The organism is Sphingopyxis sp. L1A2A, assembly GCF_005502465.1.
In the GTDB taxonomy this organism is placed as follows: Bacteria; Pseudomonadota; Alphaproteobacteria; order Sphingomonadales; family Sphingomonadaceae; genus Sphingopyxis.
In genome coordinates this window covers 1-42,052 of record NZ_SCOT01000025.1, presented here as the reverse complement: position 1 = coordinate 42,052, position 42,052 = coordinate 1, and the positions used below count along the sequence as shown (strand labels likewise).

General features: G+C 65.4%; 44 protein-coding genes, 2 tRNA genes and 1 pseudogene. 19 read left to right on the top strand and 28 right to left on the bottom strand.

The features are described from left to right. Positions 1-134: 134 nt before the first annotated feature. From FFS68_RS13295 to FFS68_RS13285, 3 genes are all read left to right on the top strand, one after another. Positions 135-542: a hypothetical protein gene (locus FFS68_RS13295; RefSeq protein ID WP_137753687.1), complete on the top strand. Its 408-nt coding sequence runs from the start codon at positions 135-137 to the stop codon at positions 540-542. Beyond that, the gene (locus tag FFS68_RS13290) at positions 535-1,458 is read left to right on the top strand and encodes a sterol desaturase family protein (protein WP_137753686.1); all 924 of its coding nucleotides are present in this window, start codon (positions 535-537) and stop codon (positions 1,456-1,458) included. Before FFS68_RS13295 ends, FFS68_RS13290 begins: the two co-directional genes overlap by 8 nt. Positions 1,459-1,614: 156 nt before the next feature. Beyond that, positions 1,615-3,210, top strand: coding sequence for a GMC family oxidoreductase N-terminal domain-containing protein (locus FFS68_RS13285; protein ID WP_137753685.1), 1,596 nt, complete (start codon positions 1,615-1,617; stop codon positions 3,208-3,210). 40 nt (positions 3,211-3,250) lie between these two features. Here the strand turns inward: FFS68_RS13285 and FFS68_RS13280 are convergent, their stop codons facing one another. Then, complete coding sequence (locus tag FFS68_RS13280; protein ID WP_171003875.1) at positions 3,251-3,790, bottom strand: winged helix-turn-helix transcriptional regulator; 540 nt, start codon at positions 3,788-3,790, stop codon at positions 3,251-3,253. 61 nt (positions 3,791-3,851) lie between these two features. Here FFS68_RS13280 and FFS68_RS13275 point away from each other — a divergent pair, with 61 nt between their 5' ends. Both FFS68_RS13275 and FFS68_RS13270 read left to right on the top strand, forming a co-directional pair. Next, a complete protein-coding gene (locus FFS68_RS13275) occupies positions 3,852-4,226 on the top strand; it encodes a VOC family protein (RefSeq protein WP_137753683.1) in 375 nt (124 codons plus the stop codon). Beyond that, a complete protein-coding gene (locus tag FFS68_RS13270) occupies positions 4,223-4,744 on the top strand; it encodes a hypothetical protein (protein WP_137753682.1) in 522 nt (173 codons plus the stop codon). Before FFS68_RS13275 ends, FFS68_RS13270 begins: the two co-directional genes overlap by 4 nt. 230 nt (positions 4,745-4,974) lie before the next feature. Here FFS68_RS13270 and FFS68_RS13265 read toward each other — a convergent pair whose 3' ends face one another. From FFS68_RS13265 to FFS68_RS13205, 13 genes are all read right to left on the bottom strand, one after another. After that, a complete protein-coding gene (locus tag FFS68_RS13265; RefSeq protein ID WP_137753681.1) occupies positions 4,975-7,344 on the bottom strand; it encodes a TonB-dependent receptor in 2,370 nt (789 codons plus the stop codon). Between the two features lie 305 nt (positions 7,345-7,649). Beyond that, positions 7,650-9,119 carry an ammonium transporter gene (locus FFS68_RS13260; RefSeq protein ID WP_137753680.1) on the bottom strand — a complete coding sequence of 490 codons (1,470 nt, stop codon included), beginning with the start codon at positions 9,117-9,119 and terminating at the stop codon, positions 7,650-7,652. 17 nt (positions 9,120-9,136) lie between these two features. Next, the gene (locus FFS68_RS13255; RefSeq protein WP_003043080.1) at positions 9,137-9,475 is read right to left on the bottom strand and encodes a P-II family nitrogen regulator; all 339 of its coding nucleotides are present in this window, start codon (positions 9,473-9,475) and stop codon (positions 9,137-9,139) included. A 205-nt stretch (positions 9,476-9,680) separates the two neighbouring features. Next, on the bottom strand, positions 9,681-10,376 hold the full coding sequence (locus FFS68_RS13250; RefSeq protein WP_137753679.1) for an endonuclease/exonuclease/phosphatase family protein: 696 nt from the start codon (positions 10,374-10,376) through the stop codon (positions 9,681-9,683). A gap of 128 nt (positions 10,377-10,504) precedes the next feature. Next, positions 10,505-10,717, bottom strand: a complete 213-nt coding sequence (locus tag FFS68_RS13245) for a DUF2007 domain-containing protein (protein ID WP_137753678.1) — start codon at positions 10,715-10,717, stop codon at positions 10,505-10,507. Continuing rightward, positions 10,717-11,283, bottom strand: coding sequence for a pyridoxamine 5'-phosphate oxidase family protein (locus tag FFS68_RS13240; RefSeq protein WP_137753677.1), 567 nt, complete (start codon positions 11,281-11,283; stop codon positions 10,717-10,719). Before FFS68_RS13240 ends, FFS68_RS13245 begins: the two co-directional genes overlap by 1 nt. A 34-nt stretch (positions 11,284-11,317) precedes the next feature. After that, the gene (locus tag FFS68_RS13235) at positions 11,318-11,884 is read right to left on the bottom strand and encodes a DUF924 family protein (protein ID WP_137753676.1); all 567 of its coding nucleotides are present in this window, start codon (positions 11,882-11,884) and stop codon (positions 11,318-11,320) included. Positions 11,885-12,067: 183 nt separating this feature from the next. Beyond that, the gene (locus FFS68_RS13230) at positions 12,068-12,472 is read right to left on the bottom strand and encodes a hypothetical protein (protein WP_137753675.1); all 405 of its coding nucleotides are present in this window, start codon (positions 12,470-12,472) and stop codon (positions 12,068-12,070) included. 93 nt (positions 12,473-12,565) lie between these two features. Continuing rightward, positions 12,566-13,792, bottom strand: coding sequence for a hypothetical protein (locus tag FFS68_RS13225; RefSeq protein WP_137753674.1), 1,227 nt, complete (start codon positions 13,790-13,792; stop codon positions 12,566-12,568). Between the two features lie 208 nt (positions 13,793-14,000). Next, complete coding sequence (gene tldD / locus FFS68_RS13220) at positions 14,001-15,443, bottom strand: metalloprotease TldD (RefSeq protein WP_137753673.1); 1,443 nt, start codon at positions 15,441-15,443, stop codon at positions 14,001-14,003. A gap of 39 nt (positions 15,444-15,482) precedes the next feature. Then, positions 15,483-16,001 carry a DUF4402 domain-containing protein gene (locus FFS68_RS13215; protein ID WP_171003874.1) on the bottom strand — a complete coding sequence of 173 codons (519 nt, stop codon included), beginning with the start codon at positions 15,999-16,001 and terminating at the stop codon, positions 15,483-15,485. A gap of 160 nt (positions 16,002-16,161) precedes the next feature. Next, a complete protein-coding gene (locus FFS68_RS13210; RefSeq protein WP_137753671.1) occupies positions 16,162-16,359 on the bottom strand; it encodes a zinc-finger domain-containing protein in 198 nt (65 codons plus the stop codon). 140 nt (positions 16,360-16,499) lie between these two features. After that, a complete protein-coding gene (locus FFS68_RS13205) occupies positions 16,500-17,060 on the bottom strand; it encodes a DUF4402 domain-containing protein (RefSeq protein ID WP_249340152.1) in 561 nt (186 codons plus the stop codon). A gap of 112 nt (positions 17,061-17,172) precedes the next feature. On the opposite strand from FFS68_RS13205, the gene FFS68_RS13200 reads away from it, so the two are divergent. Both FFS68_RS13200 and FFS68_RS13195 read left to right on the top strand, forming a co-directional pair. Beyond that, positions 17,173-18,096 (top strand): ABC transporter ATP-binding protein, encoded by a 924-nt coding sequence (locus tag FFS68_RS13200; RefSeq protein ID WP_137753670.1) that lies wholly within the window; start codon positions 17,173-17,175, stop codon positions 18,094-18,096. Continuing rightward, positions 18,089-18,286: a hypothetical protein gene (locus tag FFS68_RS13195; RefSeq protein ID WP_137753669.1), complete on the top strand. Its 198-nt coding sequence runs from the start codon at positions 18,089-18,091 to the stop codon at positions 18,284-18,286. Before FFS68_RS13200 ends, FFS68_RS13195 begins: the two co-directional genes overlap by 8 nt. Before the next feature lie 6 nt (positions 18,287-18,292). Here FFS68_RS13195 and FFS68_RS13190 read toward each other — a convergent pair whose 3' ends face one another. Further along, positions 18,293-19,114: an endonuclease/exonuclease/phosphatase family protein gene (locus FFS68_RS13190; RefSeq protein ID WP_171003873.1), complete on the bottom strand. Its 822-nt coding sequence runs from the start codon at positions 19,112-19,114 to the stop codon at positions 18,293-18,295. A 73-nt stretch (positions 19,115-19,187) separates the two neighbouring features. Between FFS68_RS13190 and nadB the strand changes: the two genes are divergently transcribed. Continuing rightward, entirely contained in the window at positions 19,188-20,765 is a 1,578-nt protein-coding gene (gene nadB / locus FFS68_RS13185) for an L-aspartate oxidase (protein ID WP_137753667.1), read from the top strand. Here nadB and FFS68_RS13180 read toward each other — a convergent pair. The 4 genes from FFS68_RS13180 to FFS68_RS13165 are packed head-to-tail and all read right to left on the bottom strand — an operon-like array spanning position 20,762 to position 24,049. Then, positions 20,762-21,634, bottom strand: a complete 873-nt coding sequence (locus FFS68_RS13180; RefSeq protein WP_137753666.1) for an FkbM family methyltransferase — start codon at positions 21,632-21,634, stop codon at positions 20,762-20,764. The two genes, nadB and FFS68_RS13180, sit on opposite strands and share 4 nt — an antisense overlap. 27 nt (positions 21,635-21,661) lie before the next feature. Then, complete coding sequence (locus FFS68_RS13175; RefSeq protein ID WP_137753665.1) at positions 21,662-21,907, bottom strand: GlsB/YeaQ/YmgE family stress response membrane protein; 246 nt, start codon at positions 21,905-21,907, stop codon at positions 21,662-21,664. Continuing rightward, entirely contained in the window at positions 21,904-23,109 is a 1,206-nt protein-coding gene (locus FFS68_RS13170) for a M20 family metallopeptidase (RefSeq protein ID WP_137753664.1), read from the bottom strand. Before FFS68_RS13170 ends, FFS68_RS13175 begins: the two co-directional genes overlap by 4 nt. Then, a complete protein-coding gene (locus FFS68_RS13165) occupies positions 23,090-24,049 on the bottom strand; it encodes an acyl-CoA desaturase (protein ID WP_137753663.1) in 960 nt (319 codons plus the stop codon). The genes FFS68_RS13170 and FFS68_RS13165 overlap by 20 nt, the downstream gene beginning before the upstream one ends. 84 nt (positions 24,050-24,133) lie before the next feature. On the opposite strand from FFS68_RS13165, the gene FFS68_RS13160 reads away from it, so the two are divergent. Further along, positions 24,134-24,448, top strand: a complete 315-nt coding sequence (locus FFS68_RS13160) for a metalloregulator ArsR/SmtB family transcription factor (protein ID WP_137753662.1) — start codon at positions 24,134-24,136, stop codon at positions 24,446-24,448. A gap of 11 nt (positions 24,449-24,459) precedes the next feature. On the opposite strand, the gene FFS68_RS13155 is transcribed toward FFS68_RS13160, so the two are convergent. Then, the gene (locus tag FFS68_RS13155; RefSeq protein WP_137753661.1) at positions 24,460-25,098 is read right to left on the bottom strand and encodes a ferric reductase-like transmembrane domain-containing protein; all 639 of its coding nucleotides are present in this window, start codon (positions 25,096-25,098) and stop codon (positions 24,460-24,462) included. A gap of 74 nt (positions 25,099-25,172) precedes the next feature. Between FFS68_RS13155 and FFS68_RS13150 the strand changes: the two genes are divergently transcribed. Beyond that, positions 25,173-25,499, top strand: coding sequence for a helix-turn-helix transcriptional regulator (locus tag FFS68_RS13150; protein WP_137753660.1), 327 nt, complete (start codon positions 25,173-25,175; stop codon positions 25,497-25,499). Beyond that, the gene (locus FFS68_RS13145; protein WP_137753659.1) at positions 25,496-26,092 is read left to right on the top strand and encodes a hypothetical protein; all 597 of its coding nucleotides are present in this window, start codon (positions 25,496-25,498) and stop codon (positions 26,090-26,092) included. Before FFS68_RS13150 ends, FFS68_RS13145 begins: the two co-directional genes overlap by 4 nt. On the opposite strand, the gene FFS68_RS13140 is transcribed toward FFS68_RS13145, so the two are convergent. Then, complete coding sequence (locus FFS68_RS13140) at positions 26,089-27,264, bottom strand: acyl-CoA dehydrogenase family protein (protein ID WP_137753658.1); 1,176 nt, start codon at positions 27,262-27,264, stop codon at positions 26,089-26,091. The two genes, FFS68_RS13145 and FFS68_RS13140, sit on opposite strands and share 4 nt — an antisense overlap. 104 nt (positions 27,265-27,368) lie before the next feature. On the opposite strand from FFS68_RS13140, the gene FFS68_RS13135 reads away from it, so the two are divergent. After that, entirely contained in the window at positions 27,369-28,640 is a 1,272-nt protein-coding gene (locus FFS68_RS13135) for a dipeptidase (RefSeq protein WP_137753657.1), read from the top strand. 97 nt (positions 28,641-28,737) lie between these two features. On the opposite strand, the gene FFS68_RS13130 is transcribed toward FFS68_RS13135, so the two are convergent. Next, a complete protein-coding gene (locus FFS68_RS13130) occupies positions 28,738-29,142 on the bottom strand; it encodes a DoxX family protein (protein ID WP_171003872.1) in 405 nt (134 codons plus the stop codon). After that, positions 29,139-30,443 (bottom strand): FAD-dependent oxidoreductase, encoded by a 1,305-nt coding sequence (locus tag FFS68_RS13125; RefSeq protein WP_137753656.1) that lies wholly within the window; start codon positions 30,441-30,443, stop codon positions 29,139-29,141. The genes FFS68_RS13130 and FFS68_RS13125 overlap by 4 nt, the downstream gene beginning before the upstream one ends. Positions 30,444-30,599: 156 nt before the next feature. Between FFS68_RS13125 and FFS68_RS13120 the strand changes: the two genes are divergently transcribed. The 4 genes from FFS68_RS13120 (at position 30,600) to FFS68_RS18130 (ending at position 32,894) form a co-directional block, all read left to right on the top strand. Then, positions 30,600-30,673 (top strand) — tRNA-Gln (locus FFS68_RS13120). A gap of 229 nt (positions 30,674-30,902) precedes the next feature. Beyond that, positions 30,903-31,292 carry a response regulator gene (locus FFS68_RS13115; protein WP_137753655.1) on the top strand — a complete coding sequence of 130 codons (390 nt, stop codon included), beginning with the start codon at positions 30,903-30,905 and terminating at the stop codon, positions 31,290-31,292. After that, positions 31,279-32,403: a YaiO family outer membrane beta-barrel protein gene (locus FFS68_RS13110; RefSeq protein ID WP_137753654.1), complete on the top strand. Its 1,125-nt coding sequence runs from the start codon at positions 31,279-31,281 to the stop codon at positions 32,401-32,403. Before FFS68_RS13115 ends, FFS68_RS13110 begins: the two co-directional genes overlap by 14 nt. Then, positions 32,400-32,894 carry a hypothetical protein gene (locus tag FFS68_RS18130; RefSeq protein ID WP_249340153.1) on the top strand — a complete coding sequence of 165 codons (495 nt, stop codon included), beginning with the start codon at positions 32,400-32,402 and terminating at the stop codon, positions 32,892-32,894. Before FFS68_RS13110 ends, FFS68_RS18130 begins: the two co-directional genes overlap by 4 nt. A gap of 26 nt (positions 32,895-32,920) precedes the next feature. Here the strand turns inward: FFS68_RS18130 and FFS68_RS18220 are convergent. The 3 genes and pseudogenes from FFS68_RS18220 to FFS68_RS13095 form a co-directional block, all read right to left on the bottom strand. Continuing rightward, positions 32,921-33,202 (bottom strand): annotated as a pseudogene (locus FFS68_RS18220) (Arm DNA-binding domain-containing protein); the annotation flags it as partial. A gap of 166 nt (positions 33,203-33,368) precedes the next feature. Beyond that, positions 33,369-33,442, bottom strand: a tRNA-Gly gene (locus tag FFS68_RS13100). A gap of 48 nt (positions 33,443-33,490) precedes the next feature. Beyond that, a complete protein-coding gene (locus FFS68_RS13095; RefSeq protein ID WP_137753652.1) occupies positions 33,491-33,961 on the bottom strand; it encodes an Lrp/AsnC family transcriptional regulator in 471 nt (156 codons plus the stop codon). Positions 33,962-34,059: 98 nt separating this feature from the next. Here FFS68_RS13095 and putA point away from each other — a divergent pair, with 98 nt between their 5' ends. Further along, positions 34,060-37,155 carry a bifunctional proline dehydrogenase/L-glutamate gamma-semialdehyde dehydrogenase PutA gene (gene putA / locus FFS68_RS13090; protein ID WP_137753651.1) on the top strand — a complete coding sequence of 1,032 codons (3,096 nt, stop codon included), beginning with the start codon at positions 34,060-34,062 and terminating at the stop codon, positions 37,153-37,155. Positions 37,156-37,163: 8 nt separating this feature from the next. Here the strand turns inward: putA and FFS68_RS13085 are convergent, their stop codons facing one another. Next, positions 37,164-37,838: a hypothetical protein gene (locus FFS68_RS13085; protein ID WP_137753650.1), complete on the bottom strand. Its 675-nt coding sequence runs from the start codon at positions 37,836-37,838 to the stop codon at positions 37,164-37,166. A gap of 146 nt (positions 37,839-37,984) precedes the next feature. Continuing rightward, the gene (locus FFS68_RS13080; RefSeq protein WP_249340151.1) at positions 37,985-38,935 is read right to left on the bottom strand and encodes a tetratricopeptide repeat protein; all 951 of its coding nucleotides are present in this window, start codon (positions 38,933-38,935) and stop codon (positions 37,985-37,987) included. Between the two features lie 158 nt (positions 38,936-39,093). Between FFS68_RS13080 and gdhA the strand changes: the two genes are divergently transcribed. Both gdhA and FFS68_RS13070 read left to right on the top strand, forming a co-directional pair. Then, the gene (gene gdhA, locus FFS68_RS13075; RefSeq protein ID WP_137753649.1) at positions 39,094-40,449 is read left to right on the top strand and encodes an NADP-specific glutamate dehydrogenase; all 1,356 of its coding nucleotides are present in this window, start codon (positions 39,094-39,096) and stop codon (positions 40,447-40,449) included. Between the two features lie 40 nt (positions 40,450-40,489). Next, positions 40,490-41,923 carry a multiheme c-type cytochrome gene (locus FFS68_RS13070; RefSeq protein ID WP_137753648.1) on the top strand — a complete coding sequence of 478 codons (1,434 nt, stop codon included), beginning with the start codon at positions 40,490-40,492 and terminating at the stop codon, positions 41,921-41,923. Positions 41,924-42,052: the final 129 nt, after the last annotated feature.

Genomic DNA, 42,052 nt, shown 5'->3' with positions numbered 1-42,052 from the left:
TATCACTTCGTTCCCGCGATGCTCGAGGATCATGGGCGGACCAAGGTCAAGGGCCATGGCTTTTCGTGTCATGCCTGCGTGCTGCGCCCCGAAAGCCGCGGTACGGTGCGGCTCGACGCGCTGGCCGGCGAGCGGTGACGCTGGCGGAGCTGGTCCAGCTTGGCGGCTCGGTGGTCGCGGTGCTGTTTGTCGTGTGGCTGGTGGGCAAGATGGGGCTGGGCGCCGATCCGCGGATCGCCGACGACGCGCATGCGATCCGCCTCGCCGAAGAGGCCGAAGCGGGGTTTTGCGGCATCGAGGTGGCGCGCGACCGCGCGGGCTTTGCCGCGATCGTCCGCAATGGCGAGGGACGCCAGCTGCTGGTGCGCGCGCATGGCAACCATTTCGCAGCGCGGCCGATCGACGCCAGCGTGATGGGACGGCTCGACAAGGATTTCCTGACCCTCACGATGCCCGAAAAGACATTTGGCGCGGTGACGCTGCATTTGGGCAAGGACGCCGGGATGTGGGCGAGCCGGATGCGGGAGATCGGGCGTGGATAAGCTGCCCGATCCGGTCACCTATGCGATCCCGGCCTTTATCCTGCTGCTGATCGCCGAGATGATCGTCGCGCGGCGCGCCGACAAAAGCCGTTACGAAGCCCGCGATACGCTGAACTCGCTGATGCTTGGCACGGGGAGCCAAGTCGCGAGCGCGCTCGTCGGCGGGATCGTGGTCGGGCTTGCGGTGTGGTTGCACCAGTACCGGCTGTTCGACATCGGGATCGATTTCAAGGGATGGTGGTGGGCGTGGATCCTCTGCTTCTTCCTCGATGACCTCGCCTATTATGTCTTTCACCGCAGTGCGCATCGGGTGCGCTGGTTCTGGGCGAGCCATGTCATTCACCATTCCAGCCAGCATTATAATCTGTCGACCGCGCTGCGGCAGACCTGGACGGGTTTCATCAGCCTCGGCTTCATCTTCCGCCTACCCTTGTTCCTGATCGGCTTCCCGCCCGCGATGGTGTTCTTTTGCGCCGGGCTGAACCTGATCTATCAATTCTGGATCCATACCGAGGCGATCAAGCGGCTGCCGAAATGGTTCGAGGCGGTGATGAACACCCCGTCGCACCACCGCGTCCACCACGGGGTGAACCCACGCTATCTCGACGCCAATTATGCCGGGGTCTTCATCATCTGGGACAAGATGTTCGGCAGCTTTGTCGCCGAACGCGACGACGAACCGGTGCGTTACGGCATCGTCAAGCAGCTTGGCAGCTTCAACATATTGTGGGCGGCGGTGCACGAATGGGTCGGGATCGCCAAGGATGTGTGGGCCGCGCCGTGGCGCCACAAGCTGAGCTATATCTGGCGCGAACCCGGCTGGAGCCACGACGGTAGCCGTGCGACGAGCGCGATGATCAAGGAGCGCTGGGCGGCGGGGCGACCAAAGGAACCTGCTGAACAAGTCCACCTCTAATCCCGTTCGTGTCGAGCGAAGTCGAGACACGTCTGCGCCCGCCTTCGCGTGTCTCGACTTCGCTCGACACGAACGGAGAGGGGTTGCCACGCCCGCTAATGACATTCATGTAAGTCCCGATTGACCACCGATCGGGTGGCGAGGGGAGCGGCGCGCATGAGTGTTGGGGATCAGTTCGATATCATCGTTATCGGCGGCGGCAGCGCGGGGAGCGCGGCGGCGGGAAGGCTGGCCGAGGATGGGACGCGGACGGTGTGCCTGATCGAGGCGGGCGGGACCAATGATACGATGCGGGTCAAGACGCCGGGGTTCATGCCCTTCATCCCGCAATCGTCGAACTATCGTTATGACACCGTGCCGCAAAAGGGACTGAACGGGCGCACCGGATATCAGCCGCGCGGGCGCGGTCTCGGCGGGTCGAGTGCGATCAACGCGATGGTCTATATCCGCGGCCACCAATTCGACTACGACCAATGGGCGGCGCTCGGCGCGACGGGGTGGAGCTATGCCGATGTGCTGCCCTACTTCAAGCGCAGCGAGGGCAATGAGCGCGGCGGTGACGCCTATCATGGCGGCGACGGGCCGCTCAACGTCATGGACCAGCGTTGGCCCAATGTGACGAGCCGTCGTTTTGTCGAGAGTGCCGCGGCGATGCAACTGCCGCGCACGAGCGATTTCAACGGCCCGAACAATGAAGGCTTCGGGCTCTATCAGGTGACCCAGAAAGCGGGCGAACGCTGGTCGGCGGCGCGCGCCTATGTCGAGCCGCTGCGCGGGCGCGCGAACCTCGACATTCGCACGAAGGCGTTGGTTGAAAAGATCTTGGTCGAGGATGGGCGCGCCACCGGGGTGGTGATCCGCCGCGGATCGCAGCGTGAGACGCTGCGCGCGCGCGGCGGCGTGGTGCTGTCGGCGGGGGCGTTCGGGTCGCCGCAGATCCTTCAGCTATCGGGGATTGGTTCGGGTTCGCATTTGCAGGACATGGGGATCAACGTCGCCCTCGACCGCGCTGCGGTCGGCGACAATCTACAGGACCATATCGACTATGTGTCGAGCTGGGAAACGCGCTCGGGCGATCCGCTCGGCGACAGCCTCGCGGGCACGTGGCGGATGGTGCAGGCGATCTTCGAACATCGCACCAGACGCACCGGGATCATGACGACCTGTTTTGCCGAAGCGGGCGGCTTCTGGAAATCGCGACCCGATTTGCCCGCGCCCGACATCCAATATCACTTCGTTCCCGCGATGCTCGAGGATCATGGGCGGACCAAGGTCAAGGGCCATGGCTTTTCGTGTCATGCCTGCGTGCTGCGCCCCGAAAGCCGCGGTACGGTGCGGCTGGCGTCGAGCGACGCGGCGGCGCCGCCCGCGATCGATCCGGGGTTCCTGACCGATGACCGCGACATCGCGACGCTGCGGGCAGGGGTGCGGATGATGCACCGCATCGTCGCCGCGCCGCCGCTGGCGGATTATGCGGGAAGCGATCGGCATCCGGTCGATCTGGACGATGATGCCGCGCTCGACACGCTGATCCGCAGCCGCGCCGACACCGTTTATCACCCCGTCGGCACCTGCCGAATGGGGAGCGATGCCGATGCGGTGGTCGATCCGACGCTGAAGCTCAACGGCATCGACGGGCTGTGGGTTGCCGATGCCAGCATCATGCCGCGGCTGGTGTCGGGCAACACCAATGCGCCGAGCATCATGATCGGCGAACGCGCGGCGGATTTTGTGCGGGCGGCTTTGGCCTGACTCTTTATCGTCATCCCGGCCTTCGCCGGGATGACGAGATTCAGAAACAAGCCTCGGCCAGCAAGCGCCCGCTCTGCGTCAGGCCATACCGGCTCGTCGGCGGCCTGCTATCGAGCACATCGCGCCGCACCAATCCATGCGCCCCCAGCGCCGCCAGCCCCTGCGACAGCGCCCGCGGGGTGGCGGGGGCGAGCAGGCGCGACAGGGCGTTGAAGCGGTCGTGCCCGCTGCCGATCCCGGCGACCAGCGGCAATCCCCACCGCGTTGCGGCGCCCGGCGGCAGGCCGACCGCGCCTTGCGCCGCGGCGATCGTCGCGGCGCGCGCGGCGGCGACTTCGCCGGCCTCGGTCAGAATATATTCGGGGCGCAGTGGGTGGCCGTGACCGGGGTTGCGCCGCACCCAGCCGATCGTCGCCGCGGCTTCCAGCGTGCGCGTCAGGCTGTCGCGCGGCAGCGCCAGCCGGGGGATCAGTTCGACAAAGCGCGCGCCGCGATGCGCCGCCAGATCGGCGAGCAGCGGCACCAGCCAGCGGTGGCTGCCGAGCTGGACAAGCAGCGGATCGGGTACGCTTGACGGCATTTGCAAGTAACTATACAAACCGGACCATTGGCGCAAGCGCGTTGGTTTTGGGAGGAATGATATGACACTCGAAATCGGATCCGAACTCACCTGTTCGATGGGGGTGACCGACATGACCGCGGCGATCGCCTGGTACGAGCGGGTGATGCACTGCAAATTGCTCTACCGCGCCGACGAGATCGGCTGGTGCGAGCTGGCGAGCCCGATGGCGGGGGTCAATATCGGGCTGAGCGAGGTCGAGACGGTCGTGCAGGGCGGCGGTGCGACCAATGTGTTCGAGGTCGCCGACATCGATGCGGCCAAGGCGCATCTCGATGCCGAGGGGGTGCGGCAGGACGGCGATATCCGGCATATCCCGGGGCTGGTGAAGCTCATCACCTTTTATGACCCCGACGGTAATAGCTTCATGTTTTCGCGGTCAGAAATGGCGGCATGACGGCGCGGTGGGCGATGGCGGCGCTGCTGGCGATCGCGTCCCCGGCTGCCGCTGACGAGCCGGTGCCCGCCGCCCCCACGCCGGGGATCGCAGCGCCCGCGCCGTCGCTCGCCGCGTGGCACGGAAGCTGGAATGGCGAGGGGACCGCGTTCGGCAAAGCCGCCACCGCGACGCTGGTGATCGTCGCGGCGCCCGATGGCAGTGCGACGGCGCTCGCCTATCGGCTGGCGGTATCGGGAGCGCCGCCGATCGCCTATGCGGCGGAGGCGATTTACCGCGTCGACGGCAAGGGCCGGGTGCGCGGCAGCTGGACCGACAGCACTGGCCGCACACGCCCGATCGGCGGGCGGCTGACTGTTTCGGAATGGATCAATTTCTGGGGCAGCGCCGATGTTGAAATCGGCCGCTCAACCTATGTTCTCGAAGCGCCCGATCGGCTGCTGGTCAGCGATTCGGTGTTGCAGGATGATGGCAGCTGGCGCGTCTTTGCAACGCTGCGACTTCATCGAACATCCTGAAATCAGGCGTTTTCCGGGGTAGCCTGGACGGCGGGCAAAAAAGAGGGCCGGGACTTGCGTCCCGGCCCAGCCTTTCAGGCTCTCCCCTCCTGAAACTGTTGACGCAATGAATGCCATATTAATGTCATGTTGGGAAGGCCTAAATGCGCGGCAGCGCTGCCTAAATATTGTGCAGTGCAGCGCGCAGCAAAAAGGGGCCGGTTCGCACCCGAACCGGCCCCTTTTTCGTCTTAGAACGTCTTGCGCGCGGTAATGCCAAAGGTGCGCGGCTGACCGACGGTATAGCCGAGCCGCGCCCGGCCGCCGCGTTCACGATCGAACGACAGCAGGGCGTTTTCGTCGAAGACATTGTTGACATAGGCGATCAGCGACAGGCCGTTGTCGAAGTCGACCCCGGCGCTGAGATTGACCAGCTGATAGTCGGGCAATTGCAGGTCGACCGTCGTCGATGAACCCGCCGGGGCGCCGCCGAACGGCAGGCCGTGGACAAAGGTGCGCGGGTTGTTTTCCTGGTCGGCGGGCTGGGTAAAGCGGGTGCCGACATGCTGCACCGATGCCGCGACATACATGTTCGCGGCGTCGCCGATCGGCCATTCATAGCTGCCCGACGCCGATAGCTGGAATTTCGGCACCGACGGCAGGCGGTTGCCCTCGCGAATCCCCGTCGCGGTGGCGAGCACACCCGGCAAGGTGGTGTCGAATTCCGCCTCGATCAGGCTGCCCGACAGGTTGAAATCGAGCCCGTCGGCCGGCGACAGCCCGAGTTCGAATTCGACTCCCATCGAATGGGCTTTGTCGACGTTGAAGACGATGCGCGACGAACAGCTGCCGGCGTCGAGGGTCACCTGCAGGTTGCGGATGTCGTTATAGAAACCTGCGGCGTTGAAGGTGAAACCGCGGCCTTGCGATTTCACCCCGACCTCATAGTTCCACAGCGTCTCGTCATCATAGTCCTGGAAGCCGCCGAACAGCGCCGCGTCGGCGGGGGTGCAGAGCGGCAGGTTGAGCGGATCATTGACCCCGCCGAGGCGGAAGCCCTTCGACGCTTGGGCGTTGATGCTGACATTCTCGCTGACGTCGTAGCTCAGCAGCACGCGCGGGCTGACGCCGTTCGAGCGCGTCTTGTCGCGGCGGTTGTCGAGGTTCGAGAAGAGCCCGCCGGTGACGAAGCGCCGCGTCTCGACGAAGTCGTAATAGCGGCCGCCCACAGTGACGTCGAAGGCGTCCGTGATTGAATAAGTGCCTTCGCCGAAGATCGCGAGCTGCTTGATATTATAGGGCAGGTCGGCGTTGTACGGCGAATTGGCGGGAAAGCCGTTGGCGGTCGCCACCGCGGTGCCCGCTCCGAACCTGGCGTCGGTGAAAACGTCGTAGCCCGGGGTGGGCAGACGCTGGCGATAGAAGCGGTCGGCACTCGAATAGAAGCCACCGAACACCCACTGGAAAGCGCCGTCATAGTCCGACGCGAGGCGGATTTCCTGCGTGAAGGTCTTGAGGTCGGTGGTGTCAACGAGGTTCGACGGCAGCAGCACGCCCGCGGCCGGGAAGCCGAGATCGACCGAGACCGACCCGGTGAGCGCGCTCGCGTCGCGGCTGACGAGGATGTCGCGATTGGTATAGCTGGTCACCGAGGTGACCGACACGCCGTCGAGCTTGGCGTTCATCACCAGGTCGGCGATCAGCGTCTCGTCCTGGAAACCCTCGCGCAGCAGCAGATATTGCTCACGCTCGTCGTAGATCACCTGCGGCCGTGTCGTGGTGAAGCGGTTGCCATAGAGATTGTAGATGTCTTGGCGGTTGAAGCCGTCGGCGGTCACCTTCTGATAGACGACGCGCGGGGTGATGGTGACATCATCAACCGGCTCAAAGGTCACCGCGATGCGCCCGCCATAGCGTTCGCCGCTGTTGACGTCGTCGCCGCCCGCCGGGCCGACCGCGTTGATGAAGCCGCCGTAGCGCGTGTAATAGCCGACCGCGCGCAGCGCCGCCTTGTCGCCCATCGGGATATTGACCGCGCCCTTCAGATGGCCGCCGATGTCGTCGCCGTCGACGAGGTTGAGGTTCGCCTCGACGCTGCCCTCCATCACCCCGATTTTCGGCTGGTTGGTGATGTAGCGGATCGTCCCACCGACCGACCCCGAGCCGAACAACGTGCCCTGCGGCCCGCGCAGCGTTTCGACGCGGTTGAGGTCGTAGAGGTCGACATCGGGGGTGAAGAGCGAGAGCGAGATGACGCTTTCGTCAAAATAGACCCCGACCTGTTCCTTGACGCCGGGCTGGTCGCGGACGACCTGGCCGGCGGACACGCCGCGCACCGACACCTGGCTCTGCCCTGGCCCGAGGTTCTGGACCGACAGCCCCGCAACATTGCGCGACAGGTCTTCCAGCGTCACGGCGCCCGATTTCTGAATATCCTCGGCCGTCTGGGCGTTGATCGAGAAGGGAATGTCCTGAAGATTGGCGTCGCGCTTGGTCGCGGTGACGATGATGATGTTGCTGTCGTCTTCGGCGGCGCCGGCATCCTGGGCAGCGGCGGGCGTGGCAATAGTAGCCAGCGCGAGCGTCGAAAGCCCGGCCAGCAGCATAGTGCGAGCATGCATGGTGATTTCCTCTCTGAATAAACGCGCAGCTATGTTGCCGCGTCGCGCCGTGAGAGGTGCGCCTTTTGTCACAATTTCGCAATGGCGCATGAATCTTGCGCGAAAAATCGCCGCGACATGTTGCACCGCGGCCACAGTCGGGAAATTGCCGGGGACAAAACCCCGGCCCGTGGCCGTTGTGGCCACAAGCAAAAAATGGCCGGGACATCGGTCCCGGCCAGTGGTTCGCAGGAGGAACCTGGTGAGGATCCCGCCGCCGCCGTTTGAAAGGAGAAAGAGCGTGCGGCGGCGGGTATCCTGTCTCGTCACATATTGTAGGCGCGCTCGCCGTGCTCTGCGAGGTCGAGCCCTTCCTGCTCGACGTCCTTCGACGGGCGCAGGCCGATGGTGTATTTGAGGCCGAGGAACAGCACCAAGCTGACCACGCCGGTCCACAGCACGGTGGTGCCGACGGCCCAGATCTGCGTCATCACCTGGCCGGTCAGGTCGAACTCGCCGGCCACAGCGACGGGCGCGGTGTAATCGATCCAGCCCTGACCACCCCACGCCGGATTGGCGACGAAGCCGGTGCCGATCGCGCCGATGATGCCGCCGACGGCGTGGATGCCGAAGACGTCGAGCGAGTCGTCATATTTGAACTTCTTTTTCACCGTGGTGACGAAGAAGAAGCAGACCAGCGAGGCGACCGCGCCGAGCAGGATCGCGGTGCCGGGGTGGGCGAAGCCCGCCGCCGGGGTGATCGCGACCAGACCGGCGACGACACCCGAAACCCCGCCCAGCAGCGAGGGCTTCTTGTGGATGATCTGCTCGATGATCGCCCAGGTCGCGCCTGCCGCTGCGGTGGCGACGAGCGTGTTGATGAAAGCCAGCGCGCCGAAGGCATTGGCTTCGAGACCCGAACCTGCGTTGAAGCCGAACCAGCCGATCCACAGCAACGAGGCGCCGATCATCGTCATGACCAGATTGTGCGGGGGCATCGGTTCGGTGTTGTAACCTAGGCGCGGGCCGATCACGAGGCAGCCGACCAGGCCGGCAATACCGGCGTTGATGTGGACGACAGTGCCGCCGGCAAAGTCGAGCGCACCCCAGCCCCACAGCAGGCCCATGTCGGTCGGCGCGGCGTGCAGGAAGTCCGGGCCGGCCCAGTACCACACCATGTGCGCGATCGGGAAATAGGCGAGCGTCAGCCACAGCACGGTGAAGATGATCAGCGGCGTGAACTTCACGCGCTCCGCAAACGCCCCGACGATTAGCGCCGGCGTGATGCAGGCGAAGGTCATCTGGAACACCACGAAGACATATTCGGGGAGGTACACCCCGTTCGAGAAGGTCGCGGCGAAAGTCGTGACATCGACCCCCGCGAGGAACGCTTTGTCGAGCCCACCGAACAGCGACGGGAAGGGCGTGCCGGTCGAGGTGAAGGCCATCGAATAGCCCCAGCTGAACCACACCAGCGCGGCGACACAGACGATGGTCAGCACCTGCATCAGTACCGAAAGCATATTCTTGGCGCGGACAAGCCCGCCATAGAACAGCGCCAGCGCGGGCACCGACATCATCAGCACCAACGCCGATGCGACGAGCATCCAGGCCACGTCGCCCTTGTTGACCATCTCGGCGGTCGGCACGAAAGCGGCGGGAGCCGCCGCTTCGGCAGCCGGCGCCGCCGGCGCGGCCACCGCCGTTGCGGCGTCCTGCGCCCACACGGGCAGCGCGGCGAACAGCGACAGGCCAACGGCCCCGGCGCCCGCCGCAAATTTATTTGCGAACGTCATAGTTTCCCCCTTCGTCATCACAGTGCCGCCTCGCCGGTCTCGCCGGTGCGGATGCGCACCGCCTGACCCACGTCGAGAACGAAAATCTTGCCGTCGCCGATCGAACCGGTGCCGGCGCTTTGCTGCAGCGTTTCGACCACCCGCGGCGCGAGCGCGTCGTCGCAGACCAGCTCGATCTTTACCTTCGGCACCATGTTGGTGGCATATTCGGCGCCGCGGTAAATTTCGGTCTGTCCCTTTTGCCGTCCGAACCCCTTGACCTCGGTCACGGTCATTCCGGCGATACCCAAGCCGGTGAGCGCTTCGCGCACCTCGTCGAGCTTGAATGGTTTAATGATTGCCAGGATCAATTTCATGATGCCCCCTTTTGCCAATAGCACCATGTTGCACTGCAACAGCCGTGCCAGATTGCGCGGGTGGCGGGAAAGTTAACATTTTGTGACGGTTTGTGGCGTATGAGACGAATAATCGGTCGTCTTCTGGGCAGGCGAGGCAGAGGATTGCCTATAAATTGGGCAGTGCCGCTCCCCACCCCAAAGCCGCCGTCCAGACCCGCCGCTATTACCCCGCCGCTCTGAACCGTGCCCAGATCGGCAGATGATCCGACGCCCGCGCCGCCAGCGCGCTGCGATGCACCCCGGCATCGACCGCTTCGAGGTCGGGCGAGGCGAAGATGCGGTCGAGCTTGGCGACCGGTCGGCGGCTGTGGAAACTGTGGCCGGTATCGACCAGCCGGTGCCGCTCGCCGAAATCGTGCAGACACCCGCCCGTCGCGCGCCATTCGTTGCAGTCGCCCATCAATATCGTCGGCAGCGCTTCGCCCTCGGCGACATGGTTCAGGATCGCGCGCGCCTGCTGGCGGCGGCGCAGCCCCGAAATATCGAGGTGCATGCCGATGACGCGCAATCTTGTCTCGCCGATGCGGATCGTCGCCGCGACGGCGCCGCGCGGTTCAAGTGTCGGCAGGTGCAGCGCGTGGCTTTCCTCGATCATTGCCCCCTTGCGGACCAGCAGCGCATTGCCGTGCCAGCCGATGCTGTGCGGGCGCCCGGTCAGCCCGACCGGAACATAATCGCTATGCTCGTCGAACATATGCGGCGGGATGGCGCTGGCGCGGGTGCCGAAGCGCCGGTCGGCCTCCTGCAATGCGACGATGTCGGCGTCGAGTTCGCCGAGCACCGACAGCACCCGCTCGGGATCGCGGCGGCGGTCGAGCCCGATGCCCTTGCGCATATTGTAACTGGCGACTTTGATCATGGGAGGGTTTGGAACTGACCTTGAATCCGTTTGTGCTGAGCTTGTCGAAGCACGGTTCTTCTTTCTTTCAAAAGGAAAAGCGGTCCTTCGACAAGCTCAGGACGAACGGATGTGGGGTTGGGTTGCAGCTAGCCCGCCTCAAATTCCGCCAGCAATGCCCGCGCTTCGTCCAGATCCTCGTCGAGCACCATGATCCGCACCGGGATCATCAGCCCGACGCTTTCGGCGATATTCATCCCCGCGTCGAAGCAGACCGCGTGAACCCCGGCGCTTTCGATCCGCCCGCGCAATAGCTCGGCTTCGGCGCCGTTGGGCAGGCGGACCAGTTCGACCAGCGGCATCAGGCAGTCTCGCCTTCGATAAAGCGGTCGGTGGCGCGGGTTGGCAGGCCGTCGATGCTTTTGGTGCGCCCCTGCGTCTTTTCGACCCACAGCGCGCGGTCGGCCTGGCGGTGATATTTTCGCAGCGTGTCGCGTTCGTGTTGCAGCTCCATCATCGGCACTCCCCAGCCGCAGCTGGTTTGGACGCTTTCCACATCAATGACGAAAATCTGGCGGGTGCCGGGCAGCAGGGTGAAATGCGCCGCAAGCGCGTCCCATTCATCGTCCTGCGGCAACACCGGGCGGCCGCGGCCATAGATGCGCAGGATCAGCGCGCTGCGGTCAAAAGCGCAGAACATGATCGTGATGCGGCCGTCGGCGGCAAGATGGGCGTGGGTTTCGTTGCCCGACCCGGCAAGGTCGAGATAGGCGACCTGCGTGGCAGACAGGACGCGAAAGCTGTCGGCATAGCCCTTGGGCGACAGGTTGATGCGGGCATCGGCGGCGGCGGTCGCGGTGAAATAGACCGGCTGTTGGTCGATGAAGGCGATATGTTTGTCGGTCAGCGTGTCGGTAAAGTCGGCCATGGCTGGGCTCCGCGATTTGGTCGCGCCCGCCCTATCACCAATTCTTGCCTTCCTCCACCGCCGCCTGCTCCTCGGAGCGGGTCGCCCGGCCCAGCACGGCGTTGCGATGCGGGAAGCGGCCGAAGCGGTCGATGATGGCGAAATGCTGCCTCGCATAATTATGGAACATCGGGTCGGCGAGCTGGCCCATCAGCCGCAGCGATTCGCGCTGGTCGGCGATCTCCTCGCTATGTTCGAACGGCAGATAAGCGAATTGGCGCCGCTCGTCGGGCCAGTCCTGATCCCAGCCATGGGCGACGATCCCGCGCGCGATGGCGCGGGCCAGGCTGTCGGTGGCGAAGGCGTCGGCGGTGCCGCGGAAGATGTTGCGCGGCACCTGATCGAACAGGATCGTCGCCGCCAGCGCGGTGTCGGGGTCGGTCAGGAAGGTTTCGGCGGGTTGCGACCGCAAGGCATCGTGCCAGTCGCCCGCAAGTGCGCGCACCGCCGCGTCGAAATCGGGGCGGCCGCCGTACCAGTCGTCCTGACCATGCGCGTCGAACCAGAAGGCGAGGAGTTGCTGCGCCCAGTCGGTGGGCGGGGTGTGGTCGCTTTGCGTCACGCGCGGTCAAATCCTTGGCGAAAAAAGACCGTAGCCCTGAGCTTGTCGAAGGGCGGCTATCCGAGAAGCGCCCTTCGACAAGCTCAGGGCTACGGTTCAACCTGAAATCATCAAGCTCATACGCATGGACGCGCCAGTGCGATCCCGGCCTGCGCCAGGATGACGGATGAGAGGTGAATGCGGCTATTCGCCCTTGACGCGCCGATAGGGCACGAATTTGCCGAGCGAGACAAAGCCGCTGTACATGTTGCTGCTGCGATCCTGCAACTGGACCGTGTCGATGCTGCACAGCTGGCCGGTCGACAATCTGGTGATCAGGATGTCATCATCGTCGAGCGACCCGGCGCCGCCCTCGGGGCGGTTGACCCACAGGGTGCTGCCGATGCGATAGACGATCGCGGTCTTGTCGATCACCTGGCTGCTGCTCACGCTCGATAGCTGGATGCAATTCTGCGGCGGACCGGCGGCGCGGCCGTCGAGCAGTTTGGCAAGCCGCTCTTCGGGTGCCAGCCGTTCCATCGCGGACGCGGCGGCGGGCATGGCCGCAATTGCGGCGGCGGCGAATATGGTGGTGATCAGCGGGCGCATGGTCCGACTCCTGTCTTGCTCATTACCCTACCTGATGCCGCCATACCCACGCCAGCGTGAACAAGGGCTGACTGATGACGGCATTGGCGCGATTCAGCATGCCCCGTCGGGCAGCGGGATGCCGAGCGGGCCTTTGCATTTCTTCTTTTTCGCCGGTGGCGCGGTGGTGCTGCCGCCTGCATTCGCGCCGCCCATACCGCCGAAATCGGCGCCGATCAGCAGGCTGGTGTGCGAGCGGAAACGCACTTTCGTGGTCCAGTCGATGTTCCACACCGCATTGCCCGCGGGTTTGGGTGGATAAGAGAAATTGGCTTCGGGGCCAAAGGCGTTGAGATTGCCGAACATCATCTCGCCCGACGCCTTTTTGACCTCGGCCGGGATCGCGCAGCTGGTCTGCGCCGGCGGCATCACCACCCTTTTGCTCACCAGCCCGGCGACGGTCGACGGCGGCAGCCAGTCCCACAGCCCGCCGCCGAATTCGCGCGCATTGCTGCTGGTCCACCACACCATATCGCCGCCAGCGCCGCCGCGGTCCATGCCGCCGAACGCCCAGGCGACATAGCCGGTGGCGGGGACCAGCTGGTTCCAGCGGATCATCACCGACCCGTCGCCCTGCATCGTCGTCGATGCATTCAGCGCGGGCATATAGTCCTGCGCCAGGGTGAAGTTGATTTCGGGGCCGACATTGCCCGCGATCCGGTGCGCGCCGAGCAGCGAGGATCCCGCCGAAGGCTGTTTCGCCGATTTGCTGTTCGGCCAGCCGGCATAGGATTTGCTGTTCGACGTCATCACCTCGCGGATCCGCGGTACGGTGGTGGTGTAAAGGTTCGGCGGCATCTGTCCCGCCGCGAGCTTGGCGAAATCGATGATCACCGGCTGCCCCGGCCCGGCCTTGGCGCCGCAGCCCCAGAACAGCAGCAGGCGGCCCTTGGGGCGCTCGAAATCCTTTGGCATTTCGGTCGTGCCGGTCTCGTCCTGGCGCTTGCCCGGTTCGGGGCCCCACAACGGCACCGATTTGCCGAGCTTGGCCTGCGGCAGGAAGAAATGATCGGCCTTGACCGGCGGCGCGGTTGGCGCCTGCGTCGACCCCAGCCGCAATTCCAGCGTGTGCGCGACCTTGCCTTCCGGCCCGCCGCCGAACATCATCCCCATGACATTGCCGACCCCGCGCCCGCCCGCCGCCATCGCGGCAAAGCCCGACGCGGTCGCGACGTCCATTTCATAACGTTCCTTGGGGCCGGTGCTTTTCTGGGCCGAACCGGGGACGGCGAGCATCGCGGCGATGGTCGCGACGGAAACGAAACGCAGACTCGAACGCATGATATCCTCCCTGTTGCCGGGGAAGACCCGGCGGATGATGCGGCCCGATTTCTTTTCTGTTTGGAGCACTATAGGCGCGGGAAGGCGGCACGCCAAGTGAGGTAGGTCACACTGGTTTCGTCATTGCGAGCGAAGCGAAGCAATCCAGGGCGGCTTGTCACACTCTGGATTGCTTCGCTTCGCTCGCAATGACGAAATTCTGTTACGCTTACGCCGTCCCGCCCACCGTCAGCCCGCTGACCAGCAGCGTCGGCTGGCCCACGCCCGCGGGGACGCTCTGGCCGCCCTTGCCGCAGATGCCGATGCCTTCGTCGATCGCCATGTCGTTGCCGATGCCCATGACCTTGGTCAGCACGCTGGGCCCGTCGCCGATCAAGGTCGCGCCCTTGATCGAATCGCCCAGCTTGCCATTCTCGATCTTGTACGCCTCGGTACAGCTGAACACGAACTTGCCCGACACGATGTCGACCTGCCCGCCGCCAAAGCTTTTGGCGAAGATACCGTTTTTCACGCGGCTGAGCAGCTCGGCGGGATCGTCGCTGCCGCCCTTCATGAAGGTATTGGTCATCCGCGGCATCGGCGCGTGCGCAAAACTCTCACGCCGTCCGTTGCCGGTCGGTTCGACCCCCATCAGCCGCGCGTTGAGGCGGTCCTGCATATAGGCTTTCAGGATGCCGTCCTCGATCAGCACCGTCTCGCCGGTCGGGGTGCCCTCGTCGTCGATGCTGAGCGAGCCGCGGCGGCCGCCGCCAACCGGGCTGTCCATCGCGCCGTCGTCGACCACCGTCACCCCGGGGGCGGCGACGCGCTGGCCGATGCGGCCAGAAAAGGCGCTGGTGCCCTTGCGGTTGAAATCGCCCTCGAGCCCGTGGCCGACGGCTTCGTGGAGCAGCACGCCGGGCCAGCCGGGGCCGAGCAAGACGGTGAATTCGCCCGCCGGGGCATCGACCGCGCGCAAATTGACCAGCGCCTGCGCCAGCGCCGCGTCGATCGCGCGGTTCCACTGTGCGGGCTCGAACAGATGGTCGTACATATAACGACCGCCGAGGCCGAAGGTGCCGGTTTCGCGGCGGCCATTATCCTCGACCACGATGCTGATATTGAGGCGGACCAGCGGGCGAATGTCGGTGGCGAGAAAGCCGTCGGCGCGGACGATCTCGACCACCGACCAGCTGCCCGCAAGGCTTACCGACACCTGCGCGATGCGCGGGTCGCGCGCGCGCGCCGCGGCGTCGATTTCCTGGCACAGCGCGACCTTTTTCGCGAAGGGGATCAGGTCGAGCGGGTTCGCCTCGTCATAGAGGTGGCGGTTGGTGCGCGGCGGTGGGGCGGCGTGCGGCTGGCTGGCGGGGTCGAGCAACGCCAGTGTTTCGGCGGCGCGGCGGATCGCCCCGGCGCTGATGTCGCTGGCATGGGCGAACCCCGTCATCTCGCCCGACACCGCGCGCAGGCCGAAACCGGCGTCGGTCGAATAGTCGGCGGTTTTGAGGCGGCCGTCGTCGAACCCGAAGCTCTCGGTCGCGCGATATTGCAGATAGAGCTCGCCATCGTCGGCCTTGGCGAGTGCTTCGCGCGCGAGCGCCTGCGCCAAGTCGGGGTCGAGCGCATCGGCGCGATAAAGGAAGCGGCGGGGGTCGGTGGGACTGGTCATTGGCCCGATATAGGCACGCGCGCCGCGCGACGCCAGCGGTCAGAGATAATTGACGGTCAGCGTGAAGGTGCCGCTGTAATCGCCGGGCGCCTGGTTGGCGGGAACGGTAAGGGTGCCGCCGATATAATAGGTCTGCACCCCGCTGGGCAACAGCGTGCCGCCGAGCAGCGCGATGCCGCCGCCGCTGGTGCTGGCGGCGCGGACCAGCGTCGCGGTCATCGGCGGTGCGCCGCCGCCGACGCGCGCCAGCGTCACCGACGTGCTGCCCGACACGGTGATCAGAAAAATGCCGCCGGTGCCCTGGAACACCGCGCGCCGCGCGCTGGTGCCCACCAGGGTGACGCCGCCGCCCGAGGTGCGCGCGTTGGTCACCGGGTTGATCGTGACGGTGCCGCCGGTTGCGCCGCTGACCAGCGTCCCGAAATCGAGATCGTCGGTCTTGATCAGCGTGTTCGGGCGGACGACCGCAGCGTTGACGGTGACATTGGTGTCGGCGGCATGGACCGGCGCGCATAGCAGCGCGCCCGCCGCGGCGGCGGCGATGGTCAGGGCGTGCACCGCGTCCCGACAATTTTTGGTCCCTCGAATCCCCACAGATTCTGCTCCTGTCTGGCACAGATATGCCAGCGGGGCGTGAGTCGTTGATGCACAGGGTTGGTAAAGGGGTCGTTTACATCTGGCCCCGGCGTTCAGGCGTGATCGGCGATCCCGCGGACGCTTAACCTTTGTCGGCGATCCCGCCGCTCAGGACAAAGCGCCGGTCGCAATAGCCGCAGTCGGCAAAGCCTGCGTCGGGGTCGATTTCCAGCCACACGCGCGGATGGCCGAGCGCGGCATCGGCCAGCCCGTCGCCGGTGCCGTCGCAAGCGATGCGGGTTTTGGGGGTGCGGATGGTTTCGGGCGCGGGCTGGGTCATCGACCGCGCCCATAGCAAGCGCGCGGGGCGGGAGCAATCGGGGTCTGCGCTACGCGGTGTCAGGGTGGGTTTGCGGCACCGGCCAATATTCTGGCGAATATAGGTGGTCATCCGGTGCCGCTTCTTCCCCCACAGAAGCTCTAGAGATAGTTGAGTGTGATCGTGAACGTGCCGCTGTAGTCGCCCGGCGCCTGGTTGGCGCCGACCTCGAGCGTCGCGCCGACCGGAAAATTATAATTGCCGAGCGGCGAGGTGATCCGGAACCGCGTCGGCGATGTCGACAGGACCGCGGTCGGGGTACTGCCGATTTCAAAGGTGCGGGCGCGCATCCGTACCCCCGGCCCGTTGAGCCAGATCGTGTTCGACCCGAGCGAGATATTGACCTGGCGGTTGAGGCTGCCGAGTCCGGCAAAGCGCGCGGGTTCGCCGCCGTCGCCGGCCAGCGTGACGCCGCCGGTGCGGCTGCGCGATCCGTCGGGCGCCAGCGTCACCGTACCGGCGGTGGCCGAGGGAATGATGTCGCCGAAATCGAGGTCGTTGACCTTGAAGAAAGAGAGAGGGCGCAGCACGATCGCTTCGGCTTCGCCGGGCGCGGTCGACTGGGCATGGGCTGGCGCCGCGACGGCCGGGGCCATCATTAGCGCACAGACGGCGATGCCGCGCAGCGCGAACTGCGGGTTATTTGTGTGTCTGGTCCTCACTGCGTTGGTCCTAACGGCGATTTTCCAACATAGCGTTAACGCGGCGCTGGGCAAAGGCGCGCGGGGCGATGGGGGCTTTTACACGTGGCGGCGCGCGGCTATGGCACGGGCCATGACCGAAGCCGCCATCCGCATCGACGCCGTCTCGAAAACCTATGTCGGCGGCAAGCAGGCGCTCGACAATGTCAGTTTCGATGTGCCGCGCGGGCAGATTTTCGGGCTACTCGGCCCGAATGGCGCGGGCAAGTCGACGTTGATCAACATCCTGGCGGGGTTGGTCAACAAGACGGCGGGATCGGCGAGCATCTGGGGCTTCGACATCGATGCCGATCCGCGCAACGCCAAATATTCGATCGGCATCGTGCCGCAGGAAATCGTCTTCGATCCTTTTTTCACGCCGTATGAGACGCTGGAGAATCAGGCCGGGCTGTACGGCGTGCCGCGGACGAAGCGCATTTCGGACGACCTGCTCGCCGCGGTTCACCTGTCGGACAAGCGCGACGCCTATGCGCGGACGCTGTCGGGCGGGATGAAGCGCCGGTTGCTAGTGGCCAAGGCGATGGTCCATTCGCCGCCGATTATCGTGCTCGACGAACCGACCGCCGGGGTCGACATCGAACTGCGCCAGCAGCTGTGGTCCTATGTCCAGTCGCTCAACGACCGCGGCGTGACGGTGGTGCTGACGACGCATTATCTGGAAGAGGCCGAGGAGCTGTGCGACCGCATCGCGATCATCAACCATGGCCGACTGATCGCAAACAAGCCGACGCGCGAGCTGGTCGACATGGCGCGCGAAAAGATCGTCGTGGTGACGCTGGACGAAGATATCACCGACCTGCCGACGCATCCCGCGTTCGACAAGATCGAGCGCGAGGGGACGCGCGGGCTGGCGATCAGCTACAACAAGGACCGCATGAACGCGGGCGAAGTTCTCGCCGCAGTGAACGCGATGGGGCACGGCATCGTCGATGTGTCGACGCGCGAGGCTGATCTGGAAGATGTGTTTCTGAATTTGACGCGCGCGGCGAATGGGTGACGCAGATGAGCCGCTGGCCGGGATGACGGTCAATGAGCGGCTTTATGCGCGCGGCCTGTTTGATCGCTTCGACGCAGCGCGGGTCAGCCAGGATCGGGAGGCATTGGCGCCGATTCTGATCGAAATCGAAATCTCCGATGTCGAAGGGACGATCGATCGGCTTCTCGACCGGCCGCCATCGACCAACTGAGGCGATTCAACGCCGCATCAGGCGCGCCATGACCCCGAAATGATCCGACGGATATTCGCCGCCCACCGGCTGGTCGCCGATGACGCGTGCCTCGGTGACGGCAAAGGCGGCGGGTTCGACGAAGATATGGTCGATCACCCGCGGCTGGTGCCCGCGCGCGGGGTTGAGCGTCGTTGCCGCGGCGCCGGGCGGCAGCGCCGAGACAAAGCGCGGCGGCCCCATCGCGCTTAGCCCCGGATCGTCGAGCGGCGCGTTGAAATCGCCCAGCACGATCAACGGCACCCCGTCGGTGGGCAACCAGGCGATAAGGTCGGCGAGCTGTTCGGCGCGCATCGCCCCCGCCTCGGGCTGCCACGCGAGATGGGTGGCGACGATGTCGACCGGTCCGGCCGCACTCTGCACCCGGACGCGGATCGCGGTGCGTGAATCGGCAAGCGGTGCCAGTTTGTGCCGCGCGACCGCGATCACCGGCAGCCGCGTCAGGATTGCATTGCCATAACGTTTCGGCGCGCCTTCGGGCTCGACCGCGACGAAATGGACGTGGGGGTAGCCGAGTTGGCGCGCGATCGTGTCGGCCTGGTTGGGCAGGTCCTTGCGCCGGTCTTCGAGCACTTCCTGCAGCGCGATGACATCGGCACCGACGGCGCGCAGCGCCGAAGCGAGCAGCACCAGCCGCGCCGGCCATCGCCCGCCCGCGTCGTGCCAGATGTTGAACGTGGCGACGGTCAGGCCGCGCGAGGCGCCCGGCATCACCGTCGCACAGCCCGCCAGCGGCAACGCCGCCAGCCCGGCGAGCAGCGACCGCCGCTGAAGCTCGGCTTTAGGCATGACGACTATTCCCCTTGACGGCGACCATCGATCCCCCCTGTCATGCGGCCGCCCGCTGTGCAACAGAGGCGCCATGAGTGAATACGACGTCATCATCGTGGGATCGGGTGCAGCCGGGCTGACCGCGGCGATCGCGCTGGCCGATCATTGCAACGTGCTGGTGCTGGCAAAGGGCGAGCTGACCGGCGGGTCGACCGCCTGGGCGCAGGGCGGCATCGCCGCGGTGCTCGATGCGGGCGACACGTTCGACAATCATATCGACGACACGATGGTCGCGGGCGCCGGGCTGAACCGGCGCGAGACGGTCGAGTTCGTGGTCGAAAACGCCCCCGCCTCGATCGAGCGCCTGGTCGAAATGGGGGTGCCGTTCAACAAGGACGCCGAGGCGCTACATTTGACGCGCGAGGGCGGTCATTCGCACCGCCGCATCGTCCATGTCGACGACGCGACCGGCTGGGCGGTGCAGGCGGCGCTGTTGAAGACCGCCGAGGCGCATCCGAACATCACGCTGCTGCCCGGGCAGGCGTGCATCGACTTGATCACGGGTCGCCACGAGGAACGCTATTCGGGCTCGGGCCGCGTGTGGGGCGTCTATGCGCTTGATGAAAAGAGCGGGAAGGTCCACGCGCATGTCGGCCGCGCGACGATCCTGGCGAGCGGCGGCGCGGGGCGCGTCTATCAATTCTCGACCGCGCCGCGGGGCGCGACCGGCGACGGCATCGCCATGGCGTGGCGCGCCGGCTGCCGCGTGTCGAATATGGAAATGATGCAATTCCACCCGACCTGCCTCTACAACCTCGACGTCAAGAATTTCCTGATCACCGAGGCGGTGCGCGGCGAGGGCGGCATCCTCAAGCACCCTGTCACCGGCCACCGTTATATGCCCGATTATGATGCGCGCGCCGAACTGGCGCCGCGCGACGTCGTGGCGCGCGCCAACGACGATCAGATCAAGCGGTCGGGGCTCGATTATGTCCATCTCGACATCAGCCACCTCGATCCCGATTTCGTCGCCGGGCATTTTCCGAACATCTATGAAAAGCTGCTGACGCTGGGCATCGACATGACGAAGCAGCCGATCCCGGTCGTCCCGGCGCAGCATTATACCTGCGGCGGCATCTTGATCGACCTCGCCGGGCGTACCGACCTGCCGGGTCTGTATGCGGCGGGCGAGTGCACCGAAAGCGGGCTGCACGGCGCCAACCGCCTCGCGTCGAACAGCCTGCTCGAATGTTTCGTGTTCGGCGAGGCGGCGGCAAAGGACATCATCGCGCGCTGGGACCAGCTCGAACCGCCCCCGCCGATCCGCCCGTGGGACGAAAGCCGCGTCACCGATTCGGACGAAGAGGTGATCATCAAGCAGAACTGGACCGAAATCCGCCGCTTCATGTGGAATTATGTCGGCATCGTGCGCACGACCAAACGCCTCGAACGCGCCCAGCATCGAATCAACATGATGACCGGCGAGGTCGAGGATTATTACGGCCATTTCCGCGTCACCACCGACCTGATCGAACTGCGCAACCTGCTGCAATGCGCCGAACTGATCGTGAAAAGCGCGCTCCACCGCAAGGAAAGCCGCGGGCTGCACTACACGCTCGATTATCCCGACCTGTTGCCGCAGGCGGTCGATACGGTGCTGGTGCCTTAACCGCCCAGCGCGGCTTGCAGTGCATCGCCGGGTTTCAGCGCGAGCAGATAGGTCTGGGCGCGATCGAGGACTGTATCATCGCGCGGGATCAGCCGCCCGGGGTGGATTTCGTAGATGATGTACCCCCTGGCCTCCAGATCGTGGAGCAGCGCCGCGGGATCGTCGCCCATGCCGCGCAGCATGTCGGGCGAAAATTCGAACAGCAGCGCCGGCGCCGGGTCGCCGTCGAGCAGCGCGCCGGCACCGCGCAGCGCCATCGCTTCGGCGCCCTCGATGTCGAGCTTGATCAGCCGGATCACCTCGCCGCTGAGCAGCTGGTCGAGACGGCGCAGCGGGATCGCCGCGCCCGCGCCGTCGAACGACACATGGTTGCTGCCAATATTGCCCGCGTCGTGGACGACCATGGTGACCGCACCGTCGCGGTCGCCCGCGGCGCAGCGGTGGACGGTAATCGCGCCCGCGCCCGCGCCGCTCAGCGCGATATTGTGCGCGAGCAGGTCGGCGGTCGACGGGGTCGCCTCGATCGCATGGACGCGGCCCGTCGGCCCGACGAGCCGGTGCGCGAGCAGCGAAAAGAAACCGATGTTGGCGCCAACATCGACGAAGGTATCGCCCGGCTTTAGCGCCGCCAATATGACCTGCGTCTCCAGCGGCTCCCAGCCGCCGGTGCAATAGATGGTGCGGTCGACGAACTGGCCCAGGTCGAGCCGCAACGCAAAACCGTGCCGCGTTTGGGTGGTGCGGCTTTGCGCGCGCACCGCGCCTTCAGGCAGCAGGCGATACGCGAGGCTGCCGAGCCGCCATTGTCCCTTCTCGAACGGATATTTGCGGCTGGCCCACGCCGCGAGATGCCCGATGGCATTTGCCATGAAACTGGTCCCGCCCGGTCCTGGCCGCTACCCGCCGACGCCAAGCAACCGCCCGACCAAAATCAGCGCGATCGCGCCGATCACCGACGCGAAGCACCCGGCGCGGTGAAAGTCGCCGCGGCCGCGCGAGGTGGCGAGACCCGCAAGCAACGAGCCGCCGATGCCGAGCAGGATCGTCGCGACCCATCCCATTTGCACCGCGCCGGGATAAAAGAAGCGCGCCAGCGCCCCGATGATCAGGCCCGAGACGATGGCGCCAATAATGTTGATCATAAGCCAAATCCTTCGCTCAAAAACCGTTCCGCCAGCGCCGCGTGCAGCGCGGCGCCGCGCGCCATCACCTTTTCGTCGAGCACCATGCGGTTGCTGTGGAGGCCGCAACAAGCGCGCCAGTCGCTGCCCTGCTCACTCGCGCCGAGCCAGAACATTGCGCCGGGAACTTTTTCGAGCACATAAGAGAAATCCTCGGCGCCCATCACCGGATGGTCCATCGTCAGCCACGCCGCCTCGCCGAAGGTCGCTTCGACGACCGACTGGCCGAACGCGACGGCGCGGCTGTCGCAGATGGTGACGGGGAAGCCTTCTTCGATCTGCACCTCGGTGGTGCAGCCATGCGCTTCGGCGATCGCAGGGGCCAGGCGTTTCAGCTCGCGCGCCACCATGGCGCGCCTTTCCGGGGAAAGCGTGCGAATCGTGCCGAGCAGCTCGGCGGTTTCGGGGATGATATTGTTCGTCGTCCCCGCCGCGATCTTCGCGATCGTCACGACCGCGGGGTCGAACACCGACACGCGGCGCGTCACCATCGTCTGGATCGCGGTGACAATCGCGCAGGCGACCGGGATCGGATCGATGGCATCGTGCGGCATGGATGCATGGCCGCCTGCGCCCTTGACGATGATCGACAGGACATCGGACGAGGCAAGCAGCGGCCCGGCGCGCGACGCAAAAATGCCGTGCGGCGCGTTGGGCATGATGTGGAGCGCAAAGGCCGCATCGGGCAGCGGATCGATAATGCCGTCGTCCAGCATGAAGCGCGCGCCATGATGTCCCTCCTCGCCCGGCTGGAACATGAACATCACCGTGCCGGGCAGGCGATCCTGCGCCGCGCACAGCAGCTTCGCGGCGCCGACCAGCATCGCGACATGCGTGTCGTGCCCGCACGCATGCATCGCGCCGGTGGTTTCAGAGGTGAAATCGAGCCCCGTATCCTCGACCAGCGGCAGCGCATCCATGTCGCCGCGGAGCAGCACGGTGCGCCCGTTGGCAGGCCCGCGCAGGATCGCCACCAGCCCCGTCGTCGACGGCCCCTCGCGAAACTCAAGCGGCAGCCCGGCGAGCGCGTCCTTGATCTTCGCCAGCGTCTTGGGGTTTTGCAGGCCTAACTCGGGCTCGCGGTGAATGGCGCGGCGCAGGTCGACAAGGTCGTCGAGGAGGGTTTCGGCCGCAGCGGGCCAGCTATGTGATGGCGTGTCCATGCGGCGAGTGTGGCGCCAAGCCGGGCCGCTGTCGAGGGACCTCGGACAGGCCGGGGCGCTGGCCCAGCGTTTCCGGTGTCTGGACATTCCAGACAAGGCCAGCGCGTTCGAGCAGCGCGATGAGCGCATAACCCCAGTCGCTTTGGCCCGGATGCAGCCCGATGCGCGCCGAGCCGGGATAGGCGTGATGATTGTTATGCCACGCCTCGCCCATCGTCGGAATCGCCGCCCAAGGGACGTCGAACGCCTGCACCCCATGCGCATCGACGGTCCACTGCTGCGGCCCGCGATTGTGCGCGAGATGGCCAACGAGCCAGTGACCGTGGTTGGCGACCGCGACACGCGCTGCGACGCCCCACACGATCCAACCCCAGCCGCCGATCGCGAAGAAAATCAGCGCGACGGGGAGCTGCTGCCAGCGCCAGGTCGCTTCCAACCAGCGATAGAAAGGATCGCGGTCGAGTTCGGCGAAATCGAAGCGCGGCGGACGGTCAAGGTCCAGCCGGCAATAGATCTGCCACCACGCGTCGCGGACGATGTGGGTCTGGTGCGCGAGGAACGGGTGGCAGTCGGCCTGGCGCTGAGCCCAGTCGCGCGTGTCGTGCGCGCGGATGATGCCATAAGGACCCGCCATGCCGACGAAGGCGCCAAACCAGACCAGCGTGCGCGTCAGCCAGCGCGGCGCCGCAAAGCTGCCGTGGATCATCATCCGGTGATAGCCGATGCTGTGCCCGAGCAGCAGCGCGGCGCCGGTGGTGAGGAAAAACAGGACGATAGCCGATGGCGTGATGAAGAATGGACCCGCGACGAGCGCGATGACGGCCATCCCGCCATTCCAGATGATGCTGGGCATGTCGGCGCGCACGTGGCCGTTGCGCGGGTCCGGCCCGGGCTCGTCGATCAGAAAATTGACGGCATGGGGATCGTCACTGCTACGCATCGCTCGACTCCTGACAGAAGATAAGTAATTACTTAAATATATAAACTCTTGTCAAGGGCGCTGTCAGTCGCCATCTGGGTCATCATGGAACGGGTTTTTCAGGCACTGGCATCGACGCCGCGGCGCAAGATTCTCGCCTATCTGGCGCACGCCGAGCTTAGCGCGGGCGACATCGCCGCGCGCTTCGACATGAGCAAACCGGCGGTCTCGCAGCATTTGTCGGTGCTGGAAAACGCCGGACTGATCACCAGTGAAAAGCGCGGCCAGTTCGTTTTTTATCGCTTGCTGCCCGACGCACTGACCAATGTGCTCAACGGTTATGTGCAGGAGGTTTGCCCGGTGTCGCGGCCGCTGAAAGCCGAATCGCGCGCGCTGGCCGACAAGCGCGGCAGCGAGTAGCGACGGCGCCGCTAGGCGAGCACCGCCGCCCGCCGCTGTTTCCGCCCCGCGATGACGCGCAGGACGATGACCGCGACGACCAGCACGACCGGCAGCGCGTACCAGCCGCTCACCGGGATGCGTTTGCCGTTGGTGAAGATGAAGCTGAGCGCGACGATCCACACGCCCCACCAGTGCAGCCGAGCCCATGCCTTCGGCCCCATCGCCTTGACCATGCGGTCGAACGAGGTCGCGGCGAGCAGCGCGATGAAGACATAGGCGGTGCCGCCGGTGGCGATCGATTTGGGGTTGGTCAGCACCCAGAAGACGCCGGGGTCGGTTTTCCACAGCGCGATGATCGCGAGCGCGTGGATGAAGTGCGACATCGCAAAGCCGAGGCCGAGCTGGCGCCGGTTGCGGCGCAGCCAGCGGGTGAAGGGACCGGGCCACAGTTTGAACGCGGCGGATGCGGCAAAGGCGGCGAGGAACAGGATGAGCGAGGTGCGCGCGGTGGCGCGGATCACCATCCGGTAACCGTCGGTGTCCCAGCCGATGACGAGCAGGAAGCCGAGCGACATCGCGGCCAGTGCCGCGGTCAGCGTCCAGAACAGCCCCCAGCCCTCGGCCCAGCCCTTTGTCGCTGTCATTGCTGCGGTCGGTGTCGCCGTCATACATCCTCCGTTTTAAGCCTAGTATTGCTAGGTATAACTTGCATACCTAGCGTTGCAAAGCTAAATCGGCCGGCATGTCTGCGGAAATGCTCAAGGGCCATCTCGACGCCGTGCTGCTCGCCACGATCGGCGACGAGGCGTTGCACGGCTATGCGATCATCGAAGCGATTCGCGCGCGCAGCGGCGGCCATTTCGATTTGCCCGAAGGGACGATCTATCCGGCGCTGCACCGGCTCGAGCTTGCGGGGCTGCTGTCGAGCCGCTGGGTTCAGCCCGACGGCGGGCGCAAGCGCCGCGTCTATGCGCTGACCGACGGTGGCCGCCAGTCGCTGGTCGAACGGCGCGCGGGCTGGCAGAGCTTTGCCAGCGGCATCGATCTGGTGCTGGGGTCGCGGGCATGAGCGGGCCGATCGCCACCTATCTCGACGAGCTCGACGATGTGCTGGCGTTCGATCCGCGCCTGTCGCGGCGGGTGCGCGACGAAATCGAATCGCATCTATGCGACACCGCCGAACAGGTGGGTGAGGCCGATGCGGTGCGGCGTTTCGGGCGCCCCGCCGAAATCGCGCGCGCTTATGCCGAGGCGGCGCTGCCCGACCGGCTGCGGCGCTCGTGTGTCGCCGCGGCGCTGCTCGGCGGCGCGACCCTGCTGCTGATGCGGCTGCGGACCGTCATTCTCGACCTTCCGGGCGGCGCCGATCCGCTGGTCTGGTTCGATCGCGGCGGGCTGGTTGCGGCGCTGGGGTGTATCGGGGTGGCGTGGTGGCTGGCGTCGCGGCGGCGGATCGCGCCGGTGCGCCGCTGGCTGCATTTTGCCGCGGGAAGTCTGGCGCTGTCGGTCGGGGCCAGTCTGGTGCGCGCGTTCCAGGGCGCAACCGGCGATTCGGCGCATGCGCTGATCGTCGCGACGGCGCTGGTCGAACTGGTGCTGCTCGGCGCGCTGATGGCGCAGCTGGCGCGCCTCGACCGCTACGCGTGGCGACTTACCAGCTAACGCTTGCCGCCGAACAATTGCCGACCCGCCAGGTCGAGCATGATTTCCTCGCTGCCGCCGCCGATCGCGTTGACCCGCACCTCGCGATAGATGCGTTCGACCTTGCTGCCGGTGATATAGGACGCGCCGCCCAGCACTTGTGCTGCCTCGCGCGCCACCGCCTCCAGCATCCGTGTCGCCTGCACCTTCAGCATCGCGAAGTCGGCGGGGCGGTCCTTGCCGGTTTTGACCTGCCAGGCGCAGAGGTCGACCCACGCCTGCGTCGCTTCGATCTGGCGCTCCATGTCGGCGAGTTTGATGCGGATCGACTGGTGCCCGACGAGCGGCTTGCCGAAGGTTTCGCGGTTTTGCGCCCAGTCGGCGGCCTCGGCCATCGCGACGCGGGCATAAGCGCAGCAGCCCATCGCCATGCCGAGCCGTTCCGAATTGAAATTGCGCATGATGCCGATGAAGCCGCCATTCTCGGGGCCGATCAGGTTGGTCGCGGCGACGCGGACGTCGCTGAAATGGATCGCCGCGGTGTCGCTGCACCGCCAGCCCATCTTGTCGAGCCGGGCGCGCTCGACCCCGGGACTGTCCATCTCGATCAGCAACAGCGAGATGCCCCCCGCCCCGGGACCGCCGGTGCGCACCGCGCAAGTCAGCCAGTCGGCGCGCATGCCGCTGGTGATGAACATCTTGCCGCCGTTGACGATATAATGGTCGCCGTCCCTGACCGCGGTGGTCTTGAGATTGGCGACGTCGCTGCCGCCCCCCGCCTCGGTAATACCAAGCGCGATGATCTTGTCGCCGCTGAGCACCGGCGGCGCGACGCGCTGTTTCAATTCCTCCGATCCCAGCGCGAGGATCGGCGGCAGCCCGATGCCGTGCGTCATCAGCGACGCACCGAGCCCGCCTGCGCCGACCGCGGCGAGTTCTTCGGCCAGGACAAGGCTGTGGAAATTGTCGAAGCCGTCGGAATGGCCGCCATATTGTTCGGGATAGCGCAGCCCCAATATGCCCGCGTCCGCAGCTTTCTTGTGCAATTCGCGCGGCAGTTCGCCTTCGGCCTCCCAGCGATCGATGTACGGCGCAATCTCACGGCTGACGAAACGGCGGACGCTCTGCGCCAGCGCCTCATGGGTTTCGTCATAATAGGGCGAGCGCGCGCGCCAGTCGTCGAAGGCTGTCATGGCGACGATGCTGCGCGTGGTTGACGTAAACGTCAAGTCGGCGTTTCGGTCGCGCCCTTCGCCGCGGGCTTGCGTCATCCGCTCAAGCACTTAAGGTCGCCCCCATGCACAAACCCTCCCTGCTCGCCGGCCTTGCCGCTCTCGCCCTTTTGTCCACCCCCGCCGCGGCGCAGAAATCGCCCGAGGCCGTCGCCGAAGCCGCGCTGAAGCGCGCGCCGGTCTTCGACGGGCATAATGATGTGCCCTGGGCGCTGCGCGGACATGCCGACAATGTTATCAACGATTTCGATTTCGTCGACACCACCGACACCGCCAAACCCGACGCGACCCCGCCGCGGATCGCGATGCACACCGATCTTAATCGCCTGCGCAAAGGCCATGTCGGGGCGCAATTCTGGTCGGTCTATGTGCCGTCGAACACCAACGAGCCGCAGGCGATCCAACAGACGATCGAGCAGATCGACGTGATGAAGCGACTGATCGCGCGTTACCCGAATGACCTGTCGCTCGCCGCGACGAGCGGCGAACTGCAAGCCCAGATGAGGGCAGGCAAGGTTGCCGGGATGCTGGGGATCGAGGGCGGCCAGTCGATCGGCTCCTCACTCGCGGTGCTGCGCGAGATGTTCGGCATGGGCGTGCGCTACATGACGCTGACCCACAGCAAGAATGTGCCGTGGGCCGATAGCGCGACCGACGCACCGAAACATGACGGGCTCACCGATTTCGGGCGCCAGGTGGTGCGCGAAATGAACCGGATCGGGATGATCGTCGATTTGAGCCACGTCAGCGAAGCGACGATGAAGGGCGCGCTCGCAACCACGAAGGCGCCGGTGATGTTCAGCCATTCGGGGGTGCGCGCGGTCAACGACCATCCGCGCAATGTGCCCGATTCGGTGCTGCCCGCGGTCAAGGCGAATGGCGGCATCGTGATGATCGTGTTCCTCCCCGGTTTCCTCGATCCCGCGGTGCGCGCGCACGGGCTCGACCGCACCGCGCTCGAAGCACGGTTGAAGGCGCAATATTCGGGCGATCCCGCCGCGGTCACCGCGGCGCTCAAGACGTGGGAGGCTGCGAACCCGGCGCCCAAGACCCAGATCGCTCAGGTCGCCGAACATATCGATCATCTCAAGACAACGATCGGCGTCGATCATATCGGGCTGGGCGGCGATTATGACGGGATGGATTCGGCGCCGGTCGGGATGGAGGATGTCGCGGGATACCCGGCGCTGTTCACCGAACTGGCGCGGCGCGGTTATAGCCAGGCCGAGCTGGAGAAGATCGCGAGCGGCAACATGCTTCGGGTGCTGAAGGCGGTCGAGGCCTATGCGGCGAGCCAGAAGGGCCAGCCGCCGGTCGAAACGCCGGTGGTGAAGTAAGGCGCACGTCGCCCCCGCGAAGGCGGGGGCCGCTGCCGGTTTACGCAGCGGCGCTTAGCAATATCCGCTAGCGGCCCCCGCCTCCGCGGGGGCAACGTTATTTGGCGGCTTTCACAAACGGCCATTCGACCGCCCCGCTCGCCCATAGCGCCCACCAGATGATGACGGGCTGCAGCGCCAGCCGCGGGCCGTGGTACCACCAGCTCAACGTCTCGCCGCCAATGGCAATATTGGCGAGCGCATGGTGGAAATTCGCCGGCCACACGCATAGCGCATAGAGCGCGAGTCCCCAACCCGCCGCCTTGCGCGTCGCCGGGATCATCAGCCCGATCGCGCCCAAAATTTCGGCCACCCCGGTGGCGGCGACGATCAGGTCGGGCTGCGGCACCCATGGCGGGGTGATCGCCAGAAACGGCGTCGGCCGCGCCAGATGCGCCCAGCCGGCATAGCCATAAGCGAGCGCGAGCAGCCAGCGCAGCGCGGTGCGGACGCGGTCTTTCAACGACCGATGGCTTCCAGCATCGCCTCGACACTGACGAATTTTTCGCGCGGGTTGCCGTCGAGCGCCGCGGCGACTTCGGCGGCCTCGATCCGCCGCCAGTCGGCGAAGGTGACCGGCGTCACGCCGCGGCTCGCCAGCAATGCGTCGAGTCCGGGCCGCCCTGCCTTGCCTCCGCCGCGGCCGACATCCTCCAGCACCATTTCGGCGACTCGCGCGCCGTCGGGCTTGTTGGTGCCGATCGTCCCCGACGGTCCGCGCCGCGCCCAGCCGACGCAGTAAAGGCCGGGCAGGATCCGCCCGTCGTCATTGGCAAAGCGGCCGCGGCCATGTTCATAGGGGACGCCGGGGATCGGCGGGGTCTGGTACCCGATGCAGCTGATGACCAGCCCCGCGTCGATCGCATAGGTTTCGCCGCTGCCATGGCTGCTGAGGTCGGCGCCCAGCGTCGTGCGCTCGACGATGACCCGCTGCGCCGTGCCCCCATTGTCTTTGGCGCCCTCGATCGCCACCGGCATCGCGAAAAAATCGAAATCGATCGTCACCGGCTTGGCGACGGGGTTGGCGGCGAAGCTGCGCAAATGGGTGACCGACTTGCGCATCCCGGGTTCGAGCAGCGCGTCGTCGCCCTCGGGGGGCAGGTCGGCGGGGTCGACCCGCGGGCTGGCGCGCTCGAGATGGCCCAGCTCGCCGAGCTCCTTGGGGGTCATCGCGATCTGGTGCGGGCCGCGGCGGCCCAGGATGTGGATCTGGCGGACTGCGCTCGCCGCCAGCTGATCACGGGCATGGGCGACGATGTCGCTGCCGGCAAATTCGGCGGCGGTCTTGGCCAGGATGCGCGCCACGTCCAGCGCGACATTGCCGTTGCCGATCACCGCGACCCCGGCGGCGCCCAGCGGCGGGTTCAGCCCGGCAAAATCGGGATGGCCGTTATACCAGCCGACGAAGGCGGCGCTGCCGATCACCCCGGGCAGCTCGGCGCCGGGAATTCCCAGCGGCCGGTCGTTCGGCGCGCCCGTCGCCAGCACCACCGCGTCGTACAGGCCGACCAGCTCGTCGATCGTCACGTCGGTGCCCACCGACACATGGCCGACAAAGCGGACATTGTCGGCCAGCGCGGTACCCTCATAGCGCCGCGACACCGCCTTGATCGACTGATGATCGGGGGCGACGCCGGTGCGGATCAAACCATAAGGAACGGGCAGGCGGTCGATGACGTCGACCGCAATATCCTCCGCTTTCTGCAAAGTTTCGGCGGTGTAATAGCCCGCGGGGCCCGACCCCACGATCGCGACATGACGCATCAACCCACTCCTCCGGGTGTCCGCGCGGGCGCGCGGCCCCTTTCTGTTATGCGGCGATGCTAGCGGCGAAATGCGGCAGGGCAAGCGACCTTGTGCGGGCGGACAGAGCGGCCTTGACAGCGCGGCCGTGCAATCATATTGCGCCCGCCTCACGATTGCCCTGTCGTCTAATGGTAAGACTGCGGTTTCTGATACCGCCTATCGAGGTTCGAATCCTCGCGGGGCATCCAGAGCTTCCCAAAAAGCCTTATTTCCCACTTGCTTAGCGGATTTGCCTGTGTGCCGGTGTCGTCAGGTGTGACACAATGTGTCACAGCGGGTGGCGGATAAGCCGGTCTTCAATCTTGGGATGATCGGGTTGCCCCTTTCATCGAACGTCCCGGCTCAAAAACGCTCGCTTAATAACGATATGCCAACAACCGTTAAGCATATTTGCGCGGGGGCCTGAGGAACAGTGGCATGGCTTATATCATATTGGCGGACGACGATCCGCTTCTCGGCGAGCTTGTTCGCTTCAAGCTCGAGGCCGATGGCCACCGGGTCGACATCGTAACCGATGGCCAAGCGGTGTGCGACGCCGCGGTCGCCATGCTGCCCGACCTCATCATCCTCGATTCGATGATGCCCGTGCTTTCCGGTCCGCAGGCGCTGGGCTGGCTGAAGGGTCGCGCCGAGACGCAATCGATTCCGATCATCATGCTGACGGCGCGCAAGGCGCGCGACGACGTCGTCGGTGCGCTACAATCGGGCGCCGATGATTATGTAACCAAGCCGTTCATTCCCGACGAGTTTCTTCTTCGTGTCCGCGCCGTGCTGAACAAATCCCGCGCCGCCGATGCTTCGGATTGACGCTTTTGCAATCCTGTTGATCGTTGCCGCACCATCGCCGGTGGCGGCCGCCGAATCCGCGCCATCGCCCATCGATCGCGCCACCGCGGCAAGAAACGTCGGCGACTTTGCGACCGCGATCACCTTGCTCGAAGCCGAGAACAACGCCCACCCCGGCGATGCGACGGTGCTGCGACTTCTCGGGACGAGCTATGCCTTTGCCGGGCGTTACGATGAGGCTATCGCAACCCTGCGGGAGGGCCGCGCCATCGCGCCCACCGATCAAGACATCGCGTTGGCACTGGCGCGCGCCTATCTCTGGGCAGGCCGCATAAGCGAGGCCTCTGCAACAGCCACAGAGATCGAAGCCGCGGATCCGAGGCACGTCGAACTAGCGCCGCTCCGGGCTTCGATCGCAGCGTGGCGCCGCGACGCGCGGAGCCACGGTGGTCGCCCGACGCTCAGCCTGTCACAGTCGATCGTCGATGTTGCCTTTGATCGCGGCGGCGGCGCAACCTGGTACGACAGCAGCATTGCGCTCGCTTTGCCGGTCTCGAGCCGGGCGACGCTGACCGCTTCGTTCGACCGCGAAAGCCGCCAAGGCGTGATCGATACGAGCGTGGCTTTGCGCGCCGATGTTCGTTTGGGCGGATCGTCGAGCGGCTATATTGCCGCCACCGCAACGCCAGAGGCCGATTTTCGCGAGCGCTGGGGTGTCCGGACAGGCGGCGAAGCAAGGCTGCATCCCAATATCAGCGGCACGCTCGACCTTCGCTACCTCGATTATGCGGAGGCTCGTGTATGGGCGATCGAGCCGGGATTCCGGCTGCACACCCGCGATGAACGATGGTCTTTCGCGATCAAATCGATCCATCTGTGGAACGACGGTCATCGCAGCGGCTGGTCTGCGCGCGGCGATCTCGACGCTGGCGGTGGGCTCCGCTTCTTTCTGGGAGGCGCGACTTATCCCGATACAGAGGCGGGCATCACGCGCCGAACCCGATCGGCTTTTGCCGGTGCGATCATCGACCTTGCCGAGCATGTGACGCTTCGCGCCACCTACGAACATGATCGCCGGGCACAGAGTTACACCCGCAATGCCGCGATTCTGTCGGCGAGCATCCGCTTTTGAACTTGTGGAACACCTTGCTGTTCGATCCGCTGCATGTCGCGATCGGCGCGTCGTTGCTGTTCGCGGCAGCATCGCTTGTCGCGATCTTCCTGCTGTTTCTGCGTCGGCGCACGGATGAACGGCGGCAGCTTAAAGAGGCAAATGCCGATCGTTACCTTTCGCGACAACTGCTCAATTTGCGGCAGCCTGTCGAGCGTGATGCAATCGAATCCTTGGCTGCCGCCGGGCAGGCGCGGCTCGAACGGATACTTTCGCGATTGCTGCAACTGGTTCGCGGCGATGACCGGGTCAGTTTGCTGGCGATCGCCGATACAATGGGGATACCCGACGCAGCGCTGTGCCGTCTGAAGCATCGCGGTGCGACGCGACGTATCGATGCAATGCACATACTCGAAAGCTTTCCTTCCGACCAGCCTTTTTGGCCGTCGCGTTTTTTCTTTGCGCAGTATTCGGTTGTGATCGTGGCAAAGGTATTTTCGGCCATCGCTTGAGAGCGAATCTTATCCCGCTGCTTTTCCCGCGAAGGGTCTTTCCCGTCGGCAACCGATTCGCGGGCGACGTCGCGCCGCCTCCGCGCCTCGCTCAGCGACACGTCGGGATAGGTGCCGAGCCCGAGCTTCTTTTCGCGGCCCTCGATCCGATATTTCAGACGCCACAGCTTCCCGCCGGTCGGTTGCACGAGCAGAAAGAGGCCAAGGCTATCGCCCATCTTGTATGGCTTTTCGCGAGGCTTCGCGTTGCGAATTGCGGTGTCAGTCAGTGCCACGTTATCTGCGCCCTCGCCTGAATTGGCCCCCATGCGCGGGGGCCATGATGTCCGTCGAATCGGGCGTGGCCCCCATCCTGGTCCCCTAAGCGGGGTTGCTGTGCGGCGACGTCCCGAGACACCCATAGACAATTTGCAGCGGAATAGCGCCCCAAAAATGGACGACGCGACACGATATAGACAATCAGGGGGAAGGTGTTGGAGCGGGTGAAGGGAATCGAACCCTCGTCACTTGCTTGGGAAGCAAAAGCTCTACCATTGAGCTACACCCGCTCGGCGCTGCGCGATTGGCACAGCTGCGCGCGGCGGTCAATATCGGTGTCAGCGCGTCGTTTCGCTGATCGTTTCCATCGCGACAAAGGTCGAGGTGCTGGCGACGTGCGGCAGGCTGGAGATTTTTTCGCCCAGCACGATGCGATAGCGGCGGATGTCGACGGTGCGGACCTTGAGCAGATAGTCGAAGCTGCTCGCGATCATGTGGCATTCCTCGACCTCAGGAATCGCGCGCACCGCGATGTTGAATTGCTTGAGCGCCGCCTCGCGCGTGTCGGACAGCTTCACCTCGGCAAAGGCGACATGATCAAGGCCGACTTTGGCCGGGTCGACGATCGCCGCGAAGCCGGTGATCACGCCCTTGTCCACCAGCCGCCGGACGCGTTGCTGACAAGGGGTCTTCGACAGGCCAACATGCTGCGCCAGATCGGTAAAGGTGATGCGACCGTCCTGGCGCAGAATCGCCAGGATTTTTCGGTCGAAGTCGTCCAGATCGACTGCATTGGGCTTATCTTTCATACGAATCGCCTAAATCTGATCCGATAATAGGTCAAAACATAAATCCCGATGCGAACAATCAGTCGGATCGCCGTGCAATCCTGCGATATGGTGCGGCCATGACCCAGCCCATCGACCGCGCCACCCTTCGCGCCCTCGCCCGCCGCAGCGAAGCCGACATCGTCGCCGACCTGCGCGCCGCCCTGGCCACCTCATCGGCCAGTATCGACGCGGTCACCCGGCGCGGTCTCGATCTGATCCGCAAGGCGAAGGCCGAGGGCGACCGCGAGACGCTCGTCGCCCAGTTGATGAACCGCTATCGCCTGTCGACCGAGGAAGGCGTGGTGCTGATGTGCCTCGCCGAGGCGCTGCTGCGCGTCCCCGACAGCGCGACCGCCAATGCGCTGATCCGTGACAAGATCGCCGGGCGCCATTGGAAAGAGGGCGAGGATGAGGACAGCCCGCTGATCGTCGCGCTGTCGGCGCGCGGGCTGTCGCTGGGGTCGGCGACCTTGATGCTCGATGCGATGGGCAGCAAGGCGAACCCGCTGACCTTGCTCAAATCGATGGTCCGCCGGTCGGGCGAGCCGGTGATCCGTCAGGCGGCGCTCGCGGCGATGAAGTTGCTCGGCCAGCAGTTCGTGATGGGCGAGACGATCGACGCCGCCGTCAAGCGCGCCGATAAGGAAAAGTCGGAGCTCGCCAGCTTCGACATGCTCGGCGAGGCGGCGCGCACTGCCGAGGATGCGGCGCGTTATTATGACAGCTATGCCGACGCGATTACGCGCATTGGCCGCGACGCGAAGCCCGGCGATCCGCACGCCAACCATGGCATTTCGATCAAGCTGTCGGCGCTCCACCCGCGCTATGAATATCTGCAGCGTGCGCGGGTGATCGGCGAGCTGGTGCCGCGGGTGATCGAACTTGCGCGGGCGGCACGCGCGGTGAACATCCCGCTGATGATCGATGCCGAGGAAAGCGACCGGCTGGAACCGCATATGGACGTGTTCGCGGCGCTGATCGACGCGGGGATCGCCGACGGCTGGTCCGGGCTGGGCATCGTGATCCAGGCGTATCAGAAGCGCGCGCCCGCGGTGATCGACTGGCTGGCCGAGCGCGCCCGCGCCCGCGGGGTCAAGCTGTCGATGCGGCTCGTCAAGGGCGCTTATTGGGATACCGAGATCAAGCGCGCCCAGACGCTGGGGCTGGCCGATTTCCCGGTGTTCACCGCGAAACTGCACACCGATCTCAACTATATGCGCTGCGCCCAGCTGCTGCGGAACGCGCAGGATTGCATCTATCCGGCGTTCGCCAGCCACAACGCGATGACGCTGGCGTTCGTTGCCGAATTGTTCGCGGGCGCCGATTATGAACTGCAGCGGCTGCACGGGATGGGCGAGGGCGCGCATGACGCGCTCGTCGCCTTGTTCCCGCCGCCGCGGCCGGTGCGCGTTTATGCCCCCGTCGGCACCCACCGCGACCTGCTCGCCTATCTCGTCCGCCGCCTGCTCGAAAATGGCGCGAACTCCAGCTTTGTGCATCAGTTTTCGGACCCCGATGTCAGCGCCGAACAGCTCGCGGTCGACCCGCGCAGCGTGGCCAGTGCCGCGACGTCGAGGATCGCGACCGGCATCGGCCTGTTCGATCCGGCGCGCCGCAATTCGCGCGGCTATGACCTTGGCGAACCGGGCGTCCCCGAGGCGCTGGTCGCCGCGATCGGCGCAGCGCGGCGCAGCGACCGCGTTGCCGCGCCGATCGTCGGCGGCGTGGCGCGCGGCGGCGCGGGAGCCTCGGTGCACAACCCCGCGACGGGCGCTATCGTGGGTCAGGTGATCGAGGCTGACCGCGCTGCGGTCACCGATGCCGTCGCCGCGGCGCGTGCGGCGCACGGCAATTGGAGCCTCGCGGGCGGCGCCTTCCGCGCCGAACGCCTCGAACGCGCCGCCGACCTCCTCGAAGAACATGACGCGCTGTTCCTGGGCCTCGCGATCGACGAGGCCGGCAAGACGCTGGTCGATGCGATCGCCGAGGTGCGCGAGGCGGTCGATTTTCTGCGCTATTATGCAGGACAGGCGCGCGCCGATTTCACCTACCCCGTCGCCCTTCCCGGCCCGACCGGCGAGCGCAACGAGCTGATGCTCGAAGGCAAGGGCGTGTTCGTGTGCATCAGCCCATGGAACTTCCCGCTCGCGATCTTCCTCGGCCAAGTGGCGGCGGCGCTGGCCGCGGGGAACAGCGTGCTCGCCAAACCCGCCGAACAGACACCCCTCATCGCTCACGCCGCGGTCGAACTGCTGCTCGAAGCGGGAATCCCCGGCGATGTCCTCCACTACCTCCCCGGTCGCGGCGAGACCGTTGGCGCGGCGTTGACCGGCCACGCCGACATCAGCGGCGTCGCCTTTACCGGATCGACCGAGGTCGCGCGCGCGATCAACCGCGGGCTGGCGCTGCGCGACGGCCCGATCGCGACGCTGATTGCGGAGACCGGCGGCGCCAACGCGATGATCGTCGATTCGACCGCGTTGCCCGAACAGGTCGCGCGCGACGCCGTCGCCTCGGCCTTTCAGTCGGCGGGGCAGCGCTGCTCGGCGCTGCGCCTGCTCTGCGTGCAAGAGGATGTCGCCGAGACGATGATCGCGATGGTCGCGGGTGCGATGGCCGAGCTCCAGATCGGCGACTCGGCGCTGCTGTCGACCGACGTCGGCCCGATTATCGACGACGAGGCGCAGGCGAACATCGCCGCCTATGTCGCCGAAGCACGCGCTGCGGGGCGGGTGATCGCCGAAGCGCAGCGCACCGATCTGCCTGCGGGCGGTCATTTCGTGCCGCCGGTCGTCATCCGCCTCGACCATGTCACCGACCTGAAGCGTGAGATCTTCGGCCCGGTATTGCATGTCGCGACATGGAAGGGCGGCGAGCTCGACGCGCTGATCGATGCGATCAACGCCTCGGGCTATGGCCTGACGCTCGGCGTCCACACCCGCATCGACGGCGTCGCGGCGCATATCGCGGCGCGCGCCGCCGTCGGCAACGTCTATGTCAACCGCAACCAGATCGGCGCGATCGTCGGGTCGCAGCCTTTCGGCGGGCGCGGCCTGTCGGGGACCGGCCCGAAAGCGGGCGGCCCGCATTATCTGCACCGCTTTGCCGAGGAAAAGACGATCAGCACCGACGTCACCGCGGCGGGCGGCAACGCGGCGCTGATGGCGGGGTGAGTTGGGGGCTAGTCGAGACCGTAAGTCGGCCTCAATGCGGCCCATTCCGCGTGGAGCCTTTGATAGTTGGAACGGAAGATTTCTTCTTCGTCGCCGTTCAGTCTGATCGTGCGACCAGAAAAACTAGCCCCGGCTATGACGTCGAGAATCTCAAGCTCATCCAAGTCAAATTCGGTGAAGCCTTTAGACATTAGCCGCAGTCCGACCCGTGCCCACTTTTCAGTCAAGCGATGCTCTTTGCAGAAAAAGGGATATACCAACCGCGCGTGGTTATCCTCACCTTGCAGCCCCATCACATTGTCGATCTTCAAAAGAAGATGGAGGTCGGGGATTTCGAAGCGCGTGTGGAAGTCTTTGGCCGTAGGAACTAGCGGCTGGTTGGTTTCGCGTCTGGCCAATTCGAGCCATTTGAGAAAACCGTCGCACAAGGTGGGATAAAGCGTCTTACGCTGATCCCAATCGGCGATCCGTTGAATCGTTGTAATGCGAAGATTAGATCGGCCCGCAACATGGGCTTTCGCATCGGCCCAAAAGGGACCGTAGAAATCGCCCCCGCTTTCTTGCAGGAGAAGTTTCTTGGCTCTCTCTTCCCGCAAATCCGACCGAATTATTCGGAGCCGGTCCGCGTCTTTGGCTCCAAGAATTTTGAGTAGTTTACAAAGTCCAATCTTCTCGATCGTCATATGTGTATCCTTTTAGATGTCCGATAAGCGCTAGATATTTGGACATTTGATCTCTCCCTGATGTTGTTTTCACTCGACAAAGCACATTGGCACTCTCCCGGGTAGAGTGCTAGATATTCGCTCTTTGTTCTAATTTCAAATGTTTTTTACGCCCCCGGCACACCCAGCAATTGCGCCTGCGCCTTGAGCCGCCCCGCCGCGCCCGGGTTCGCGGCAATCCCGTCCTTCAGCGCCTGCGCGGCTTTCGCGGTTTCGCCCAGCGTCATCCGGCTGCGCATCAGCATGATCCAGCGGTCGACGTCGGCGGGATTGGCCTTCAGCTTGGCCTCCAGCCCGTCGACCATGCCCTGGATCATTTGATCCTGCTGTCCTTTGGATAGCTGCGAAGCCGCCTCCATGTCCGACCGGCTTGGCCCCGGGATCGCGCGCGCCGCGACAGGCATTTCGTCGGCGGTTAGCGGGCGCGGCTGGGTTCTGGCGAGGCGGCTGGCGACTTCGATGCCGCTGATCTTGCCAACCTCCTCAATCGTGCGGCGCAGATCGGCTTCCCATGGCGCGCCCTGCGGGGTATCCTCGAGCAGCGCGAACCAGTCCTCGATCGCTCCCTTGTGATCCTTCGCAATATCCTTCTTCACCGCCAGGAAATAGCGCGCGCGGGGATCTTTGGCGTCGAGCGCGATCGCCTTGTCGAACGCCGCGAGCGCCGCTGCGGGCATCGGGTCGCTGTCGCTTCCCATCACCCGCGCCTCGCCCAGCGCCGACCATAGTCCCGCCGACTCGGGCGAGAGCGCGGTCGCTTTTTCATACGCCGCCGCGGCACCGGCAAAATCGCTGAGGTCGAATCGCGCCGCACCGAGCGCCGTCCACGCCTCGGCGCTGTTCGGTTCGCTCTTGGTGCGCGCCTCCAAAACCGCAAGCTGGTCGGACGGCGCCGCGCCGCTCGATGCCGCCGGATTGGCGCCCACAGGCGCCGAATCGCGCCAGATCGCATAGCCGATCGCCGCTGCGAGCAGCACAAAGGCAGCGATCAATATCGTGCGATTGGTGCCGGTCATGCCCCGCTTGGCCTCTGCCGCCATGCCGTCGGTCTCGTTCATTTTTTGCCCCTTTGCGTGGCGCACGAAAAAACGCCGCCTGTGCGCGCTGTCATATTGCCTTTGCTTGGCGATGGTGTAGCCTTTGATCCACAAGGTCGGTCAACGATTAAAATCGTCGGGGTCGCACCGGCTTTCCCAGTCATTCAGGGGAGGGGTGCATGGCAGTTTCGGATCACGTCGATTTTTCGACGTTCATGGAAGGCGTGAAAAAGCGTAACCCGGGGCAACCGGAGTTCGTGCAGGCAGTTCAGGAAGTATCGGAAGATATTTTCGACTTCATCGCCGACAAGGAAGAATATCACGCGCAGCAGATCTTGCGGCGCATCGCCGAGCCCGACCGGGTGGTGTCGTTCCGCGTCTGTTGGGAGGACGACAACGGCAATATCCGTGTCCAGCGCGGCTGGCGTGTCCAGAACAACAACGCCATCGGCCCGTATAAGGGCGGCATCCGCTTTCACCCGTCGGTCACCGAATCGGTGCTCAAATTCCTCGCCTTTGAACAAACGTTCAAAAATGCGCTGACCGGATTGCCGATGGGCGGCGGCAAGGGCGGGTCGAATTTCAACCCCAAGGGCAAGAGCGTGCGCGAGATCATGCGCTTTTGCCAGAGCTTCATGACCGAGCTGTATCGCCACATCGGCGCCGACATCGACGTGCCCGCGGGCGACATCGGCGTCGGGGGACGCGAAATCGGCTTCATGTTCGGCCAGTATAAGCGCATCACCAACGAGTTCACCGGGGTGCTGACGGGCAAGGGGCTCGAATGGGGCGGTTCGCTGATCCGCACCGAGGCGACCGGCTATGGGGCCGTTTACTTCCTTGCCAACATGCTCGCCGCCAAGGGGCAGGATCTGGTCGGCAAGACGGCAGTGATTTCGGGATCGGGCAATGTCGCGACCCACGCGGCTGAAAAGATCGTCCAGCTCGGCGGCAAGGTGCTGACCCTGTCCGATTCGGGCGGCTTCATCCACGATCCCGACGGCATCGATCAGGAAAAGATCAACTGGGTCAAAACGCACAAGACCCACCGCCGCGGGCGGATCGAGGAATATTGCGACGAGTTTAAGGGCGCCAGCTTCACCGCTGGGAAAACGCCGTGGGGGGTCAAATGCGACGTCGCTTTGCCCTGCGCGACGCAGAACGAACTGCTCGGCGACGATGCGCGCGAACTGGTCAAGAACGGCTGTATCGCGGTCAGCGAAGGCGCCAACATGCCGACGAACCTGGAGGGCGTGCACGTCTTCAAGGATGCGAAGATCATGTTCGCGCCCGGCAAGGCCGCCAACGCCGGCGGGGTTGCGGTGTCGGGGCTGGAAATGAGCCAGAACAGTGGGCGCCGCAGCTGGAGCGAGCCCGAGCTGCAACAGATGCTGAAAGACATCATGGACGGCATTCACAAAAGCTGCATCACCTATGGCGATCAGGGCGGCGGCTATATCGACTATGTGAAGGGCGCGAACATCGGCGGCTTCAAGAAAGTGGCCGATGCGATGCTGGCGTTCGGGGTGGTTTAGGCGCAAAAGCGTTCAGCCGGGAAATAAGGGGACTCTGGGCATGACGACCGACGCGATTTCGGGGCGCGGCGCAGGACCGTGGGCGGCCATAGCGGCGTTCGCGGCGCTGTTGCTGGCGCTCGCGGTCGCGGCGTTCGTCTTTGCCCCGCCCGCGCGGTCGCAGGGCGATCCCGCCGCGCGCTACACCGGCGTCGCCTCGTGCGCCGGATCGACCTGCCACGGCCGGATGGAGGGCGACGGCAGCGTCGTGCGCCAGGACGAGCTGATGAAATGGCAGGAGCCCTCGACCCCCGGCGGCGCGCACAGCCGCGCCTGGGCGGTGCTCGGCAACAATCGCAGCCAGTTTATTGCGCGCAACCTGGGGATCGGTGATCCCGCCAAGGCGCAGATGTGTCTCGGTTGCCACAGCACGGCGGGCACCGCGCGCGCGGTTCCGGCCGAGGACGGCGTCGGTTGCGAATCGTGCCACGGCCCCGCGGGCGGCTGGCTTGCCAGCCATTATGCCGGGGTCGGGACCAACGCCAATCCCGACGCCGAAATGCGCGGCAAACATCTTGCCAACCTGTCGGCGGGGCTGAAAAAGCTCGAGGATCCGGTGGTGCGCGCCGGGGTGTGCGTCGATTGCCATTTCGGGTCGGCCAGCGACGGGCAATTCGTCACCCACCGCATCATGGCCGCGGGGCATCCGCGCATCGCCTTTGAACTCGACCTCTTCTCGTCGCTGCAGGCGCATCATCAGGAGGACGCCGATTATGGCTGGCGCAAGTTCGGCGCCGCGGGCGCGCGCACCGACCATGTCCAGATGTGGGCGGTGGGACAGGCGACCGCGATCGAGCGCAGCCTGGCGCTGTTCCAGTCGCGCCGCGGGACCGAGGGGATGTTCCCCGAATTCTATTTCCTCGACTGCCACAGCTGCCACCGCCGTATCTTCGATCAGGCGAAACCGGTGCGCACCGGCGTCGACAACCCCGGGCGTCAAATTCCAGAAGGGATGCCGCCGTATAATGACGAAAATCTGATCATGCTCGCCGCCGCCGCGCGGCTCGCCGCACCCGCGCTCGCCGATCAGCTCGCGGCGCGCACGGCGGCTTTTCACAAAGCGATGGCGACCGACCGTGCCAGCGCGGTCGCCGCCGCGGCGCAGCTGTCGCAGACGGTGGCGGCGCTGAAGAGCGCGTTCGCGGCGCGCAGTTTCTCGGGCACCGACGCCTTTGCGATGGTCGATGCGATCTCGGCGAAAGCCATCGGCGACCGCTTCACCGACTATTCGGGGTCGCAGCAGGCGGTGATGGGAGTCGATACGTTGCTCAACGCGATGGTGTCGTCGGGGCGCGTGACCGTCGGCGCCGCGGCGGGCATTCGCGGCGACATCGACCGCGCCTATGCCGCGGTGAAGGATCCCAACGCGTACAAGCCCGCCGAATTCCAGGCGTCGCTGGGTAGCGCCGTGCGCGCGATCCGGGCGTTGCGGTAAGATCATGCGAACCAAGAGCCAATTTTTCCGCTCAGCAGCCTTCTCCGCGATGGGGGCGTTGCTCCTGACGTCGTGCGGCGGCGGGGGCGGCGGGGGCAGCACGCCGACGCCCAGTCCGACCCCCACGCC

Coding starts and splice junctions, on each gene's coding strand:
- FFS68_RS13285 (WP_137753685.1), top strand. CDS start 1,615: ATGAGTGTTGGGGATCAGTTCGATATCATCGTTATCGGCGGCGGCAGC.
- FFS68_RS13280 (WP_171003875.1), bottom strand. CDS start 3,790: ATGCCGTCAAGCGTACCCGATCCGCTGCTTGTCCAGCTCGGCAGCCAC.
- FFS68_RS13275 (WP_137753683.1), top strand. CDS start 3,852: ATGACACTCGAAATCGGATCCGAACTCACCTGTTCGATGGGGGTGACC.
- FFS68_RS13270 (WP_137753682.1), top strand. CDS start 4,223: ATGACGGCGCGGTGGGCGATGGCGGCGCTGCTGGCGATCGCGTCCCCG.
- FFS68_RS13265 (WP_137753681.1), bottom strand. CDS start 7,344: ATGCATGCTCGCACTATGCTGCTGGCCGGGCTTTCGACGCTCGCGCTG.
- FFS68_RS13260 (WP_137753680.1), bottom strand. CDS start 9,119: ATGACGTTCGCAAATAAATTTGCGGCGGGCGCCGGGGCCGTTGGCCTG.
- FFS68_RS13255 (WP_003043080.1), bottom strand. CDS start 9,475: ATGAAATTGATCCTGGCAATCATTAAACCATTCAAGCTCGACGAGGTG.
- FFS68_RS13250 (WP_137753679.1), bottom strand. CDS start 10,376: ATGATCAAAGTCGCCAGTTACAATATGCGCAAGGGCATCGGGCTCGAC.
- FFS68_RS13245 (WP_137753678.1), bottom strand. CDS start 10,717: ATGCCGCTGGTCGAACTGGTCCGCCTGCCCAACGGCGCCGAAGCCGAG.
- FFS68_RS13240 (WP_137753677.1), bottom strand. CDS start 11,283: ATGGCCGACTTTACCGACACGCTGACCGACAAACATATCGCCTTCATC.
- FFS68_RS13230 (WP_137753675.1), bottom strand. CDS start 12,472: ATGCGCCCGCTGATCACCACCATATTCGCCGCCGCCGCAATTGCGGCC.
- FFS68_RS13225 (WP_137753674.1), bottom strand. CDS start 13,792: ATGCGTTCGAGTCTGCGTTTCGTTTCCGTCGCGACCATCGCCGCGATG.
- tldD (WP_137753673.1), bottom strand. CDS start 15,443: ATGACCAGTCCCACCGACCCCCGCCGCTTCCTTTATCGCGCCGATGCG.
- FFS68_RS13210 (WP_137753671.1), bottom strand. CDS start 16,359: ATGACCCAGCCCGCGCCCGAAACCATCCGCACCCCCAAAACCCGCATC.
- FFS68_RS13200 (WP_137753670.1), top strand. CDS start 17,173: ATGACCGAAGCCGCCATCCGCATCGACGCCGTCTCGAAAACCTATGTC.
- FFS68_RS13195 (WP_137753669.1), top strand. CDS start 18,089: ATGGGTGACGCAGATGAGCCGCTGGCCGGGATGACGGTCAATGAGCGG.
- FFS68_RS13190 (WP_171003873.1), bottom strand. CDS start 19,114: ATGCCTAAAGCCGAGCTTCAGCGGCGGTCGCTGCTCGCCGGGCTGGCG.
- nadB (WP_137753667.1), top strand. CDS start 19,188: ATGAGTGAATACGACGTCATCATCGTGGGATCGGGTGCAGCCGGGCTG.
- FFS68_RS13180 (WP_137753666.1), bottom strand. CDS start 21,634: ATGGCAAATGCCATCGGGCATCTCGCGGCGTGGGCCAGCCGCAAATAT.
- FFS68_RS13175 (WP_137753665.1), bottom strand. CDS start 21,907: ATGATCAACATTATTGGCGCCATCGTCTCGGGCCTGATCATCGGGGCG.
- FFS68_RS13170 (WP_137753664.1), bottom strand. CDS start 23,109: ATGGACACGCCATCACATAGCTGGCCCGCTGCGGCCGAAACCCTCCTC.
- FFS68_RS13165 (WP_137753663.1), bottom strand. CDS start 24,049: ATGCGTAGCAGTGACGATCCCCATGCCGTCAATTTTCTGATCGACGAG.
- FFS68_RS13160 (WP_137753662.1), top strand. CDS start 24,134: ATGGAACGGGTTTTTCAGGCACTGGCATCGACGCCGCGGCGCAAGATT.
- FFS68_RS13155 (WP_137753661.1), bottom strand. CDS start 25,098: ATGACGGCGACACCGACCGCAGCAATGACAGCGACAAAGGGCTGGGCC.
- FFS68_RS13150 (WP_137753660.1), top strand. CDS start 25,173: ATGTCTGCGGAAATGCTCAAGGGCCATCTCGACGCCGTGCTGCTCGCC.
- FFS68_RS13145 (WP_137753659.1), top strand. CDS start 25,496: ATGAGCGGGCCGATCGCCACCTATCTCGACGAGCTCGACGATGTGCTG.
- FFS68_RS13140 (WP_137753658.1), bottom strand. CDS start 27,264: ATGACAGCCTTCGACGACTGGCGCGCGCGCTCGCCCTATTATGACGAA.
- FFS68_RS13135 (WP_137753657.1), top strand. CDS start 27,369: ATGCACAAACCCTCCCTGCTCGCCGGCCTTGCCGCTCTCGCCCTTTTG.
- FFS68_RS13125 (WP_137753656.1), bottom strand. CDS start 30,443: ATGCGTCATGTCGCGATCGTGGGGTCGGGCCCCGCGGGCTATTACACC.
- FFS68_RS13115 (WP_137753655.1), top strand. CDS start 30,903: ATGGCTTATATCATATTGGCGGACGACGATCCGCTTCTCGGCGAGCTT.
- FFS68_RS13110 (WP_137753654.1), top strand. CDS start 31,279: ATGCTTCGGATTGACGCTTTTGCAATCCTGTTGATCGTTGCCGCACCA.
- FFS68_RS13095 (WP_137753652.1), bottom strand. CDS start 33,961: ATGAAAGATAAGCCCAATGCAGTCGATCTGGACGACTTCGACCGAAAA.
- putA (WP_137753651.1), top strand. CDS start 34,060: ATGACCCAGCCCATCGACCGCGCCACCCTTCGCGCCCTCGCCCGCCGC.
- FFS68_RS13085 (WP_137753650.1), bottom strand. CDS start 37,838: ATGACGATCGAGAAGATTGGACTTTGTAAACTACTCAAAATTCTTGGA.
- FFS68_RS13080 (WP_249340151.1), bottom strand. CDS start 38,935: ATGAACGAGACCGACGGCATGGCGGCAGAGGCCAAGCGGGGCATGACC.
- gdhA (WP_137753649.1), top strand. CDS start 39,094: ATGGCAGTTTCGGATCACGTCGATTTTTCGACGTTCATGGAAGGCGTG.
- FFS68_RS13070 (WP_137753648.1), top strand. CDS start 40,490: ATGACGACCGACGCGATTTCGGGGCGCGGCGCAGGACCGTGGGCGGCC.